The organism is Actinoplanes campanulatus, from assembly GCF_014647795.1.
Taxonomy (GTDB): Bacteria; Actinomycetota; Actinomycetes; order Mycobacteriales; family Micromonosporaceae; genus Actinoplanes; species Actinoplanes campanulatus.
Genome location: NZ_BMPW01000020.1, coordinates 1 through 57,671 on the forward strand (window position 1 = coordinate 1; position 57,671 = coordinate 57,671).

Annotated in this window: 45 protein-coding genes (1 of these 45 running past the window's edge); 23 read left to right on the top strand and 22 right to left on the bottom strand. The window is 71.7% G+C overall.

Translation table 11 applies throughout. From position 1 onward, the window contains the following. Nucleotides 1–750, top strand: a 750-nt coding sequence (locus IEZ13_RS32490; protein WP_189285762.1) for a transposase, incomplete at its 5' end; no start/stop codon positions are given. 415 nt (nucleotides 751–1,165) lie between these two features. Here IEZ13_RS32490 and IEZ13_RS32495 read toward each other — a convergent pair. After that, nucleotides 1,166–2,575, bottom strand: coding sequence for an MFS transporter (locus IEZ13_RS32495; protein WP_203834027.1), 1,410 nt, complete (start codon nucleotides 2,573–2,575; stop codon nucleotides 1,166–1,168). Between the two features lie 9 nt (nucleotides 2,576–2,584). Beyond that, entirely contained in the window at nucleotides 2,585–4,342 is a 1,758-nt protein-coding gene (locus tag IEZ13_RS32500) for an ABC transporter ATP-binding protein (protein ID WP_229795360.1), read from the bottom strand. A gap of 52 nt (nucleotides 4,343–4,394) precedes the next feature. On the opposite strand from IEZ13_RS32500, the gene IEZ13_RS32505 reads away from it, so the two are divergent. Further along, entirely contained in the window at nucleotides 4,395–4,940 is a 546-nt protein-coding gene (locus IEZ13_RS32505; protein ID WP_229795363.1) for a TetR/AcrR family transcriptional regulator, read from the top strand. Here IEZ13_RS32505 and efeB read toward each other — a convergent pair. Further along, a complete protein-coding gene (gene efeB / locus IEZ13_RS32510; RefSeq protein WP_183225247.1) occupies nucleotides 4,927–6,180 on the bottom strand; it encodes an iron uptake transporter deferrochelatase/peroxidase subunit in 1,254 nt (417 codons plus the stop codon). The two genes, IEZ13_RS32505 and efeB, sit on opposite strands and share 14 nt — an antisense overlap. Nucleotides 6,181–6,329: 149 nt before the next feature. Between efeB and IEZ13_RS32515 the strand changes: the two genes are divergently transcribed. Beyond that, complete coding sequence (locus tag IEZ13_RS32515; protein WP_221246002.1) at nucleotides 6,330–7,514, top strand: RNA-guided endonuclease InsQ/TnpB family protein; 1,185 nt, start codon at nucleotides 6,330–6,332, stop codon at nucleotides 7,512–7,514. Here IEZ13_RS32515 and efeO read toward each other — a convergent pair. Together efeO and efeU are read right to left on the bottom strand one after the other, a co-directional pair. Continuing rightward, entirely contained in the window at nucleotides 7,511–8,644 is a 1,134-nt protein-coding gene (gene efeO / locus IEZ13_RS32520) for an iron uptake system protein EfeO (protein ID WP_183225245.1), read from the bottom strand. The genes IEZ13_RS32515 and efeO overlap by 4 nt on opposite strands. A gap of 8 nt (nucleotides 8,645–8,652) precedes the next feature. After that, nucleotides 8,653–9,480, bottom strand: a complete 828-nt coding sequence (gene efeU / locus IEZ13_RS32525; RefSeq protein WP_183225244.1) for an iron uptake transporter permease EfeU — start codon at nucleotides 9,478–9,480, stop codon at nucleotides 8,653–8,655. A gap of 126 nt (nucleotides 9,481–9,606) precedes the next feature. On the opposite strand from efeU, the gene IEZ13_RS32530 reads away from it, so the two are divergent. Further along, nucleotides 9,607–10,533, top strand: a complete 927-nt coding sequence (locus IEZ13_RS32530; RefSeq protein ID WP_183225243.1) for a M56 family metallopeptidase — start codon at nucleotides 9,607–9,609, stop codon at nucleotides 10,531–10,533. Here IEZ13_RS32530 and IEZ13_RS32535 read toward each other — a convergent pair. Continuing rightward, entirely contained in the window at nucleotides 10,510–10,878 is a 369-nt protein-coding gene (locus IEZ13_RS32535) for a BlaI/MecI/CopY family transcriptional regulator (protein WP_183225242.1), read from the bottom strand. The two genes, IEZ13_RS32530 and IEZ13_RS32535, sit on opposite strands and share 24 nt — an antisense overlap. 55 nt (nucleotides 10,879–10,933) lie before the next feature. On the opposite strand from IEZ13_RS32535, the gene IEZ13_RS32540 reads away from it, so the two are divergent. The 4 genes from IEZ13_RS32540 to IEZ13_RS32555 are packed head-to-tail and all read left to right on the top strand — an operon-like array spanning nucleotide 10,934 to nucleotide 15,234. Next, complete coding sequence (locus IEZ13_RS32540; protein ID WP_183225241.1) at nucleotides 10,934–11,521, top strand: hypothetical protein; 588 nt, start codon at nucleotides 10,934–10,936, stop codon at nucleotides 11,519–11,521. A 48-nt stretch (nucleotides 11,522–11,569) separates the two neighbouring features. Continuing rightward, the gene (locus IEZ13_RS32545) at nucleotides 11,570–12,604 is read left to right on the top strand and encodes an AraC family transcriptional regulator (protein ID WP_183225240.1); all 1,035 of its coding nucleotides are present in this window, start codon (nucleotides 11,570–11,572) and stop codon (nucleotides 12,602–12,604) included. An 18-nt stretch (nucleotides 12,605–12,622) separates the two neighbouring features. Next, nucleotides 12,623–14,083 carry a flavin-containing monooxygenase gene (locus tag IEZ13_RS32550; RefSeq protein ID WP_183225239.1) on the top strand — a complete coding sequence of 487 codons (1,461 nt, stop codon included), beginning with the start codon at nucleotides 12,623–12,625 and terminating at the stop codon, nucleotides 14,081–14,083. After that, on the top strand, nucleotides 14,080–15,234 hold the full coding sequence (locus tag IEZ13_RS32555; protein WP_183225238.1) for a zinc-binding dehydrogenase: 1,155 nt from the start codon (nucleotides 14,080–14,082) through the stop codon (nucleotides 15,232–15,234). The genes IEZ13_RS32550 and IEZ13_RS32555 overlap by 4 nt, the downstream gene beginning before the upstream one ends. Here IEZ13_RS32555 and IEZ13_RS32560 read toward each other — a convergent pair. After that, nucleotides 15,212–15,808 carry a hypothetical protein gene (locus tag IEZ13_RS32560; RefSeq protein ID WP_183225237.1) on the bottom strand — a complete coding sequence of 199 codons (597 nt, stop codon included), beginning with the start codon at nucleotides 15,806–15,808 and terminating at the stop codon, nucleotides 15,212–15,214. The two genes, IEZ13_RS32555 and IEZ13_RS32560, sit on opposite strands and share 23 nt — an antisense overlap. 289 nt (nucleotides 15,809–16,097) lie before the next feature. Between IEZ13_RS32560 and fxsT (IEZ13_RS32565) the strand changes: the two genes are divergently transcribed. The 4 genes from fxsT (IEZ13_RS32565) (at nucleotide 16,098) to IEZ13_RS32580 (ending at nucleotide 21,675) form a co-directional block, all read left to right on the top strand. Beyond that, the gene (gene fxsT / locus IEZ13_RS32565) at nucleotides 16,098–18,830 is read left to right on the top strand and encodes an FxSxx-COOH system tetratricopeptide repeat protein (protein ID WP_183225236.1); all 2,733 of its coding nucleotides are present in this window, start codon (nucleotides 16,098–16,100) and stop codon (nucleotides 18,828–18,830) included. Between the two features lie 192 nt (nucleotides 18,831–19,022). Beyond that, nucleotides 19,023–19,217 carry a hypothetical protein gene (locus tag IEZ13_RS32570; RefSeq protein WP_183225235.1) on the top strand — a complete coding sequence of 65 codons (195 nt, stop codon included), beginning with the start codon at nucleotides 19,023–19,025 and terminating at the stop codon, nucleotides 19,215–19,217. Nucleotides 19,218–19,222: 5 nt separating this feature from the next. Continuing rightward, nucleotides 19,223–20,428 (top strand): FxsB family cyclophane-forming radical SAM/SPASM peptide maturase, encoded by a 1,206-nt coding sequence (locus tag IEZ13_RS32575; RefSeq protein ID WP_229795365.1) that lies wholly within the window; start codon nucleotides 19,223–19,225, stop codon nucleotides 20,426–20,428. Continuing rightward, nucleotides 20,425–21,675, top strand: coding sequence for an HEXXH motif domain-containing protein (locus tag IEZ13_RS32580; protein WP_183225234.1), 1,251 nt, complete (start codon nucleotides 20,425–20,427; stop codon nucleotides 21,673–21,675). Before IEZ13_RS32575 ends, IEZ13_RS32580 begins: the two co-directional genes overlap by 4 nt. A gap of 78 nt (nucleotides 21,676–21,753) precedes the next feature. Here IEZ13_RS32580 and fxsT (IEZ13_RS32585) read toward each other — a convergent pair whose 3' ends face one another. From fxsT (IEZ13_RS32585) to IEZ13_RS32605, 5 genes are all read right to left on the bottom strand, one after another. Further along, nucleotides 21,754–24,645 carry an FxSxx-COOH system tetratricopeptide repeat protein gene (gene fxsT / locus IEZ13_RS32585; protein ID WP_268240173.1) on the bottom strand — a complete coding sequence of 964 codons (2,892 nt, stop codon included), beginning with the start codon at nucleotides 24,643–24,645 and terminating at the stop codon, nucleotides 21,754–21,756. Between the two features lie 135 nt (nucleotides 24,646–24,780). Beyond that, nucleotides 24,781–25,269, bottom strand: a complete 489-nt coding sequence (locus IEZ13_RS32590) for a cupin domain-containing protein (protein ID WP_183225232.1) — start codon at nucleotides 25,267–25,269, stop codon at nucleotides 24,781–24,783. 10 nt (nucleotides 25,270–25,279) lie between these two features. After that, the gene (locus IEZ13_RS32595) at nucleotides 25,280–26,320 is read right to left on the bottom strand and encodes an NAD(P)-dependent alcohol dehydrogenase (protein ID WP_183225231.1); all 1,041 of its coding nucleotides are present in this window, start codon (nucleotides 26,318–26,320) and stop codon (nucleotides 25,280–25,282) included. 3 nt (nucleotides 26,321–26,323) lie between these two features. After that, nucleotides 26,324–26,791, bottom strand: coding sequence for a DUF4334 domain-containing protein (locus tag IEZ13_RS32600; protein WP_183225230.1), 468 nt, complete (start codon nucleotides 26,789–26,791; stop codon nucleotides 26,324–26,326). An 86-nt stretch (nucleotides 26,792–26,877) separates the two neighbouring features. Further along, a complete protein-coding gene (locus tag IEZ13_RS32605; RefSeq protein ID WP_183225229.1) occupies nucleotides 26,878–27,867 on the bottom strand; it encodes an ABC transporter permease in 990 nt (329 codons plus the stop codon). Between the two features lie 97 nt (nucleotides 27,868–27,964). Between IEZ13_RS32605 and IEZ13_RS32610 the strand changes: the two genes are divergently transcribed. Genes IEZ13_RS32610 through IEZ13_RS32625 form a run of 4 tightly spaced genes read left to right on the top strand, consistent with a single transcriptional unit; the run spans nucleotide 27,965 to nucleotide 32,991 of the window. Continuing rightward, nucleotides 27,965–28,573 carry a TetR/AcrR family transcriptional regulator gene (locus tag IEZ13_RS32610; RefSeq protein ID WP_183225228.1) on the top strand — a complete coding sequence of 203 codons (609 nt, stop codon included), beginning with the start codon at nucleotides 27,965–27,967 and terminating at the stop codon, nucleotides 28,571–28,573. Then, nucleotides 28,570–29,079: an HAD domain-containing protein gene (locus tag IEZ13_RS32615; protein WP_183225227.1), complete on the top strand. Its 510-nt coding sequence runs from the start codon at nucleotides 28,570–28,572 to the stop codon at nucleotides 29,077–29,079. Before IEZ13_RS32610 ends, IEZ13_RS32615 begins: the two co-directional genes overlap by 4 nt. 36 nt (nucleotides 29,080–29,115) lie before the next feature. Next, nucleotides 29,116–31,143 (top strand): NAD-dependent DNA ligase LigA, encoded by a 2,028-nt coding sequence (ligA, locus tag IEZ13_RS32620; protein WP_183225226.1) that lies wholly within the window; start codon nucleotides 29,116–29,118, stop codon nucleotides 31,141–31,143. Between the two features lie 42 nt (nucleotides 31,144–31,185). Then, complete coding sequence (locus tag IEZ13_RS32625; RefSeq protein WP_183225225.1) at nucleotides 31,186–32,991, top strand: hypothetical protein; 1,806 nt, start codon at nucleotides 31,186–31,188, stop codon at nucleotides 32,989–32,991. 1 nt (nucleotide 32,992) lies between these two features. Here IEZ13_RS32625 and IEZ13_RS32630 read toward each other — a convergent pair whose 3' ends face one another. Then, a complete protein-coding gene (locus IEZ13_RS32630) occupies nucleotides 32,993–35,248 on the bottom strand; it encodes an NB-ARC domain-containing protein (protein WP_183225224.1) in 2,256 nt (751 codons plus the stop codon). Continuing rightward, nucleotides 35,245–37,383 (bottom strand): AAA family ATPase, encoded by a 2,139-nt coding sequence (locus tag IEZ13_RS32635; protein WP_183225223.1) that lies wholly within the window; start codon nucleotides 37,381–37,383, stop codon nucleotides 35,245–35,247. Before IEZ13_RS32635 ends, IEZ13_RS32630 begins: the two co-directional genes overlap by 4 nt. A gap of 395 nt (nucleotides 37,384–37,778) precedes the next feature. Between IEZ13_RS32635 and IEZ13_RS32640 the strand changes: the two genes are divergently transcribed. The 4 genes from IEZ13_RS32640 to IEZ13_RS32655 are packed head-to-tail and all read left to right on the top strand — an operon-like array spanning nucleotide 37,779 to nucleotide 47,134. After that, nucleotides 37,779–39,113: a hypothetical protein gene (locus IEZ13_RS32640; RefSeq protein ID WP_183225222.1), complete on the top strand. Its 1,335-nt coding sequence runs from the start codon at nucleotides 37,779–37,781 to the stop codon at nucleotides 39,111–39,113. An 8-nt stretch (nucleotides 39,114–39,121) separates the two neighbouring features. Beyond that, the gene (locus tag IEZ13_RS32645) at nucleotides 39,122–41,401 is read left to right on the top strand and encodes a CHAT domain-containing protein (protein ID WP_229795367.1); all 2,280 of its coding nucleotides are present in this window, start codon (nucleotides 39,122–39,124) and stop codon (nucleotides 41,399–41,401) included. Further along, on the top strand, nucleotides 41,398–46,128 hold the full coding sequence (locus IEZ13_RS32650; protein ID WP_183225220.1) for a hypothetical protein: 4,731 nt from the start codon (nucleotides 41,398–41,400) through the stop codon (nucleotides 46,126–46,128). Before IEZ13_RS32645 ends, IEZ13_RS32650 begins: the two co-directional genes overlap by 4 nt. Further along, nucleotides 46,112–47,134, top strand: coding sequence for a hypothetical protein (locus IEZ13_RS32655; protein ID WP_183225219.1), 1,023 nt, complete (start codon nucleotides 46,112–46,114; stop codon nucleotides 47,132–47,134). The genes IEZ13_RS32650 and IEZ13_RS32655 overlap by 17 nt, the downstream gene beginning before the upstream one ends. A 6-nt stretch (nucleotides 47,135–47,140) precedes the next feature. On the opposite strand, the gene IEZ13_RS32660 is transcribed toward IEZ13_RS32655, so the two are convergent. Continuing rightward, the gene (locus tag IEZ13_RS32660) at nucleotides 47,141–48,106 is read right to left on the bottom strand and encodes an aldo/keto reductase (RefSeq protein ID WP_183225218.1); all 966 of its coding nucleotides are present in this window, start codon (nucleotides 48,104–48,106) and stop codon (nucleotides 47,141–47,143) included. 128 nt (nucleotides 48,107–48,234) lie between these two features. On the opposite strand from IEZ13_RS32660, the gene IEZ13_RS32665 reads away from it, so the two are divergent. Next, complete coding sequence (locus IEZ13_RS32665) at nucleotides 48,235–49,080, top strand: helix-turn-helix transcriptional regulator (RefSeq protein WP_183225217.1); 846 nt, start codon at nucleotides 48,235–48,237, stop codon at nucleotides 49,078–49,080. A gap of 118 nt (nucleotides 49,081–49,198) precedes the next feature. Here IEZ13_RS32665 and IEZ13_RS32670 read toward each other — a convergent pair whose 3' ends face one another. Next, the gene (locus tag IEZ13_RS32670; RefSeq protein ID WP_229795369.1) at nucleotides 49,199–50,146 is read right to left on the bottom strand and encodes an NAD(P)H-binding protein; all 948 of its coding nucleotides are present in this window, start codon (nucleotides 50,144–50,146) and stop codon (nucleotides 49,199–49,201) included. 73 nt (nucleotides 50,147–50,219) lie between these two features. Here IEZ13_RS32670 and IEZ13_RS32675 point away from each other — a divergent pair, with 73 nt between their 5' ends. Further along, on the top strand, nucleotides 50,220–50,603 hold the full coding sequence (locus tag IEZ13_RS32675; protein WP_183225216.1) for a winged helix-turn-helix transcriptional regulator: 384 nt from the start codon (nucleotides 50,220–50,222) through the stop codon (nucleotides 50,601–50,603). Here the strand turns inward: IEZ13_RS32675 and IEZ13_RS32680 are convergent. Then, on the bottom strand, nucleotides 50,561–50,941 hold the full coding sequence (locus IEZ13_RS32680) for a hypothetical protein (RefSeq protein WP_183225215.1): 381 nt from the start codon (nucleotides 50,939–50,941) through the stop codon (nucleotides 50,561–50,563). The two genes, IEZ13_RS32675 and IEZ13_RS32680, sit on opposite strands and share 43 nt — an antisense overlap. Nucleotides 50,942–51,175: 234 nt before the next feature. Between IEZ13_RS32680 and IEZ13_RS32685 the strand changes: the two genes are divergently transcribed. Continuing rightward, on the top strand, nucleotides 51,176–52,339 hold the full coding sequence (locus tag IEZ13_RS32685; protein WP_183225214.1) for an RNA-guided endonuclease InsQ/TnpB family protein: 1,164 nt from the start codon (nucleotides 51,176–51,178) through the stop codon (nucleotides 52,337–52,339). A gap of 136 nt (nucleotides 52,340–52,475) precedes the next feature. Here IEZ13_RS32685 and IEZ13_RS32690 read toward each other — a convergent pair whose 3' ends face one another. The 5 genes from IEZ13_RS32690 to IEZ13_RS32710 form a co-directional block, all read right to left on the bottom strand. Further along, the gene (locus IEZ13_RS32690; protein ID WP_183225213.1) at nucleotides 52,476–52,895 is read right to left on the bottom strand and encodes a DUF6262 family protein; all 420 of its coding nucleotides are present in this window, start codon (nucleotides 52,893–52,895) and stop codon (nucleotides 52,476–52,478) included. After that, nucleotides 52,892–54,973 carry a tyrosine-type recombinase/integrase gene (locus IEZ13_RS32695; RefSeq protein WP_183225212.1) on the bottom strand — a complete coding sequence of 694 codons (2,082 nt, stop codon included), beginning with the start codon at nucleotides 54,971–54,973 and terminating at the stop codon, nucleotides 52,892–52,894. Before IEZ13_RS32695 ends, IEZ13_RS32690 begins: the two co-directional genes overlap by 4 nt. Continuing rightward, nucleotides 54,963–56,201, bottom strand: coding sequence for a tyrosine-type recombinase/integrase (locus IEZ13_RS32700; protein WP_203834024.1), 1,239 nt, complete (start codon nucleotides 56,199–56,201; stop codon nucleotides 54,963–54,965). The genes IEZ13_RS32695 and IEZ13_RS32700 overlap by 11 nt, the downstream gene beginning before the upstream one ends. 90 nt (nucleotides 56,202–56,291) lie before the next feature. After that, complete coding sequence (locus tag IEZ13_RS32705) at nucleotides 56,292–56,927, bottom strand: class I SAM-dependent methyltransferase (RefSeq protein WP_183225211.1); 636 nt, start codon at nucleotides 56,925–56,927, stop codon at nucleotides 56,292–56,294. A 76-nt stretch (nucleotides 56,928–57,003) separates the two neighbouring features. Then, nucleotides 57,004–57,671, bottom strand: partial view of a putative bifunctional diguanylate cyclase/phosphodiesterase gene (locus IEZ13_RS32710; RefSeq protein ID WP_183225257.1) — the end only. 1,519 nt of this gene lie beyond the right edge of the window; only the last 668 of its 2,187 coding nucleotides appear in the window; the start codon falls outside the window, past its right edge; it ends in the stop codon at nucleotides 57,004–57,006.

Here is a 57,671-nt window from a genome sequence, read left to right on the forward strand (position 1 = left end):
CGGCTGCGCAGCGACCGGGTCTTCTACGGCCCTACGCCCCCACCCACCGGGACACGCGGCCGCCCGGCCCGCCACGGCCCCGTGCTGGACCTCGACCAGCCGGCCACCCATCCCGAACCGCATTTGCGTACCACCACCCAGAGCCGGCACTACGGCACCGTCGACGCCGCCGCCTTCGACCGGATGCACCAACGCCTGAAACGCCGCGACGCATGGGCCGGGCACCCCGATGAACTACCCGTCGTCGAAGGCACCCTGATCCAGGTGACCATCGAACGGATCCGCGGCATCGACCACCCGAAACCGATGTGGCTATGGGCGTCCGAGACCGGCCTGCACGCCACCACGATGGACCGCTACCGGCAGGCCTACCGACGCCGATTCGACATCGAGCACCTGTTCCGGTTCTGCAAACAGACTCTCGGCTGGACCAAGGCCCGGCTCCGGGACCCCGCCGCCGCCGACCGCTGGACCTGGCTGATCATCGCCGCCTACACCCAGCTACGACTGGCCCGCCACCACACCACCGACCTACGCCGCCCCTGGGAACGCCCATCCACCCGACCCGGCCGGCTGAGCCCGACCCGCGTCCGCCGCGGTTTCCGGTACCTCCGCACGAAACTGCCCCAACCAGCCCGCGCACCGAAAACCAGCCATCCCGGACCCGGCCGGCCACCCGGCAGCCGCAACAAACACCCCGCACCCCGACACCCCGCTGGCAAACGCCCACAACCAGAAACGAAGGGTTAAATCACAAGACCCCGCCCCGTTCCGATTCGGGCCGTTCTGCCTACCCGCCCCTCCGCTGCCACTCCGGCCTGTGCCGCGCCCGCCGGGCTTAGATCGGTGGCCGGGCGGGCCGCCCGGGTGCCCACTCCGCTCCTGCCGCCGCTCACGCACCCGATTCCAGCCCGCACCGAAGCCCGGCACCCGCGCACACTCTCGACCGAAAAGCTCGATGCCGGGCATTCGCACACGCTCGGGCTTTGTGCGGGGAGTTCAGGGGCGGGCATTCGCACACGGTAGGCGCCCCGCGTTGCGCTGCCAGGGGCATAGGCGGGGTGGGCCGACACGGTGCTGCGATGGTGTGCGCCGCCCAGACAAGATCGGCACCAGCGCATCGGCGACCTGGAACAGAGTGGTGGCCGAGCCGGCGACGAGTGGGTCAGCGGATCTCGGTGGCCGGGACCGGGGGAGCGGCGGGCTGGGGCGCCGTCGGCCGGGTGCGGAGGTCGAGGGCCGCGCACGCCGCCGAGGCGGTCATCATGGCGAGGCAGATGGTCAGGGCCGCGGTGACGTTCTGGCCGGTCACCATGATGCCGGTGACCGCGGCCATCGCCAGGGTCGCCGAGATCCGCTGGGAGACCTGGAGGAAGGCGCCCGCCAGGCCGGCCGCCCCGGCCGGCGCGTGGGCGAGGGTGAGGGCCTGGTTGGGGGAGAGGACCAGACCGCCGCAGACCCCGGCCGTGAACTGGGTGCACATCAGCGCGACGCTCAGCCCGGACTCGGGAACCGTGTGCAGCACGGTGATCGTCGCCCCGATCGCCGTCACCGCGCCGGCCAGCGCGCCGACCACCGCGGAGCGGCCGAAGCGGGCCACCAGCCGCCAGCTCTGCGAGGACGCCGCCGCGAAACCGATCGCGCCCGGGATCAGTGGCAGCGCCGCGTCGAGCGCCGACCAGCCGAGGTTCTCCTGGAGGTGCAGGACCAGCACCAGGTTCGCCGACAGGGACGCCCCGAACTGGAACATCGCCGTCAACGTGCCCAGGCTGAACCCGCGGGAGCGGACCAGCTCGGGCATCAGCACCGGGGTTCGGCCGGACCGCGCGTAGCGGCGCTCCCACCAGGACAGTGCCGCGAGCGCCGCCACCGCGGCCAGCGGCCACACCGCCACCGGCAGCCCCGGCCCGCCGGGCAGCACGAACGGCAGCAGCAGGCACAGCGTCACCGCGCCGAGCAGCGCGAGCCCCGGCAGGTCGAGTGTGGTCCGGTGCGCGCGGTCCGGACGGCCGGCGGGCAGGCACCTGATCGCCAGCGGCACGGTGAGCAGCCCGAACGGCACCCCCATCAGCAGCACGACCCGCCAGCCGAGATCGTCGCCGAACGCGCCGAGCGCCAGCCCGCCGGTGAGCGGCCCGAGCACCGCCGCGATCCCGCCGACCGTCGAGTAGGCCCCCAGCGCCCAGGCCCGGTCCCGGCCGGTGAACAGGTCCTGGATGACCCCGTACACCTGGGGGTTGACGATGCCCGCGCCGACACCCTGGACGAGTCGCGCGACGGCCACCACCCACGCCTCGCTCGCGGTCCCGGCGACGACGCCCGCCACCGCGAACAGTGCCATCCCGCCGACGAAGAACCACTTCCGGCCGTGCGCGTCGCCGAGCCGCCCGGCCGGGACCATGGCCAGCCCGAAGGCCAGCGAATACCCCGCGATGATCCATTGCAGGGTGGCCGGGCCGGCCCCGAGCGACTCCCGCAACGCCGGAACCGCCGTGTTGAGACTGGCCTGGTCGACCAGGGTGGTGAACGCGGCGGCGAGACAGACGGCGAGGGCGAGGGCATTCCGGCGCGGCACCCACCGAATCTATCGAGTACGGGCCGCACCCGGGCTGTGGCCGTTACCACTCAGCGCCGGCTGCTGGCCGGGGCTGATCCGCAGCGCCTGGACGAGGCGACGGTACAGGTCGTCGGTCGCGTACAGGGAGGTGTGATCGCCCTGGGCGCGGACCCGGCCGTGTTCCAGGACCACGATCCGGTCGGCGTCGAGGACGGTGGAGAGCCGGTGCGCGATGGTGACGACCGCCCCGTGGGCCGCCCGCTCCCGGACGCAGTCCTGGACAGCGGCCTCGGTCAGGCCGTCGACCTGGGCGGTGGCCTCGTCGAGGAGCAGTACGTCGGGGGCGCGCAGCAGGGCCCGGGCCAGGGCGATCCGCTGGCGCTGGCCGCCGGAGACCTCGGTGGCGGCCAGCGTGGTGTCCAGGTCGCCGAGCCGGACCGCGTGCAGCACCGCCCGTACCTCGTCGTCGGTGGCGTCGGGATGGGTGAACCGCACGTTGTCGGCGATCGTGCCGGGCAGCACCGGGGTCTCCTGCTCGACGTAGGCGAGCCGGCCCCGCAGGTCGTGGTGACTCCACTGCCGGTAGGGCCGGTCGTCCAGGGTGAGCTGCCCGTTCTCCGGTTCGAGGAAACGCAGCAGCAGCGAGAACAGCGTGGTCTTGCCGGCCCCGGAGGGCCCGACGATCGCGGTGTGCCCGACCCGGGGGATGTCCAGGTCGATGCCGTGCAGCACGGTCGGCGCGTCCGGCCCGTACCGGGCGGTGACCGACCGCAGCGTCAGGATCGGGTCGCTGCCGGAGGCCGCCGGTGATGTCGCCGGCGCGTCGTGCGCGGACTCCGGGTGCAGGGACCGCAGCTCGTTGATGCGGCCCGCGGCGGCGATCCCGGCCTGGAGGGCGGTCAGGTTCTGGGTGAGCTCGCTGATCGGGCCCATCAACTGGAAGACGTAGAGCAGGAAGGCCACCAGCGTGGACACCTCCAGGATCCCGGCGTGGGCGCGCCAGGCTCCGATCGCGAGGATCAGGATCACCGCGAGGTTGACGCCGGACCAGGCGATGGTCCAGACCGTGGCCGCGACCCGGGCGGCGCGGATGCTGTGGGTGGCGGCGTCCCGCGCGTCGCCGATGATCCGGCCGCTCTGGCGGGTCTCCGCCCGGCTGGCCTTCACGGTGCGGATGGCGCGTAGCGCACCCTCCAGGTTGGCTCCCAACCGGCCGACCGCCTCCTGCGCGGCCGTCTGCGCGACACCGATCCGTGGCAGCAGCACGATCATCAGCGCCGCGACCACGGCGACCGCCGCGAGGGTGCAGGCGAGCAGGACGAGGTCGAGCACCGCCATCAGGATCAGCGTGCCGATCAGCCCGACGCCCGCGTTGATCAGCCCGATGATGCTTCCGGACGCCTGGTGCAGCAGGCCGGTGTCGGAGGTGACCCGGGTGACGAGCTCACCGGTGGGGCGGGCCTGCAGGTCGCCGATCCGGGCCCGGAAGTAGCGGTGGATGATCGAGGTGCGGGCGTCGAGGACGATCCGTTCGGCGAGCGTGCCGAGCAGGATCCACTGCCAGAGGGTGATGGCGGCGCCGGCGACGACCAGGCCGGCCAGGACGGTGATCGGCCCGGCCAGCTCGACACCGCCGCTGAAGCTGTCGAGGACCCACTTGGTGACCAGCGGGGTGGCCAGGCCCGCGGCGTTGCCGATCAGGCCGAGGACGAGCCCGAGCGCCATGGTGCGGCGGTGCGGGCGGAGCACGGCGAGCAGGGTTCCCAGTCTCGTGGTATCCGGCATCCCCAGAGTGGAACATCGATGTTCCACTCTGGGCAAGTGTTATTCTGCCGCGGTGAGTGCCATTCGCGGTGGGAGCAGGGCGCGGACCCGGCAGGCGATCCTCGACGCCGCGATCGAGGTCCTGGCACGGAACCCGGCCGCCCCGCTCGGTGACGTGGCCGCCGCCGCCGACGTCGGCCGGACCACGCTGCACCGCTATTTCGCCGAGCGTGGTGACCTGCTCGCCGCCCTGCGGGAGGAGGCCGGGCGGCGGCTCGGCGAGGCACGCGACCGCGCCCGGCTCGGCGACGACTCCGGGGCGTCCGCGCTGCGGCGGCTCTGCCAGGAGTTCTTCGACCTCGGCGACGTGCTGTCCCTGCTCTTCCGGGAGCAGGTCGCCGTCGACGGCGAGGGCTGCGACGAGAACTTCGAGGCGATGGTGCGGCGGGGGTACGAGGACGGATCCGTCGACCCGGAGCTACCGCCGATCTGGCTGCAGAGCCTCATGTGGTCGCAGCTCTACGCCGGCTGGCACTACGTCACCGAGTGCCAGGTCTCCCGCCACGAGGCCCTGCGCCTCATCCTCCGCTGCGTCGACGGCGCCGTCACTCCCCGCTGAACAGGCCGCTGCCCCAGAAGTCGCCGGCGTCCTTGATGCCCGGTGGGCAGGCGAACAGGCCGCTGGACACGTGCCGGATGTACTCGTTCATCTCGTCCTGGGCGGCCAGGCTGCGCTGCACCGGGATGAACGCCTTCGCCGGATCCCGCTGGTACGCGATGAAGAACAGTCCCGCGTTGAGCCGCCCCAGCCCGTCCGACCCGTCGACGAAGTTGTAGCCGCGCCGCAGCATCCGGGCCCCGTTGTTGGTGGCCGGGTGGGCCAGCCGCACGTGCGCGATCTTCGGCATGATCGGTTCGCCGTCGTCGCCGACCGAGGTGAGGTCGGGCTCGTCGAACTCGCCGGCCAGCCCGATCGGCGCCCCGCTGCCCTTGTGCCGCCCGACGATGGCCTCCTGCTCGACCAGCGGCGACCGGTCCCACGTCTCGACCAACATCCGGATCTTGCGGGTGACCAGGTAGGACCCGCCGTCCATCCACGCCGGCCCGTCGCCGGGCTGCACCCACAGGTGCTCGCGCAGCAGCTCGTCCTGCTCGGCCTTGAGGTTGCGGGTGCCGTCCTTGAAGCCGAACAGGTTGCGGGGCGTGGCCTGCCCGGTGGAGGTGGACGAGGTGCGCCCGAAGCCCAGCTGCGACCACCGCACACTGACCACGCCCATGCCGATGCGGGCCAGGTTGCGGATGGCGTGCACCGCCACCTGCGGGTCGTTCGCGCACGCCTGGATGCCGATGTCGCCGTCGGACAGGGCCGCGTCCAGGGTGTCCCCGGTGAACCGGGGGAGCGCCACCAAAGCAGAAGGTTGCCGCGCGGCCAGCCCGAAGCGGTCGCGCCCGTCCGCGGTCCGGAACAGGGTCGGCCCGAACCCGATGGTGAGCGTCAGCGCGGACGCCGGCAGCCCGATGGCCTCGCCGGTGTCGTCCGGCGGCGCCTCCGGAAGGCCGGCCACCGCCCCGACCTCACCGGCGTCCTTTCCGGCGGTCATCCGGGTGGCCGCGACCGTCCAGTCCTTCAGCAGCTGGATCAGCCGGTCGCGGTCCTTGGTGACGACGTCGAAGGCGACGAAGTGCAGCCGGTCCTGGGCGGGCGTGACGATCCCGGCCTGGTGGGGGCCGTGGAAGGCGACCGCGTCGGAGAACGAGTTCGCCGGTTCGCCACCGGAGAGAAGGGCGGCCGCGGTGCCGGCGGCACCGGCGGCGCCCAGGCCGCCAATGACCAGCGCCCGCCGGGAAACCTTGTTCATCGGATACCTTCCGTGGAAACCCCTGGCTTTAGCCGTGGGGAGGGACCGTAACCCCTGCGAAGTAGGGCAGGGGTAGCCGATCCGCCGTCGAGGGGGATAGTTGTGGGGTGTGAGCCACCGCTAGGGTGATCGGCAGCGTGGATGAGACGGTGCGTTACACATACCGGCTGCGGCCCGGCCGTCAGGCGCGGGCCGCGCTGCTCGACGAGTGGGGCCGCTGCCGGTGGCTGTGGAACGAGGCCGTGCACCAGCAGAAGACTGGCCGTAAGCCGACGTTCGGCAAGCTGTCGAAGCTGCTGACCGAGGCCCGGGGCGGTAACGCCTGGCTGCGGGCGGGGTCGCAGGTTGCCCAGCAGCAGACGTTGCGCACCTACGGCACCGCCCTGGATCACTCGTTCAAGGTGAAGGGCCGGGGCCGTCCGAAGAAGAAACGCAAGAAGGACGCGCTGCCCAGCCTGGAGTACACCACTCGCGGTTTTCGGATCAAGGCCGGTCGTCTCTGCCTGCCGAATAAGGTCACCGTGCCGGTCGTCTGGTCCCGGCAACCGCCGTGCGACCCGAGCAGTGTGCGGGTCTACCAGGACAGTCTCGGCCACTGGTATGCGTCGTTCGTGGTCACCCGGGAACAGGCCGCGGTCCCGGAGCCGGACCTGCCGGGCATCGGCGTGGACTGGGGCGTGAAGACCACCGCCACCACCACCGACCCGGCCTTCGACCTGCCCCACCTCGGCCACCGCCGCCGCTGCGCCGCCGAACTGGCGAAAGCGCAGCGCAGGATGGCCCGCCGTCGCCGGCCGAAGAACCAGCCGCCGTCGAAGGGCTACCAGCGGGCCAGGAAGCAGGCCGCCCGGATCGCGAAGAAGGCGGCCCGGCAGAACACCCACGACGCCCGCGTCTGGGCGAAGAACGTCACCGTGCATCACAGCCTGATCGCCGTGGAGGACTTCAAGCCGAGGTTCCTTGCGAAGTCCCGGATGGCCCGTAAGGCCGCCGACGCGGCGATCGGCGCAGCGAAGCGAGAACTGATCAACCGTGGCAAGCGGGCGGGCCGGAAGGTGGTGCTGGTGCCGCCCGCCTACACCACGATGACCTGCTCCGGGTGCGGCGAGAGCGCCAATCTCCGCCTCGGACTGGGCGTACGCATCTTCGAGTGCACGGCCTGCGGCTACACCGCAGACCGCGACCTCAACGCCGCGAGGACGATCCTCGCCACGGCCGAACGCGACCGTGCCAGTGCCGACGACGTAAGACATCAGATCGCCTCCTTCCGGGACGGTGGATCAGGTGCGGTCCGAGCTGGGAATCCCCCGGATTCATCCGTGGGGAGTCGTTAAGACTGCTTGGCGACCACGGCCGCCACCCGGCTGATCGGCTCGGCCAGCGCGTTGATCGCGTCGGTCAGCTCCTTGAGGTCGGCCTGCGACAGCTCGTTGTGCAGCTTCCAGCCGTCCCCGGCGCGGTGCTTGGCGAGCGTCGCGTCCACGTTGGCGAACTCCGCGTCCAGCGTCTTGACCAGGGCCGCGTCCCGCTCCTCGAGGACCGGCCGCAGCGACGCGACGGCCGCCTTCGACCCGTCGATGTTGGCGTTGAAGTCCCACAGGTCGGTGTGCGAGTAGCGGTCCTCCTCGCCGGTGATCTTGCCGGAGGCGACCTCGTCGAGCAGGGCCTTGGCGCCGTTGGCGAGCTGGAGCGGGGACAGCTTCTCGGCGTTGGCCTTCTGCACGATCTCCTTGACGTCGGTCATCAGCTGGTCGGCGATCGGGCCGGACTGGGCGATGTCGTTCTTCTGCCACAGGTCCTGTTCGATCTTGTGGAAGCCGCCGAACTTCATGCCCTCCTCGGTGACCTCCTCGCGGCCGTCGATGCGCGGGTCGAGGTCACCGAAGATCTCGGCCACCGGCTCGATGCGCTCCCAGTACGTGCGGGCCACCGGGAACAGCGCCTTGGCCTTGGCGGCGTCGCCGTCCTTGACCGCCTTCACGAACTCGGCGGTCTTCACCTCCAGGGCGGCGGTCTGCGACTTCACGTACCGCGAGTAGCTCTCGGTGGCGGCGAGCAGGGCGGCGTCGTCGGTCAGCGGCGCGGCCGAGCCGGAGACGGTGAGCTGCCCGCGGATGCCCTTGCCGATCATGCCGGGCTTGCAGGCGGTCTCGTAGCTGCCGGCGGGCAGTTCGACGTGCAGGTCACGGGAGAGCCCGGGGGCGATGTTCTCGACCTCGGCCATCACCCGGTCGCCCGCGGCGTACACGTAGAACTCGGTGACCTTCTGCCCGCCGTTGGTGATGGCGAAGACGCTGGTCCCGGCGTCGACCTGGGTGCGGGCGACCTCGCAGGAGGTGTCGGTGGCCTTGACCGCGATCGGCCCGCCCGCGGCGTCGGGCGCGGTGTCGCCGCCGGAGGAGCCGCATCCGGCCAGGACGACGGCGGCCGCCGCGAAGGCGAGAGGGCTGTATGGGTGGCGCACGGTATCTCCTAGTGCTGGGGGGCGGGAACTGCGATGCGGGCGGGACGAAGGAAGAGCACGAGCACGGGTACGGCGTACGCGATCCAGGCGACCGCCTCCACGACACTGGCCGTGGGCGTCACGTTGAACATGCCGGTGAGCAGGGCCGTGTACCACGCGGAGGGGTCGAGGGCGGCGCTCACGTCGTACGCCAGGGTGTTCAGTCCCGGAAGGACGCCGGATTCCTGGAGGTCGTGGACGCCGTACTTGAGGATGCCGGCGGCGACCAGGATGAGCAGGACCCCGGTGACGGTGAAGAAGACCGTCAGGTTGATCCGGACGGCGGTCGCGTACATCAGCCAGCCGATCGCGACGGCCGTGAGGATGCCGCCGGTGAGCGCGTAGAGCGGCTTGCCGTCGAGGTCGGCGCCCTGCACGGCGGAGTAGAAGATCAGCGACGTCTCCAGGCCCTCGCGGACCACGGCGAGGAACGCCATCACGGCGACCGCGACCGAGCCGAGGGCGAGCGCGTCGGTGAGTTTCCCGCGCAGCTCACCGCTGATCGACCGGGCGGCCCGGCGCATCCAGAAGATCATCCAGGTGACGAAGCAGACCGCCAGGATCGACGTGACCGCCTCGAACAGCTCCCGCTGGTCGTAGTCGCGCAGCAGGGTGGTCGAGGTGTAGCTGAGCAGCGCTCCGAACCCGATGGACAGCGCCACGGCGGCGGCGACGCCGGCCCACACCTGGGGGAGGCGATCGGTGCGGCCGGACTTGACCAGGAACGCGATCAGGATGCTGACCACCAGGGTGGCCTCGAGCCCTTCGCGCAGGCCGATGAGGTAGGTGGCGAGCATGACCCTCTTCCTAAGGATTGCCTTACCTTGGTTCTACAGACTGTAGATTAGGTTTGCCTGGCCTCACTGTCCAGGGTCACCGCCACCACGTGCGACACTCCGAATCGAATCGGTGAGGGAGTCGCGGTGTTCGATCATTTCGTGTGGGAGATCCTGATCTGCCCGGTTCTGGTGGTGGTCGCGATCCGCTACCTGGCCGACCGGCTACGCCCCGAGGCCGCCGCGTTACTGCTGGTCACCTCGCTGACGGCGGCCGCGGCCGGCTGCCTGGTCACGCTGGGCGCCTTCGCCCTCAAGGCCGTCGCCGAGCTTCCGCTCACCGCGTCCCTGCTGCACGTTTCCGACGCGTACGTCCGCGCCGACACCGACAGCGAACCCTGGGTGTCCTGGCTCTCCCTCGCGCTGCTGCTGGCCGCGCTCACCGGCGTCGCCCGGGTCTGGCGCACCCACCGCCGCGACACCGCCTACGCCCGCCGCTACACCGGCCTGCCCACCGTGGACGGTCAGGTGGTGGTCCTCGACGACGACCGTGCCGAGGCGTTCGCGGTCCCCGGCGGCGACGGCCGGATCGTCGTCACCACCGGCATGCGTGACGCCCTCGACGACGTCCAGTACGCCGCCCTGCTCGCCCACGAACGCGCCCACCTGCGCTCCCGGCACCACCGGCTGGTCCTGCTCGCCCACCTGTCGGCCGCCGTGCACCCGGTGTTCCGGCTGCTCACCCGGCACATCGACCACCTGGTGGAACGGGCCGCCGACGAGCGCGCCGCCGCCGAACTGGGCGACCGTCGCGGGGTGGCCCGGGCCATCGCCACGGCCGCCCTGGTCAGCGACAGCACCCATCGCGTCGGCAGTCTCCGGATGGCGCCGCCCACTCCCGACCTCAGCCGCGCGGGCGCCGTACCCCGACGGGTCGCCTCGCTGATCACCCCGCGCCGCAACCGGCCGCTCCTGGCCCTCGCCCTGCCGGCGGCGATAGCCGTCTTCTCCCTGGCCTGGACCGTCGAGTGCGTCGTCGACCTGGGCGAGCTACTGATCGCCGCCCGGCTCTAGCAACCGGCGCAGCAGTTCCTCGTCGCCCGGCGCGAGACCGGCCACGAACCGGCGCAGCACGGTCGCCCGGTCGGTGCCGGTGCCGAGGGCCGCGCTCATCCGCTCGGCCGCGACCGCCGCCTCGTCGGTGAGCGGCGCGTACCGGAACGACCGCCCGTCGCGGTAGCGGGCCGCCCTGCCCTTCTCGTGCATCCGGGTCAGGATCGTCACCACGGTGCTGTACGACAACGGCGCGGGCAGCCGCTCCTGCACGTCCCGCGGCGTCATCGGTTCGCTCGCGGCGACCAGGACACGCAGGATCTCGGACTCCAGGGCGCCGGCGGGACGGCGTGCTTCGGGCGGCACGCACGCAGCCTACTGAGCTTTCCGGTTGCGGACCGAGACTAGAGTTCTGACATCCATGATCATCGTTCGAGAGGCTCGCATGCGCCGCGTACTGGTCCTCAGCCTTGTCCTCACGGCCCTGCTGCCGACCGCGTCCTGCGGATCCTCGCCGACCTCCGCCCCACCCCCGACGGCGCCGATCACCTCGTCGCCCGCCCCCGGCGGATCCAGCCCGGCACCCGAACCCGCCGGATCCGCCCCGGCGCCCCTGCACAACCCGGCCCTGGCGGGGCTGTTCACGTCGGCGCAGGCGTGTGAGGTGGCGGACGGCGCGTACAGCACTCTGGACACGGAGCCGCAGCGATACATCCGCGACGGCGTGGCGGCCGAGCGGCGCGGTGACAAGGCCGCCGTAGCCCGATCCCTGGAGGCGCTCCGCCCGCTGTTCTTCGGCCTTGCGGCGATCTTCTCCGACGCCGCGGCCAAGGTCACCGACCCGGCCCTGCAGGCTGCCCTGGACGACCTCGCCGCGGCGGCAAGGAAGGAGACGACGTTCACCACCTTCGCCGAGTTCGACCAGATGCAGGGACTGACCGCGCCCGCCGAGGCGGTACTGAAGGCGCAGTGCTCCCGGGCCGGCTACACCCTGAAGAACCTCGCCTGAGCACTGGAAAGTGTTGACGGGCCTCGCCCGGGTCCCGAGACTGCTGCCATGGCGACCGTCCGCGCAGCCGGGATCCGGGGCTTCGCCGGAGTCGTGCGCGGTCTCGGCGCCGACCCCGCGCCGCTGGTGCGCGCCGCCGGCCTGGACACCGCCGTCCTCGACCACGACGACGTGCCGATCGCCGACTGGCGGCTGGCCGCCCTCCTGCAACACTCGGCCGAACGGCTGGACTGCCCCGACCTGGGCCTGCGGATGGCCGCCCGGCACGACCTCGACACCCTCGGGCCACTCGCCGCCCTGCTGGCCAACTGCCGGACCGGCGCCGACGCCCTGGCCGCCACCGAGCGCTACCTGGCCGTGCACAGCGACGCGCTGAGTGTCCACCGGATCGCCGACCCGGACGGGCGGCCCGGCGTCACCGCGCTGCGCTACCGGCAGACCCGGGCCGGACCACGGCCGGTGCAGGCCACCGACGCCGGGATCGGGTTCCTGCACCGGGCGATGCGGCGGCTGTTCGGCGGCGACTACGGACTGATCGACGTCCGGCTGGGCTACCGGCCGACCGCGGACCCGGGCGCGTACCTGCGGTTCTTCGGGGCGCCGGTCCGGTTCGGCGCGCCCGAGTCACTGCTGCGGGTGCCCGACGAGCTGCTCACCCGGCCGGTCGCCGGCGCCCGCGAGGAGCTGCGCGACCGGGCCGAGTCCTACCTGCGGATCATCCTGCCCGGGGCGGACGACATGATCGGCCGGATCCGGGCGGTGGTGGGGGAGTCACTGGACTTCGGTCCCGTACCCATCGAGGTCCTGTCGCACCGTCTCGCCCTGCACCCCCGGACGCTGCAGCGGCGCCTCGCCCAGCTCGGGACCACGTACGCCGGGATCGTCGACGACGTGCGGCGCGACCGGGCCCGGCTCTTCCTGACCGGGACGCGCCTGCCGTTCCACCACGTGTCGGCCCGGCTCGGATTCGCCGAACAGGCCACCTTCAGCCGGGCCTGCCACCGCTGGTGGGGCGTGCCACCACGCCGGGTCCGCGCACCCGGGAGCCGTATTGTCGGGCTGAGTCAAGTTTCCGGCGGGTAACGGGAGCACGATCGCGGAATGACGGACTCGCACGTCGACGTGCTCATCATCGGGGCCGGGATCTCCGGGATCGACATGGCCCACCGGATCAGCGAGCGGTGCCCGGAGCTGACCTACACCATCGCCGAGGGCCGGGACCGGCTCGGCGGCACCTGGGACCTGTTCCGCTATCCGGGCGTGCGGTCCGACTCCGACGTCTACACGCTGTCCTTCCCGTTCCGGCCGTGGACCGGCGAGAAATCCATCGTCGAGGGCGGTGACCTGCTCGCCTACGTCGAGGAGACGGCGCGGGAGACCGGGGTCGACAAACACATCGAGTACGGCACCCGCATCGTCGCCGCCGACTGGGACAGCGCCACCGCCCGCTGGCGGGTGACGGCCTCCCGGGGCGGCGAGCGGTTCGACTACGTGGTGCGGTTCGTGGCGTTCTGCACCGGCTACTACGACTACGAGGACCCGTACGACCCGGGCTTCACCGGCGACTTCGCCGGCCGGGTCGTCCACCCGCAGTTCTGGCCCCCGGATCTCGACCACGTCGGCAAGCGGGTCGTCGTCATCGGCTCCGGCGCCACCGCGGTCACCGTGGTCCCGGCGATGGCCCTGGACGCCGCGCACGTGACGATGCTGCAGCGCACGCCCACCTATGTGCTGGCCCAGCCGAGCGTCGACGTCGTCGGGCGGGGGCTCGCCAAGGTGCTGCCGGCCGGCGCCGCGCATCGGATCACCCGCGCCAAGAACACCGTCATGCAGTGGGCGCTGTTCCAGGCCTGCCGCCGCTGGCCGGACCGGATGCGGGCGCTGCTGCGCAAGGGGGCGGTGGCGCAGGTCGGCTCGGCGGACATCGTGGACGCGCACTTCCGGCCGCCCTACGACCCGTGGCAGCAGCGGCTGTGCATCGCCCCCGACGGCGACCTGTTCAAGGCCATCCGCTCCGGCGACGCGTCGGTGGTGACCGGGCGGATCGACCGGTTCGTGCCCTCGGGTGTCCGCCTGGAGGACGGCTCGGTTCTGGAGGCCGACATCATCGTCACCGCCACCGGGCTGCGGCTACGGCTGCTCGGCGGCATCGCGATCAGCGTCGACGGGGTGCCGGCCGACCTGTCGCAGTCGCACGCCTACCACGGGACACTGCTCAGCGGACTGCCCAACCTGGCCGTCTGCATCGGCTACATCAACCTGTCCTGGACCGTCCGCGCCGACCTGACCGCCCGGTTCGTGGCCCGGCTGCTGCGCAAACTGCTCGACACCGGCGCCGACAGCGTGGTGCCCAGCCCGCCCGCCGACCTCGGGCCGACCGGGCCGTTCATGGACATGCAGTCCGGCTACCTGGCCCGCGCCGCGGATCTGATGCCCCGGGTGACGCGCCGCTACCCGTGGGCGTTCCGGCAGAACGTGCTGCTGGACTCGTGGGCCACCAACCGGGCCAAACTCGACGAGGGCCTGGTCTTCGGCCGCGTGCGTGCGGAGGTGGACGCGTGAGAGCGGTGATCCTGCACGACGGGAAGCTGTCGGTCGGCGACGTGCCCCTGCCGGAACCGGGGCGCGGCCAGATTCGCCTGAAGGTCACCCGTACCGGGATCTGTGGGTCTGATCTTCATGTTCGTCTCGACGCCGAGCCCAGTGCCGACGTGGCCGCCGAGGTCGGCTATCCCGACTTCATCCGCTCGTCGCATCACGTCGTCATGGGACACGAGTTCACCGGCACCGTCGACGCGTATGGTCCCGGCTGCCGCCGTCGGTGGAAACCCGGCCAGGCGGTGGTCTCCCTCCCGCTGATCAAGCACGGCGACGACGTCCACATGACCGGCATGTCGTCGCACGCGCCCGGCGGGTACGCCGAATACCTGCTGGTCTCCGAGGCCGCCACCATGCCGGTTCCGAACGGCCTCGACCCGGATCTGGCCGCCCTCACCGAACCGCTCGCCGTCGCCTACCACGCGGTCCGCCGCGGGGACGTGGCCAAGGACGACACCGCCGTGGTGATCGGATGCGGGCCGATCGGCCTCGCCGTGATCCTCATGCTCAAGGCTGCCGGAGTCCGCCGGGTCGTCGCCGGCGACTTCTCCGGGCCCCGCCGCGATTTGGCCCGCACCTGCGGCGCCGACGTCGTCGTCGACCCGGCCGTCCAGTCGCCGTGGGACGTGCTCGGTGATGACAGACGCCTGGTCACCGAGGCCACGGCCCTCTACGGGGCGGGGATCGACGCGATGGACGCCCTCCAGCGGATCCCCGGCGTTCCGTGGTGGACGGTGATGCGGGCCGGTCAGCGGTTCGGGGCCGGTCCGCGGGGCGCCGCGGTCTTCGAGTGCGTCGGCGTGCCCGGCGTCATCGAGGACATCGTCACCCACGCGCCGTTCCGCTCCCGCATCGTCGTGGTCGGCGTCTGCATGCAGCCGGACACGTTCCGGCCCACCATGGCCAGCAACAAGGAGGTCGACCTGCGGTTCTCGTTCTGCTACGACCCGGCCGAGTTCCGCGACACCCTGCACATGGTCGCCCGCCGCCGCATCGACCCACGCCCCCTGATCACCGGGGTCGTCGGCCTCGACGGCGTGGCCGACGCCTTCGACCAGCTGGCCAAAGCCGACAGCCACGCCAAGATTCTGGTCAACCCCCATGCAAAACCCTGATCTCGTACGACAGAGCCGAGGCCAGGCCGATCGTCCATCGCAGCAACGAATGCCGGACGTAGAAGTCTTTGGCTCGCTTCCGGAACTGCACGTGGGCGGCGATCATCAGCAGCAGACCCGCTGCCGGAGCGCCCCACCGGACTCCGGTGATGAAGCCGCTCCCACCGGGCCCGTCGACGGTTTCGACGAGCCCGCTGCCACGCAGCGGCAGGAGATTCCAGGCGGTGATCGCCAGGATCGCGGACACCGCGACGATCGTGCGGGCCCACGGTCGTGAGAGCCGGTGGCGGGTCAGGGTCAGCGCGAGGATCGAGAACGCGGTGATGACGAAGAGCAGCCATCCGGCCACTGCCATGCCGCGCGGGTTCCCGGCGGTGGCTGATCGGGCCAGGCTGACGTAGGCATCCGACAGCACGTGGAGCGCGACGGGGAAGAGGGCGTAATACGCGACGACGATCGACAACAGGATCAGGATGAAGCCGAGGCACCCGAGACAACCGGTGAACGTGCCGTCCTTCCGCTGGGGAGGGACTTCGACGCCGGGGGCCGCCGCATCGGGTTGATCGGGGGTCATCGCTTGATCGTAAGGCGGGCGCGCTGGTCGGCCGAGGATCGAACGGTCAGGGCGTCAGGTGCGCGCACACGAAAGCCGCCACGTGGGCGGCCGTCGCGGCGATAGGCCGCGTCGGCGACCACGACACCGCCGCCGTGTACGCCCACCCATCCTCGACCACGAAAGGTCTCCCGGCGGCCGGCGGAGGCCGGGTTGTTGACAGGCGACCAGGCATGACATTCTTGGTGGTCTCACAGCTCAACCGGCGTGCCATCTCCACAGCCATGCGACGTGCCTCGGAGCGTGCGGAGTGCCCATCGATCTGCCAGGCGTCGACCGAGTGCCGGAAGGCAATCACCGCAGGCTCCTGATCCGGCTGCACCGGCTGTACAACGTGGCGGGCCGGCCCGCCACCCGGGCGATCAGCCAGATGACCCGCAAGAACCCGCGCCTGGAGCCGGTGTCGCACGAGACGGTGAGCGCCCTGTTCCGCGGTGACCCGCTGCCCGCCTGGAGCAAGATCCGGTCGATCATCATCGTGCTGTGCCGGGCGGCGGATCAGCCGGTCGATGTGGACGAGGAACTGTCCGTCGGTGTCGAACTGTGCTCATCGGCCTCCCGGAGCCCGGCGCCCCGGCCGGAACCCGAGCCGGAGCCGGAACCGGAGCCTCATCCGTGGGTGGAGATCCGGCCGCCCGAGCCGGTGGCCGAGGTCATCGTGCACGGCCGGCTTCCCGAACGCGATCCGTTCTTCACCGGCCGGGAACCACAGCTCGACCTGATCCACGAGCACCTGACGCATGATCCGCACGTGCCGGTGGTGGTCCACGGCCCGCTCGGCGTCGGCAAGACGCAACTGATCGCGGAGTACGCCCGGCTGTACTCCCGGGAGTACCCGATCGTCTGGTGGGTGGATGCGAGGGATCTCGACCGGGCCACCACCTCGCTGGTCGAACTGGCGAAACGGCTGGGGATCGTGCCGTCGCCGGACCGGCGGCAGACCCTCGACCGGCTGTTCGCCGCGTTCGGCCGGGCCCGCACCTACCTGCTGGTCTTCGACGGCCTGCGCGGCAGCGACATCCGGGCCCTGATCCGCACCATCAGCGGCAGCGTCATCGTGACGACCCGGGACGCGACGTGGGCTCGCGACAGCGCCTACCGCGACGTCGAGGTGCCCGACTTCGACCCCGGCGAGGTCGCCCAGTACCTGCGCAAACGCGGACGGGACGCGGCCGCGGCCGATGCGTTCGGGCGCATGCCGCTGGCGCTCGCCGAGTTCTGCCGGCACCCGTCCACACTGTCGATCGGGCAGGCGGTGCTGGCCGAGGTGCGGTCCGCCCTGGCCCGGCTCGGCCGCGACCCGGGGACGGTGCGGCTGCTCACGCTGCTGGCCGGGTTCGGGGCCGGCCCGATCCAGGTGCCGCTGCTGGCGACGGCCGCCCGCCGGGAGGTGCCGGCCGAGCTGCGGGCGCTGCTCAAGGACCAGATCGCGCTGCGCCGCCGGCTGGCCGAGCTGGTGCAGGCGGGGCTGGCCCGGCGCGGCCCGGAGGACGGCGTCGAGATCCCGGCGCTGATCCGCCTCGCGGTGCGCGACCTGCTGCCCGACGCGGCCGGGGAGCGCAACCGCGACCACGTGCGGGAGATCCTGGTGGCGGCCGATCCGGGGCATCCGGAGGACCGGCGGACCTGGCCGACCCACCGGGCCATCGCGGCGCACGTCGGTCCGTCCGAGCTGGTCGACTGGCACCATCCGGCGGCGTACCGGACGGTCCGGCACCAGATCCGGTTCCGGTTCCTGGACGACGACATCGCCGGGGCGCGGCGGCTCGGTGAGCGGGTGGAGACGGCCCTGGCGGCGCGGTCGGCCTCGGCCCGGACCGACGAGGCGGTGCTCCAGATCCGGCGGTACCACGCCAACGCGCTGCGGGCGGCCGGGCGGTACACCGAGGCGGAGGCCCTGACCGCGGAGATGACGGCCCGGCTGGCGGCCGACCCGGCGTACACGGACCATCCGGTGGCGCTGGACCTGGCCCGGGGGCGGGGGCACGATCTGCGGATCGCGGGCCACTACCAGCGGGCGTTCGAGCTGGACGAGGAGACCCTGCGCGGGCATCTGCGGTTCTTCCCGGAGGACGACTACCGGACCTCGGCCAGCCGGTACAACCGGGGCGTGAGCCTGCGGCTGCTGGGCCGGTTCGGCGACGCGTACGCCGACGACGAGGAGGCCTATGTGCGGTTGCAGGCGCGCATCGGCGTACCGGATGGGGCTTTTCATCGCCTTTTGAATGCCATCGCCGAGGACCTGTACGGGCTGGGCCGCTACCGGGAGATCGGGCGGCGGCTGACCGGGGTGCTCACCCACGGCAAGGGCCGGGAGCTGCTGCGGGCCCGCCGGATGAGCGGGGTGGCGGCGCGGCGCCTCGGTGACCCGGGCGGCGCGGCCGAAGAGCTGGCCGCCTGCCATCAGGCCTGCCTCGTGCGGGTCGGGGTGGCCCGCGAGCTGACCCTCGCGGTGGCGATGAGCTGGAGCGGGGCGCTGCGCGAGTTCGGGCGGCTGCGTGAGGCGCTGGACGTCGCGGAACGCGCCGAGCAGCAGTACGAGCAGGCGCTCGGCGCCGAGAATCCGCTGGTCCAGGTCGCCCGGGTCAACGTGGTGGCGACCCTGTTGGCGATGGGCCGCGCCGAGCCCGCCCGGCAGATCGGATCCGAGGCGTACGTGGCGTTGCGCGGCCGTCTCGGCGCCGAGCACCCGTTCACGGTCGCGGCCGTGACGAACCTGGCGTCGGCGATGTCGCTGGAGGATCCGGCGTCGGCGCGGGGCATCTCCGAGGAGGCCTATCGCAGCGCCCGCGAGGTCTACGGCGAGTCGCACCCGGACACCCTGCTGGCGGGGGCCAACTTCGCCGCCGACGGTGGGGCTTCTCCATCACTGGACGCCGTGCTCGGCGGTCTGCGCCGCGGCCTGGGCGCGGGCCATCCGGCCGTCCTGGATGTGGCGCGGGGCGTCCGCGCGATCGCCCACATCGAACCGCCGTCAGCCTGACTCAGCCTGTCAACTCTTGTCAGAACTCGTCCGACATCCGATCCGGCGGAGGCCTCGAACCGTAGCCTGGGACGGTCGCCCTCGTTTCCCCGTGGGGGCGACATAAACCGCGAATTACCAGGTCAACCACATATTGACAGGGTTTGACAGGGCCTTCCGGCGCCGGAGCCGGGAGCGCCGGAGGAGGTCACCATGAATGCTGCATCGGCGGAGGCGCCCAGCGAGGATCGGTGGATCCCGCTAGCCGATGTTTCCGACCTCCCGATCGAGTCGCTGGCGGCCGAGACCTCCGGAGTGCTCGGCCGGTCACTGCGGCAGGTGCTCGACGGTCTCGCCGACACCGACGGCGTGATCAGCGCGTTCGGTTCGTTCGTCGCCGAGGACTGACGGCCGTGGCCCCGGCGCCGCACACCGCGGCTCCCTGGCCGTACGCCGAACTGGACGTGGCCGCCGTGCGCGCGGCCGGGCACCTGCCGGTCCCGTTCCGGGAGATGGTGCTGAAAGTCCACCAACGGTGCAATCTGGCGTGTTCGTACTGCTATGTGTACGAGCACCCGGATCAGACCTGGCGTGAGCGGCCCCGGACCATGCCCGACGAGGTGCGCGACGCGGCGCTCACGCGCTTCGCCGCGCACGCGCGGAAGCACGGACTCACCCGCGTGCGGATCGTTCTGCACGGTGGAGAGCCTCTGCTGTACGGGCGGGAGCGTATCGCCGAACTCGCACAGTCGGCGCGCGCGGCGTTCCCGGACGGCTGCCGGGTCGACATCGGCATGCAGACCAACGGCGTCCTGCTCGACGAGCGGAACGTCGCCATGCTGCTGGAGAACGGCATCCAGGCCGGCGTCAGCGTCGACGGGGTGGCCGCCGACCACGACCGGCACCGGCGGACACCCAACGGCCGGGGCAGCTTCGCCGCCGTCGAACGCGCCCTCACCCTGCTCCAGAAACCCGACAACCGGCCCGCGTACGCCGGACTGCTCTGCACCGTGGCCGCCGGGACCAACCCGCTGGCCTGCTACGAACAGCTGCGGGCGTTCGACCCGCCGGCCATCGACCTGCTGCTGCCGCACGCCAACAGGGACTCCCCACCACCGCCGGTCGAGGGGCGCGCCACGCCGTACGCCGACTGGCTGATCGCCGTCTTCGACCGCTGGTACGCCGAGGAGGCGCCGCCCCGGATCCGGATCTTCGAGGACGCGATCAACCTGGTCCTCGGCGGCGCGAGTCGTGGCGAGCAGCTCGGCCTCAGCCCGTCCGGCGTGGTCGTGGTCGAGTCGGACGGCGCGATCGAGCAGGTCGACGCGCTGAAGAGCGCCTACGAGGGGGCCTGCTCCACCGGGCTGGACGTGCTGCGCCACGACCTCGACGAGGCGCTCGACCACCCCGGCATCGTGGCCCGGCAGATCGGCCGCGCGGCGCTCGCCGAGGACTGCCTGTCCTGTCCGGCCGTCGCGTTCTGCGGCGGCGGCCACTACGCCCACCGCTACCGGCACGGCACCGGATTCCGGTCGCCGTCCGTCTACTGCGCCGACCTGCTGGCCCTCGTCCGCCACGTCTACGACCGTGTCGCCGTTTCCCTCGGGAGAAGATCATGACCGCCGCCGTCCACCGGCTGGCCCCGGACGCCCTCGCCGCGCTGGCGGGCGGGCTCGGCGGCACCGAGGCGATCCGCGAGCTGCGCCGCACCCAGCTCAGCAAGCATCTGCTGCTCATCCGGTTCCTGCTGGAGTCGGCTCATGACTCTGCTGGAGAGCTTTTGGAGCGCGCCCGGCAGGCCGACCCGGCCGCGTTCCACCGGGTCATCGGGGAACCGCTCACCGGCGGCTGGGCGGCCATCACCGGCCGGGCCGTGCTCCAGGGTGAGGCATCGGCCGGGGACCTCGGATACCTCTCCGCGATCGCCGTGGTCGCGGCCGCGCGCGCCGGCGTCGACGGCTCGGTGGCGGTCCCGGTGCACCACGGCCTCGCGGTACTGCCCGGCGTCGGCGCCATCGAGGCCGGGGACGCCGCCACGGTCGAGGTGAGCACGACCGGGGGACGGCTGTTCCGGCTCAGCGCGGACGGCGTGGTCGAACTGCCCGGCGGGGACGGCTGGCTGCCGGTGCGGCGGCTCACCGCCGACGCCCGCGGGCAGTCGATCGACCTGGCGCTCGACGACGTGCACCCCTACCGGCACGGGCACCACGTGCCGCCCGCGAACCGGCTGCCCGGCGACGAGGTGCGGCGCTGGCAGGAGACCTTCACCGGCGCGTGGACGCTGCTCGCCACCCGCCTGCCGGAACGGGCCGCCGAACTGGCCGCCGGTCTGGAGACGCTGGTCCCGCTGCTGCAGACCGACCCGCGATCGGCCCGCAGCGCCACCATCCGGCACGCCTTCGGTGTCTTCGGCCTGACCCGCCCCGGCACACCCGCCGACTTCGCGGTCACCCTCGTGCACGAGTTCCAGCACTCCAAGCTGAGCGCGATCCTCGACCTGGTCCAGCTGACCGATCCGGACGACGAGGGGCGGTACTTCGCACCGTGGCGTACCGACCCGCGGCCGCTGCCCGGCCTGCTCCAGGGCGTCTACGCCTTCGCCGGGGTGGCCGACACGTGGCGGGCGCTGCGTGGCGTGATCCCGGTGGCCGAGGCCCGATTCGCCGAGACCCGGTTGCAGGTGGACCGCGGGCTCACCGCCGTCGAGGAGTCCGGGTCGCTGACCGCCGACGGTCTGCGCTTCACGGCCGAACTGCGCCGGACCGCCGACCGCCTGCTGGCCGAACCGGTCCCGGACGCCGTGGCCCGCGAGGCGCGCGACACACTCGCCCGGATCCACGGCGCCTGGCAGGACCGCAACGGCTAGAGATCTATCTGGTCTCGGTCCGCGTTTAGCTTCCGGAAAGGATCGAAACCCGGACCTCGACAAGCCCGGCCTCGCCGATCAGGTCGGCGGCGCCTCGATGTCGCCCTCGAGCCGCTGCCCGGCCGCGGCCGCCGCCACCTCGGGATGGTTGGCGCCCAGCAGGCCGCTCAGCTGATCCAGCGAATCGCGGAAGAGTGTCGCGCCGCGCTCCTCGGCGCCGGTGGCCCGCAGATCCAGGGACAGGTTGATGGCCCGCATCAGCACGTACGGATGGTCCTGACCGCCGCGTGCCTTCGTGCCCTTCGCGTCGGCCCCCCGGCTCAGGCGCAGCATCTCCTCGGACAGCTCCAGCGCCGCCCCGTGCCGGCCGGCCAGCGCGTGGTCGTTGGCCAGGGACGTGCCGGCGCAGATCGTGTACGGATGGTCCGGGCCCAGCTTCACCTGCAACCGCGGGTACGCGTGCTGGTCCAGTGCGAACGCCTCCTCGAACAGCCCGGCGGCCCGCATGATGATCGCCCGGTTCACCTCGGCGGCCAGGGTCAGCGGGTGGTCGTCGCCGAAGTCGTCGCGGTAGCGGGTCAGCGCGTCGTCGGCCAGCTCCGCCGCCTCCGGCAACTCGCCGGCCTGCCGCAGCACGTTGGCCAGGCTCACCGTGGCCGCCACCGAGAACTCGTGGCTGCGGTTGAACGGCAGGTTGAAGCGGTTGGCGGTGCGCTCGTGGTTGGTTCGCATCACCTCGAGCGCCTCGGCGAGCCGGCCCAGTTTCCGCAGGGTGATGGCGTGTGTCCGCTCGGACATCAGCACGAAGCCGTGCCGGGCGCCGAGCAGCCGCTCCTGCTCCGGCAGCCACTCCCGCAGCCGCTCCAGGGCGGCGTTGTAGTGGCCGAGACCGTAGAAGTCGCGGGCCACGTTGATGTGCGTGCGGATCACGTTGGCGTCGACGATGCCCTGGTCGGCCCAGTGCGAGACGATCTCCTCGTCCAGCTTCAGCGCCTGCGCGAAGTCACCGAACAGCCGGTAGTCGACCGCCAGATTGCCCTTCACCCGCAGCGTGTACGTCTCCTCGTCGCCGAAGACCTCCCGGTGCAGCCGGTAGCTCTCCTCGTCGAACGCCATCGCCTCGCGGTACTGGCCGGCGATGCGCATGTCGTGCCCACGCTGGTTGCCGGTGATCAATGTGTACGGATGCTCGGGCCCCAGCAGCGGACTGCCGAGGAACCGGTTGTACGTGTCCAGCAGCAGCTCGGAGGCGGTGCTGCTGTCGCCCAGCGCCCGGATCGCGTTGGCGATCTGCGCCCGGGCCAGCAGAGTGGACTGCCCGTCCGGACCGAGCAGCGGATCGGTCTCGTCCTTCGACCACTCCTCGGAGGCCCGGCTCGCCAGGGCCCGGCTGTTCTCGTAGTCGCCGACGATGTAGAGGTAGCGGGCGTGGTCGAGGACCGTCTGCCGGCCCTCCGGGGTGCCCGAGTGCACCATGTCCGCCGGCGTCAGGTGCGGGCCCATCTCGCTCTGCAGGGCCAGCTCGCCGACCTCGTCCGGGTCGCCCGGCTTGGCCACCGCCAGCAGCCGCTGCACGTTGCGCAGAGTCTCCTGGCGCAACTCCGGGTTGAGCGTGTCGCGCAGCACCCGCTGCACCAGCCGGTGCACCTGGAGCCGCGGTGTCCGGTCGCCGGCCGCCATCGCCGACGTGGACCGGCCGACCTGTTTGGCCAGACCGTACTTACGCAGCTCGCGAACCATCCGGCCGGTCGAGATCGAGTCGTTGAGCGCGGCCCGCAGCTCGGCGGTTAGCGCCGCGTTGGCGCCGCGCACCAGCAGCGACTGCCGGACCGGCTCGCCACCGAGGAACGCGAACAGGGCGAAGAACTGGGCCGCGGCCCGGTCGTTGTTGTCCAGCTTCTCCAGTGCGACCGACACGAACGCGGCGACGGTCAGCGGATAGTCGGCGGGCTTTCCCTCGTTCAGCAGCTCGCTGCGCTCACCCAGCAACTCGATGTACTCCGGAACCGGCATGCCGGTCGCCAGATACCAGGCCGCCGCCTGCTCCAGGGCCAGCGGCAGGTCACCGAGCGCCTCGGCCAGCTCGTCCGCCTCGTCATCCGTGATCGGCGCCAGCGAGCTGGAATCCTGGGTCCGCCGGGTGAGCATCTGCACGCTCTCGTCCCGCCGGAACACGTCGACCTCGATCGGGATGCCGATGTGGCTCCATTCCTCGATCCGGGTCGTCACGATCACGTGGCCGCCGGTCGACGGGAGCAGCGGCGTCAGGTCGGACGGCTCGTCGGCGTTGTCGTAGACCAGCAGCCAGTCCCGGTCGTCGCCACCGGCGGCCAGCCAGTTCAGCACGGTCCGGGCGGTCTCCTGCTGGTCGTCGGCGATCGGCAGGTCGATCCGCTGCGCCAGCTGCGTCAGCGAGGCGAGCACGGTGGACGACTGCTCGGCCGGGATCCACCAGATCAGGTCGTAGCGGTCCAGATTCCTGTGCACGTACTCGATGACGAGCTGGGTCTTGCCGACGCCGCCGAGGCCCTTGAGCGTCGGCGGGAGAACCGAGGTGGTCGACTCCTTCGACAGTGTGGCGCCCAGCCGCTCCAGCAGCTCCACCCGGCCGGTGAAATTCCTGTTCCGGATCGGGATGTCGCCGACGATCCGCTCCTCCGGCCGGTAGACCCGGGGCCGGGACGGGCGGCTGCCCGCCGCGAGCGCCCCGAACCGGGCGGACGCGTCACCGGGATGCCAGCGGATCACGGTCTCGGCGAACAGGCGCAGACCGTTCGGCGCGGTGGAGGCCGCCTCCAGGATGGCGGCGAGATCCTCGGCCGCGTCGTCCGAACGGCGAATGCGCAGGGGCGCGGCGAGCATGCCGTTCAGTTCCTCGACGCGTGCGTCCCGCGCGGAGCGATCGGACAGGCCTTGCACTTGAAGAAGGGTCTCGAGGAGCTTTTCACGGGAAAAGGCCAGGTCCGACACGGCTTCTCATTTCCGAAGGCGCGGATGGAGTTCGAACCGAAGGATATCCGAAATGGGTTGCTCACGGGGGTCGCGGAAAGCGCCGCATGGTGCCATCTCCGGCAAGCCGGTCCGCACCCGCGGCGCCTTCACGCATCAGCCCTGATCGATCCAGATGTTGTCGTGCTCCAGGTAGAACGCCGCCTTCTCGTCGTCGCTCATCTCGTCCAGACGGGCCAGCCCCTCGAAGTAGCCCTCGCGCGGCGCGCCCGGCGAGAAGTGCAGCAGCATCGAGACCGGCGCGCCCGACCGGTTCTTGAAGCCGTGCACACCGCCGATCGGCACATGCACCCAGTCACCCGGCTCCGCCTCGATCCACCGGTCCCCGTTGTAGATGCTCATGACCCCGGACAGGATGTAGAACGACTCGCTGATGGAACGGTGGAAATGCGGATTCGGTCCGGTCACCCCGGGCCCGCACTCCCACCGGTAGAGGCCGAAGAGGCCACCCGTGGACGCGCCGGTGGCGAGGTAGTGGACTTGTGTGCCGTTCGGGTAGACGAGCTCCGGTTTCGTGTCGGCGGGCCGGTGCCACGCGCTCTTCTCCCCGGTCTCCCCGTGATATTTCGGAGGCGGATATGTCATAGACCTATATCTACCCGAAAGTGAGCACCGGTTTGACCACCTTGCCGGTGGCGGCGTCGCGGGCGGCGGCCTCGATCTCGGTGAACGGGTACTCGGTGACCAGCCGCTCCACCGGCAGACGGCCGAGCCGGTGCAGGTCGATGAGCTGCGGCAGGAAGGTGGCCGGGGCGGCGTCGCCCTCGATCACGCCACGGATCCGGATCCCGTTGTACATCACCGTCATGATGTCGAACTCGGCCTTCCCGCCCAGGCCGACCAGGGCCAGCGTGCCGCGCCGCCGCAGCGCGCCGATGGCCCGGGTGATCACGTCGGGGCGGCCGGTGGTGTCGATCGCGTGGTGCGCTCCGGTCACGTCGGCGTCGGTCGCGCCGAGCGAGAGCGCCAGTTCCCGGCGGGCCGGGTTCGGGTCGACGACGACGACCGTGCAGCCCAGGGAGACGGCCGCCATCACCGCGCTCAGGCCCACGCCGCCGCAGCCGAAGACGGCCACCGTGTCGCCGGGGGAGGGGCGCAGCACATTGAGGACGGTGCCGGCGCCGGTCTGCACACTGCAACCCAGCGGTGCGGCGATCAGCGGGGAGAGCGCGGCGGGAACCCGTACCACATTGGTTTGGTATGCGAGGGCGTGTGTCGCGAAGCTGGACTGGCCGAAGAAGTTGCCGAAGACGGCGGAGCCGTCGAGGCTGAGCGGGCTGCTCCCGTCGGCCCGCGTGCCGCGCATGTTGAGATCGCTGCGCAGGCAGTAGGCCGGATGGCCGCCGGTGCACTGGTCGCAGCCGCCGCAGCTGCGGTAACTGAGCGCCACCGTGTCGCCCACCCGGACCGAGCCGACCGCGGCGCCGACCGCCTCGACGACGCCCGCGCCCTCGTGGCCGAAGACCATCGGGGAGATCTTCTCCGGCCAGCGGCCGCGCATCGCCAGGTCGGTGTGGCAGATGCCGGCCGCGGTCATCCGGACCAGCACCTCGTCGTCGCGGGGTGGCTCCAGATCGACGTCACGGATGGTGAAGGCCGCTCCGGCCCGCTCGACGAGGGCCGCCTGGATGCGCACCGGTCACTCCCGCTCGAGCACGAAGTAGTAGTGGCGGCCCTCGTCCAGGACGCCCTTGCCGTTCATCACGCCGAGCAGGGTGCTCTCGCCGGCCTGTTTGAAGTGGTCGAGCACGGGCTGGCCGTCGTAGACCATGGTGGCCGTGGTCTCGCCGCGGAACTCGACCGGCCACAGGCTGGCGCCGCCCCTGGCCCGCTCGACGTCGTCGAAGAGCTCGCCGCCGTCGGTGCGGCAGACCAGCGGCGCCACCTCGGTGAGCGAGTCGAACCGCTTGCCGTGCCAGCGGATCTTCGCCAGGTAGCCCTCGAAGCGGTGGCCGCTGGCGAACTCGCTCCCGCGCCAGGCGCCGAGGATGTCCTCGGGGCGCACCGGTGGCAGGGCCGCCCACAGGTCGTCGAGTTCGTCGATGGTGGTCTCGCCGCCGGCCGCGCGGATCTCGGCGAGGCGGAGGCGGGCAGCTTCGGCGTCCATGACCGGCCTTCCTTATTGGCGTCCCGCCAATATAAGCCGACGGGACGCCGTAAGGCGACAGGCCGGGGCGGCTCCCGGCCGGGATTTCAGGCCGCCGCCGTGGCGACCTCCCGGGCCGGCTCGGCGGGCGCCGTCGCCGGGCGGCGGCGGGCACGCATCGCGCCGGCCAGGCAGAGCAGCGCGCCGACGGCGAGCCAGGCGAGCAGGACGATGACCGGCCGGGTGGCGGCGGCGCCGTCGAAGAAGGCGGTTGACCGCAGCAGCGATCCGCCGGCGCCGGGCGGCAGCAGCTGGCCGAGCGCGCCGGACCAGCCGGGCAGCATCTGCGGGGCGGTCGCGGCCCCGGACAGCGGGTTGCCGACCAGCATCATGGTCGCCGCCCCGATGCCGACACCGGCCATCCCGAGCAGGGACTCCAGACCGAGCACGGTGAGCGCGGTGGCCGCGACGGCGAGCCCGATCGCCCCGGCGTTGGCGAGGTAGTCGCCGCCCAGCGAGCCCAGCCAGAACTGGAGGATCGCGGCCATCGCCAGGCCGCCGGTCACCGCGAACGCGAGCGCGCCGGCCACCCGGCGGCCGGTGCCGCGGACCCGGGCGGTGAGCAGGACGGCGGCCAGGATGCCGCCGATCACCAGCGGCAGGGCCCCGGCGGCCAGGCCGGCGCCGCGCGGGTCGTCGGTGGGCAGGGCGGCCAGATCTCGTACGGCGGTGGTGGGCGCCTGGCCCTCATGGGCGAGCGCCGTGCCGAGGGCCTGGAGGGTCTGGGCGACCGCGGTGCTGGCGGCCGAGGCGGTGATCACCTGGGGCGTGCCGGAGGTGAGGTCGATCGCGCCGTACGCCTCCCGGTCCTTGATCAGCCGCTCGGCGGCGGCCGTGTCGGTGACGGCGGTGACGTCGAACGCTCCCGGCAGGCGCTGCTCCAGCGCGGCGGTGACCTGCGCGACGGCGGGGGCCGGACCGGCGACGGCGATCGGGACGTCGTGGACCGAGGACCGGACCGCCGGCCAGGCGAAGGCGGTGAGCAGCACGCTGATGATGACCGTGAGCAGCCCGACCGTGGCGGTGACCTGCTTCATGACGGCTCCTTCGTTAAAGTGAACGGTGGTTCGTTTTAAACGATGGACCCGTTCCGGGTGTTTGTCAAGAACGGTCGTTCGTTTTAGCGTGGGACGTATGCCACGCGTCACCGACGAACACCGGGCCGGCCGTCGCGCCGAGATCCTCGCCGCGGCCGCCCGGGTCTTCGCCGTCAAGGGGTTCCACGGCGCCTCGATGGCCGACCTGATCACCGAGTCCGGGCTCTCCGCCGGCGCCGTCTACAGCTATTTCCGCAGCAAGGAGGAGCTGATCGCGGCGGTCGCCGACCTCGCGCACGCCACCGCCGACGACGTCTTCGGCGCGCTGCTCGCCGACGGGGCCGTGCCGTCCCCGGCCGACGCGGTGGCCACGATGATCACGGCCATCCACGAGCGGCTCGTCGACGGACCGCTGCCGGGCGTGGACATCACCCGGCTCGGCGTGCAGGTGTGGGCCGAGGCACTGCGCAGCCCCGAGGTGTACGACCGGGCCCAGTGGGTGGTGCTGCGGCTGCGCGGGCACTGCGCCGAGGTGGCCCGCCGCTGGCAGGCCGCCGGCAACCTGCCGGCCGGCACCGATCCGGACCAGATCGGCGCGGCGATGCTCAGCCTCCTTCAGGGGTACGTGCTCCAGCGCCTCCTGGTCCCGCTGACCGACCCGTCCGGCTACGTGTCCGGCGTGCGGGCGCTGCTGGGGCAGCCGTGACCGCAGGGCCGCCGGTCTGGCTGCTCGACGTGGACGGGGTGGTCAACGCCTTCCGGGGTGGGTGGTACGCCGGGCCGCGGGTGGTGCAGGTCTACTCGGAGGCGGACGCGTACGACTACCGGATCCGGTACGAGCCCCGGCTCGTCGCGGCGATCCGGCGGGTCCACGAGGACGGGCTCGCCGAGGTGACCTGGTGCAGCACATGGTGCAGCGACGCGGCGGCGCTGGAGGACGGGCTCGGGCTGCCGAGGCTGCCCCGCGCCTTCGGCGAACCGGTCCCGGGCGATGCCGCCTGCGCCGCGAAACTGGCGGCGGCGCGGCGGGTGATCGCCTCCGGGCGGCGCCTGGTGTGGACCGACGACGTCGAGGTGGCCCACCACGCCGGGGAGTCCGCGCCCTGGGAGGCGGACGGCCGGGCGCTGCTGATCGGGCCGAACGCCACCCGGGGGCTGCGGCCCGCGCATCTACGGCGGATCCGGGAGTTCCTCGGCGGCGCCGGCGGCTGAGCGAAATTTGTCAGACCCCGGCCGTACCCTCCTGGCATGGTCAATCGTTCCCCTTCTTCGGGCCTCGCTCCAGTGGGTATCGCCGCGTTCGCCTCCCGAGCCGAGTTCGACCGGGCCGTCGAGTCGGCGCGGCACGCGGCTCAGGCGTATTACGACACCGGCGACGCGATGATGACCGACGCCGAGTACGACGTGCTCGCCGACCGGATAGCCGCGGCCCTCACCGAGCATCCGGACTGGGACGACAAGGGCATCACCACCGCCGTGGCCGCGGGGGCCTCGGCGGGCGGCGACGTCCGGCACCCCACCGCGATGCTCTCCCTCGACAAGATCAAGACGCCCGAGGAGGTGGCCGCGTTCGTCGCCACCCTCGGCGGCGACGGGTGCCTGGTCGAGGTCAAACTCGACGGCCTCGCCCTCCGCGCGGAGTATGTGGCGGGTCGCCTCGTGCTGGCCGCGCTGCGCGGTGACGGCGCCACCGGCGAGGAGGTCACCGCCCAGGTCCGCCGCGGTGTGACCGGGCTGCCGGCCGAGCTGACCACCCCCTGGACCGGCGAGGTGCGCGGCGAGGTCTACATGACGGTGGCCGACTTCGAGGCGGCCAGCGCCAACCGGGTGGCCGCCGGTGGCAAGGCCTTCGTCAACTCGCGGGGCGCGGTCGCCGGGGCGATCCGCAGCATCGACCGGGCCTACGAGGCTCCCATGACCTTCGCGACCTACGAGATCACCGGCGAGGGGGTCGACCCCGCCGGCAGCCACCTCGGGCGGATGGCACGGGCCGAGGAGCTCGGCTTCCCGGCCGCCTGCCGGCTCATCGACGGGGTCGGCGGCGAGCTGTTCACCGCCGAGGAGGTGATCGCGGCCATCGAGGCGATCGGGGCCCGGCGATCCGAGCTGGTCTTCCCGATCGACGGCGCGGTCATCAAGGCTGATGCCGAGAGCACCCGGCGGCGGCTCGGCCTCGCCTCCCGCACGCCGTACTGGGCGACCGCGTTCAAGTACCCACCGGACACCGCCTCCACCGTGCTGCGGGAGATCGAGGTGCGGGTCGGCCGGACCGGGCGGATCAGCCTGCGCGCGATCATCGACCCGGTGCAGGTCGGCGGCACCACCGTCACCAAGGCCACCCTGCACAACCCGCAGTGGGTCGCCGAGCAGGGCCTCGCCCTCGGGCAGACCGTCGCGGTGTGGCGGGCCGGCGACGTCATCCCGCGGGTCACCTCGCCGATCGGCGAGCAACCCCACGGGCTGACCCCGTGGGTGGCGCCCGAGGTGTGCCCGCAGTGCGGCGAGCCGTGGGACAGGAGCAGCCTGCTCTGGCGCTGCCACACCGCCTCGTGCGCGGCGGCGAACGCGCTGGCCTACTGGTGCAGCCGGGAGGCCCTCGACGTGGACGGGGCCGGCGACTCGTTCTGCGACGCCGTCATCGAGGCGGGGCTGGCCCGCGACGTCGCCGACCTGTATGGGCTCTCCGTCGACGACATCGCCGAGCTGCCGGTCGGCAGGACCGTGGCCGGCGGGACGGTCATGCTCGGCCGGGCCAACGCGGAGCGGATCGTCGCGGGGCTGGCGGCCAGCAAGGGGCAGCCGTTCAACCGGGTGGTCACCGGGCTCGGCATCCGGATGACCGGCCGCAGCGTCGGCCGGTGGCTGGCGGCGCGGTTCAAGTCGATGACGGCGCTGCGCGCCGCCACCGTCGAGGAGATCGCCGAGATCGACAAGATGGGCCTCATCAAGGCCCAGCACGTGGTGGACGGCCTGGTGGCGATGAGCGACGTCATCGACCGTTTGGCCGCACACGGGCTGACCATGGAGGTGATCGACGACGGCGGGGCGAAGCCGCTGGCCGGAAAGACGTATGTGGTGTCCGGCTCGGTGCCCGGCTACACCCGCACGACGGTGAGCGAGCGGATCGAGGCGCTGGGCGGGTCGGCCAGCAGCAGCGTGTCGGCGAAGACCACCGCGCTGGTCACCGCCGAGACCACCACCGCCAAGGCCAAGAAGGCGGTTCAGCTCGGCATCCCGGTGATCGACCCGGAGGAGTTCGCGCGCATGCTCGCCTGACACCGGCTCGCGGCGAGATCATCAGGGCCCTATCCTGGCGCGATGCTTACAGAGGGTTACCGGCTCGCGTGGGAGTCCCGGCGAGTGCTGGCGGCCGTCCTGCTGCCGGTGGTGGCGGTCGCGCTGCTGGTGACGGCGGTGCTGGACCGGTTCGCGGGTGAGCGGCCGGCGGTCGCCTGGGCGATGCTCGGCGTGCTGGTGGCGGCCTGGATCGTCGGGCTGCTCGCCGGGGCCGGTGCCGTCGTCCGCGGCCTCGGTGTGATGGGCGCCCTCCGGCGGGCGGTTGCGTTCCTGCCGGTCTTCGCGGCGTGGCTCGCCGCCGTCGGCGGGGCGGTCTACCTCGGCATGCTGATGGTCGCCGGCACCGGCTCGGTGCCGTTGGTGCTGGCCGTGCTCGCGGCGGGCGGGCTGGTCGCGTCCCGGCTGGTGCTGGTCGTGGCCAGCCGGGCGATCGGGGACCGAGACCGGCCGGTGTCCTGGCGGGAGGCGGGGACGTTCCTGCTGGGTGGGGTGGTGGTTCCGGCGTTCGCGGTCTACCTCCTTCCGGACTTCGTGGCGGAGGTCGTCTTGCTGCCTCTCCTGCTGGTCGCGCAGGTGGGCCTGAGTTCTGGCCTGCACATGCCGCGTCACCCGGCCGTCGCGGCTGATTCGGCGGACGCGGCTCTTTCGGCCGACCAGGCGGATCCGGCGGAGTCGGCCGCGGCGGGCTCGGAGCGGGTGGCGGGCCGCAAGGTCCGGGTCTGGCCGGGTGTCGCCATGATCACGGTCGCCGTGCTGGTGGCGGGCGGTCCGGCGGTGGCCGGGCGGTTCGGTGGGCCGGTCCGGACCAACGACGGCGGACCGTACGGGCCGGTCGCGGTGGCCTGGCCGGCCGGGCGGCATCCGGTGATCGTGACCGAGGCCGGGGTCTGGTTCTGCGACGACGACCTGTGCGAGGAGTTCATCGACGTCGACGGCGGCCCGTCCGCGATCGGTGGTTACGCCACGGTCGGGATCGCCGCCGACGGGACGGTCGTCAAGACGGCTGTCACCGGCGGACCGGACAGCGGCGGGCCGTTCCTGCACTATGCGCGCTGCGTACCGGAAGGTTGCCGGAACGCCTGGCTGCCGGTGCGGGCGAACGCCAAGGAGAAGCTCGACCCGATGGTGCGGGCCGAGGCCGCCGGCGCGTCGGCGCCGGACGGCGCGCTGTGGTTCTTCGTGGCCGCGCCGGCCGAGGGCAGGGAACGGGGAGGCTACCGGTTCCGGCTGATCCGGTGCGCGGACATGGAGTGCGCCGAACCGCAGCGGCACGACATCGGCGTCACCGACCGGAGCCCGGAGGACGGCGACCGCAACGGCACGCGCGCCCGCCTGACGATCGGCGCCGACGGCCGCCCGGACGCGGCGTTCTGGACCGGACTGAATGTTCTGCGGTTCAGTTGCGACCCGGTGACCTGTGCGAACCCGCGCGAGACTGCCAATGACGACCTCCCGCTCCAGGGCATCTGGAGCACCGCCGGCGACCGGAGCGTCGGCTACTTCGACGGTCGGCTGTTTCAGAACGGGGAGCTCACGACGGTCGCCGACGGCAGCCCGGACGGAACGGGTGCCCTGGCCGTCGCCGGATCCTCGGTCTACGTGGCGGCCGCGCTGCCCACCAGGCCGGAGCGGGGCTTCCACCTGAGCATCGGCGAACCGGCCCGGCACTGGCGGCAGACCGTGTCGCGGTGCACCGGCGGCAGGTGCGACAGCGTGCCGATGGACCGGTACGACGGCGAACCGCAGCGTGAGCTGGTCGCGGTCGCCGAGGACGGCCGGATCCTGCTGGTCCGCCCCGGGCGCATCGTGCTGCGCGAGGCGCCGTAGATCAGCCGACGAGCCCCGGCGCCGACCACTGCGGATCGCCGATCATCAGGTACGGCGGTGGCCGCCCCCCGTCCGCGATCAGCTTCTCGGCCAGGTGCCGCTGGGTGCAGGCGTCCTCGTCGCGGCCGTGCGCGGTCAGCGCCCGGGCCAGCAGCAGCCGGCCGCGTGCCTGTTCCCAGCGGTTGCCGGTGCTCTCCGCGGCGAGCACGGCCAGCATCGCGTGCCGGGCCGCGGCGAGCAGGGCGGCGCCCACGTCGGCCCGGGACTGGTCGTGCAGCTCCCAGTTCGCCTGGGCGAGCCGCCGGTGCAACATCGTCCGGCGGTGGTCGTCGCCCTGCTCCCCGCCGGTGACCGGGCACAGATCGTCGATCACGTTGCGGTGCCGGTGATGCACGTGATGCCGGGTCGCCGACACCATCGCCCGCCAGTACGCGTCGTCCGGCAGCGGTCCGTCCAGATACGGGTCGGCGAGCTGCCGGGCCGCCTCCAACCGGGACCGCAGCGTGGGCTCGCCACCCGTCCCGAGCAGCGCCTCACCCTCGGCCACGTGCCGTTTCGCCCGCTGCGCCCAGCCCAGCTCGCCGTAGACCTCGGCCGCCGTCAGGTGCATCAGCGCCCGGCCGCGCAGCAACTCGGGCCGGGTCCGGGACCGGACACCGTCGATCACCGTCTCGCACTGCTCGTAGCGGCCGGCGATCAGATCGATCCGTACGTGGGCCAGCAGATAGTCGAACGCCAGCACCGGCGACGGCGTGATCTCGGCCCACCCGGTCCGGGCCGCGACCGTCACGGCGGCCGGATGCGGGCGGGTGAAACCGGCCACCAGCCGCAGGGCGAAGTCCCGGTCCCGCTCCAGCAACGCCGGAACCTCCTCCCACAGGCTCTCCTGCTCGAACCGGATCCAGGCGAGGCATTCGGCGGCACGGGCGCGCGGCGACGTCTCCGGGATCCAGTGGTGCGCCATGTCCAGGCCGGGCAGCGGATGCTGGGCGCTGCCGTCCAGCGCCGACCGGGCCAGCTCCAGGTAGACGCCGCGCAGCCGGTCCAGGGCGTCCCGGCACGTCGAGGCCAGGTCGGCGTCCTGGTTGAGGTGCGCCTCGGCGAACGTCCGGACCAGCGGATGGAACCGGTAGCGGGCCAGCTCGAACCGGTCGTCGCGGCCGGCCGGCTCGAGCAGCCGGGCGCCGGCCAGAGTGGTGGCGATGACGTCGCTCTTCGCGGCGCTGACCCGCAGCAGCGGCCCCAGCACCCAGGAGGCGAACGACCGCGACCGTACCTGGGTGAGCAGGCACAGCGCGTCCCGCTCCAGGCGGCTCAGCCGGCCGAACTCGGCGGCTATCCCGGCCACCGCCGCGGTCGCCCAGCGTGGGCGGCTGGCGCGGCCCAGGTCGGCGGCGATCGACTCGGGGCTCAACAGCGCCAGGTCGGCGCCCTCGTCGGCGACCCGAGCGCCGAGCGCCTGCAACGCCCCTGGCAGCCGGCCGCACGCCTGGACCAGACGGACACTCGACTCGATGGCGGTGAACCCGTCCAGGCCGGTGACCGAGCAGAGCAGGTCCAGCGCCTCCCGCTCCGGAAGCGGGTCGAGCGCGAAACCGTGCACGTTGAGCTGCGGTGACAGGTTCCGGCGGCTGGTGATGATGACCAGTGAGCCGGGCGCGTTCGGCAGCAGCTCGGTCAGCTGTGACGGCTCCTGGGCGTCGTCGAAGACGAACAGGATGCGGCGCCCGGACACCCGGGCCCGGAACAGGCTGGCCCGTTCGCTGGGGTTCGCCGGGATCTCGTACGCCCACGCCAGCTTCTGCAGCACCATGGTGAGCAGGTCGCCGCTGGCCACCGGCACGCCCGCGTCGGTGAGGCTGACCCGTACGTGACCGTCCGGGTAGTGATCCGCCACCGCGTCCGCGGCCCGCCGGGCGAGTGTGGTCTTGCCGACGCCCGGCATCCCGTGGATCAGGACCGCCTTGGGCGCCGGGGCGCCGGTCGCCCGCGGCTCACCGAGCAGGCCGATCACCCGGTTCAGGTCGGCGGCCCGGCCGACGAGCCGGTCCGCGGTGGGGCGCCGCGCCGGCCGGGGTGGCCGGTCGGGCCAGACCAGGACGGTGGCGACGGCGGCGGCCAGCAGCAGCTGGATGCCGGCCAGCAGCACCGACCACCAGCCCCCCTGCCACGCGCCGGTGACCGCGACCAGCGCGAAGAGCAGAGGGAACACCACCGTCGAGCGGCGGCGCAGGCGCCGGGACCAGACCCTCTTCATCGCACCTCGGCGTACGGGGGTGTCGCGAACCGTTGCCGGGTGCGCTCGGCCGCGTCGTCGCCGCACTCGGACAGCTCGTCGCGGGCCACCTGCCAGTGCGTCTGCGCCCGGCGGCGGTGACCGTCGGCGTGCGCGGGCCGTCGTTCGGCGTCGGTCCAGTGCAGTTCGGCCAGCAGCAGGGCGGCGCGGCCCCGGCCGTACCGGTGCTCCATGTCGGAGAACGCGTAGAGCGCGTCGCGGGCGTAGCGGAAGGCCTCGTCGGAGCTGGCGTCGGGTTGGGCGAGTTTGGCCCGGTCGTAGGCGATCCACGCCAGCCGCAGGTGCTGGCCCCGCCGCAGGGCCCAGCGTTCCGCCTCGTGCGCCGCCCACCGGGCCTCGTCGCGCTGGTGGGCGCGGCCGTACACCCGGCCGTGGGCGCGGTAGAGGCGGGCGCGTAGATCGATGCCCTCGTCCGGCAGGGTGGCGCAGATCCGGTCGGCCTGTTCGACGGCGGCGCGGCCCAGTTCCACGTTGCGGCGGCTCTCCAGCCGGGCGGTCTGGAGAAGCGCCAGCACCAGCTCCTCGGCCTCGTCCGGTTCGGAGGCGCCGCAGTTGTCGACGATCCAGGCCAGCGACCGGCGGGCGGCGTGCTCGTCGCGGCAGCGCATCGCCAGCACGGCGGCGCAGCGGTGCGCCCGGTAGGTGGCGAGCCGCGGCGCCGGATCGTCGATCAGGCCGGCCGGCACGAAGTCCCGCAGCGGTCCGGCCACCCCGGACTCCACCCGTACCTCGGCCAGGGTGGCCAGCGCGAGATCCATCCGTTCGTCGCCGGTGGCGCGGGCCAGTTCGACCGCGCGCCGGGCGGTGGCCAGCGCCCGGCCGAGGTCGCCGGCCTCCAGCCGGGCCCGGGCCGCCGCGATCGGGCCGGCGATGTCGGGGGCCGGTTCCCGTCGCTGGCGCTGGAGCAGCCGGGCCCGGTCGTCCGGTTTGCTCTCCTCCTGGAACTTCTGCCGGGCGAACAGCAGCACGTCCTCGCTGACCCGGTAGACCGGCACGCCCAGCGGGTCGCTGCTGGTCCGCGACAGGAAACCGGCGACCAGCAGCCGGTCGACCACCCGCTGCGTCTCGGTCTCGTCGGTGCCGGTCAACGGCACAAGGGCGGACAACGGGAACGAGGTACGGTCCAGACAGCCGATCAGCCGCAGCCCCCGCCGCTCGTCGTCACCCAGCAGGTTGTAGCTGACCTGGAGCGCCACCGTGACAGCGGCGCCGTGACCGCGGCGCTGGCGCAGGGCCGACAGGGTGGTGGCCGGATCGCTGTAGATGCGCCGGATCGCGTCGGCGTGCGAGCCGCTGCGAACGGCCAGCTGGGTGGCGGTCAACCGCAGCGCGTTGGGGTGGCCGTGCATGGCGCGGACTATGCGCCGGCAGGTCTCGTCGTCGTCCACCCAGGTCTCCGACACCATGGCCCGGATCAGGTCCATCGACGGTTCCTCGGCCAGCGGTTCCAGAGGCAGAACGGGCCAGCCGCAGTCCTCGAAGGCCGCGCCGTTCGCGGTGGTGACCAGCACCGCGCATCCGGCGCCGTCCGGCAGCAGCCGCCGGACCAGTGCCGGGTCGTCGGCGTCGTCGAGGACGACCACCGGCCGGTGGCGGGCCGCCAGCGCCCGGAACAGGGCGGCACGTTCGTCGAGGGTGGCCGGCACCTCCAGGTCCGGTCTGCCGAGGCCGGTGACGAAGATGCCGAGGACGTCGCGCAGGATCCGGTCGTCGTCGCGCTGCCCGCCGGAGACGTGCGGTTCCCGGCTCATGTCGCCGAACAGGGTGCCACCGGGATAGCGCGAGGCGAGCCGGGTGGCGGCCACCGCGGCCAGAGCGCTCTTGCCGATGCCGTTGGGGCCGGCGATCACCGCGACGCGGACCCGGTTCGCGCCGTCCAGAATGGTGTCGAGTTCGTCCATCTCGGCCTTGCGGCCGACGAAGACCGGTGGCAGGGCGCCGAGCGCGGACGGCACGAGATAGTCGCGGGCCGGGGGCCGTCTGCGGTGCAGGACCGGAATCAGCATGAGTACGCCGACGGCGAGCACCAGGATGCCGAGGGAGAACCACTGGATCGCGCCGGGTGAGGAGCGGGTGCGAACGAGAGTCGCCAGCACCGCGCCGGAAGTGAGAATCAGGGCCCACCGAGAGCGGATGAATCTGGCGATGATCCCATCGGCCTCGTGCGAGAAATTCTCACGCCACGTTGGACTCATGAATTCCCCCCAGCTCACGTTGCCGGCATAGCTGAAGCGACGGCTTGGTCCCGCGGAATTTCATGATGACGTATACGGGTGGCACCAGGCCATAGTTCGCCCACCGACGGGAACATCGCAATGTCACCGTTTGGGATGATCATTCCCGTACCGGTTCCGACCTTTGCTTTTGACCTCCCGGACAGCCATCCAGGAACCATTGGAGCGAATACCCGTCCGTAATGTTTAACCCATGCGGGGAACGACGGACAAACAGGCCGTCCGCCTTCGGGGTACCGGAACTTAAGGTGACCGGCGTGCAGGAGGCAGCCACCCGGTTCCGACTCGAGGAATCCATTTCCGATCTCGACCAGTTGCGGGACGACCTCGCCGATTGGACGGTTTCCGCCAGACGGCTCGGACCGCAGGGTCAATATCTCGACCAGCTGTCGCTGCTGGCGGAGATAGCCGGAGCCGGCATCGAACAGGTACGTCACGACCTGCTCGCCCGCGCGGCGCTGGCGGCGGGCGGCGAACTCTACGAGGAGTGCCGCCGGGCCGACCACCGGACCGCCCTTCTGCGACGGTTCTGGCGGTGGTACGCCGACCGCCTCGACCAGCGGCACGACGACGGCTACCGGCCCACCCTGGCCGCCGCCGACGAGATCGTGCGCAGCACCTGGCAGGCGCTTTTCCCGGACGACGAGACCCGCCCGCCCACCCCGCTGCCGCACGTCGCCCCGATCGACATGGCCGTCTCCACCGCCCGCGACGAGGTGCCCCGTGACCTGCGCGCCCCGTCCGAACCGGTGCTGGCCAAGTGGACGGAGCTGATGCCACTGTCCACGATCGCGCTGCCGTCGACGGTCACCCGGCGGCCGTGGTGGCTGGTGGTCATCGCCCACGAGTGCGGGCACCAGGTCGCCGCCGAGGCGGTGGACGACGGCGACGGCTCACCGTCACCGGTCCTCGAATCGGCCGCCGCTCGGGCCGGCGCCGGCGACGACGAACAGCAGGACTGGCGGAACTGGGCGATCGAACTGTTCGCCGACGCCACCGCGGCCGTCACCAAGGGCACCGCCCCGACCTGGTCGGTGATGGAGCTGGAACGCGGCACACCCGGCACCCTGCTACGGCCCGACGTCGGCTACCCGCCGCCGGTGCTGCGCTGGTGCGTGGCCGACGCGGTGGTGGCCCGGATCGGGCTGACCGGGGTGGTGCCGGACGCCGACCGGGAACTGCTGGCCGAGTCGCCGTTCGCCGGGCACGCCGCCCGCGCCGAGGCGATCGCCGCCGCCCTGCTGGACATCCGGTTCGGCGGCACCACACTGCGCGAGATAGGTGTCCGCAGCCGCGACTGGGAGCGGACGGCGTGCCGATGGCGCGACGCGCTGCTGGGCGTCACCGAACCCGCGGCCGGGACGGCACCGGAATCGGCCCGCCTCTGCGTCGCGGGCGGCACCATGGCATGGCGCCGCACCACGGCCGGGACCAGCGGAACCAGCGACCGGGAACGGCTGCGCCGCCGGCTGTTGCAGGTCCTGCCGCAGAGCCGGCCGAAAAGCGTCCGCCACGCCGCGCCACGACCGGTGGGCCGGGCCGCGGCCGCCACCCGGCAGGTACTGGACGATCTGCGGAGCGACACCTGGTGAGGGCGATCGTGACCGTGGGACGCCGGGCCGACGCCGACATCCCACACTGGCCGGTGCTCGTCGAAGTGCCCGGCGCCGGGCCGCTGACCCGCGAGATGCCGGCCCAGCCGGACGACACCGGCCGGTGGTGGCCGGCCGGCACGCCGGACGAGCGGGACACCCTGGTGGCACTCACCGACCGCCCGGCCGCCGCGCCGTCGATCCTGGCGGCCACCCGCGAGTACGGCCGCTTCCTGCTCCTGGCCCTGCTCGGCAACGACGGCTGGAAACTCGTGTCCGCCGCACTCGTGTCCGCCGCACCCGTATCCGCGGCACTCGTGCCCGCCGCATTCGTTTCCGCGGCTGAGCCGCCACTCACCGAGATCGAGCTGCGTCTCCCGGCCGGCGACGCCGACCTGCACGGCCTGACCTGGGAGCTGCTGCACGCACCGGACGAGGGCGGCGAGTTCCTCGCGCAGGACCCGCGGCAGCCCGTGATGATCGTGCGAGGAGTCGTGTCGCCGGCGGCGAACGGCCGTACCGTCGCACCGGTCAACGGCACCGCGCGGATGCTGTTCACCGTCGGCAGCGAACTGCACGACCCGGAGGTCCGGGCCGGCGCCGAGGTGATGGCCATCATCCGTGGGTACGACCGGACCAGCTCGCTGATCGACTTCCGGGTCCGCTCCCAGATCACCGTGGACCGGCTCCAGCGCGCCTGCGCCGAGGTCCGGCCGCACATCCTGCACCTCATCGCACACGGCTCGTGCGACCCGGAGTCGGCGGAGCACACCGTACAGTTGCGCGCCGAACCCGGCGGGTCGGCCGCCGCCGAGGTCGAGCACGTCAACGCCCGCGCCCTGGCCGAGGCGCTGCGCGGCGACGGGGAACTGCCGCTCATCGTGTTCCTCAGCGCCTGCGAGAGCGGGGACACCCGGCCCGGCGGCACCGCGATCGCCGCCGAACTGGTGGCCGCGGGCGTGCCGATCGTGCTGTCGATGACCGGCCGGATATCCAACACCGCCTGCCGGACGTTCGCCCGGGCGTTCGCCTCCGCCGTGGTGAAGGGCAAGCCGCTGCACCTGGCCACCGCGGAGGCCCGGCGGCTGGCCTTCTCCCGGGCACGCGACGGCGAGATCGACTGGGCGCTGCCGGCCGTCTTCATGGCGACCGACGTACCGGCCGACTTCAAGGTCATCGATCACACGGAGAGCGAGACGTTGCGGGAGTTCCTCCGCGACCTCGGCCCGGAATGCGCACCGGTCTTCCACGCCCGCGACGAGTTCTTCGACCTGCTGGACCACCTCCTGGACGAGAAGGACCCGCTCGCCGTCCTGCTGGCCGCCGGCCGCGGCGCGACCGTCAGCCCGGGCGGCACCCGGCTGCTGCGCGAACTGTCCGCCGCCTCGCTGCGCGCCGGCCACGTCCCCTGCAACGTACGGTTCGTGCCCACCGACATGCCGAAGAACGCGGCTCAGCTCGCCATCGACGTACTCGTGGCGATCTGCTCCACCCGGTACGCGCTCAAGCTCGACCAGAACTTCCCCAGCGTCATCCTGGCCGGCATCGAGGACGAACTCGGCCCGGAGAACCTCGCCAAGGTGCTGCCGACCCGCCGCCAGGGCACGGCGGTACGCGCGAAACGGCTCCGCCCGGCCGTCGCGGAGATCGACCCGGCCGGCTTCACCGACGAACTGACCGCCTGCATCCGCCGGGACCTGCTGGAACTGGCGACCGCGGCACGCCGGGAACACCCCGGCCTGTTCACCGGCTCCTGCCGGCCGATCCTGCTGCTGGACGAGCCGCAACAGATCCCCGACCTGTTCCGCCACCTGGGCATCCTGCTGTCGCCACGCGGGCTCTCCGCCGAGCACAGCGACCGCGAGTACCGCGCCAAGATCCCGGTCGTGCTGTTCACCAAGGAGCCGGCGATGCGCCCCGGCGGAGCACGGTCGGTGTTGACCCGGGCGCTGCAGGACGAGGACTGGGCGCGGACCGCCGAGGTGCTGCTGTTCCAGGAGATGACCCCGCCCGAATACCCCGACTTCGTGGCCGCCGCGTGGCGCTGGCTGGTCATGCACCCGCTGCCCAAGGGCGACGGCGGCCACACCCGGCCGCTCACCGTGATCGCCGACAAGGAGGAGAGCTGGGCCGAGATCGTACGGCAGCAGACCAGAGGCCGGCAGGTCATCTACTCCAGGGACCTGATGACCGCGATCACCGAGGCCGGCCGGGCACAGGAGGTGCTCGAGGAGGACAACGACGACGCCGCCCTGGAGAGCTGGCAGGACTCCCGGAGCGCCGCATGACCGACACCACCGCGGCACTGTGGCTGGCGCTGGCGCCCTCCTGGACCGGGGAGGCGGCACTGGCCGCCGGACTACCGGTAGCCGGCGCCGACGACGAGGACGCCTACTTCGCCCGGCTCAGCACCGTCGTCGGCGACTGGGAGCAGCAGGGACTGGCACAGTGCAACGGCGCACTGACACCGGACCAGATGTGGCTCACCGAGTTCTGGCACACGGCGGCGCGACGGCGTACCGCACTGGAGTCCGCACGGGCGGCACTGGGCCGGACCGCTCTCGCGGAACAGGCGCGCCGGATCGCCGTCCGCCTGCGGGACCTCGACCTGGACATCCCGCTGGCCCCGGTGATGCGGCACTGGATCGAGCTGGCCGTCGCCGACACCGCCGGCCACCCCTTCCTCGAACAGGTCCGTGACCTGTGCCGGTTCCCGCACGTCGCGGAGGCGCAGGAGCACATCACCGCGGCCGAGATCTTCGAACCGGTGGCCGGACCGGCATTCCGCGACGCCGTCGAGACGGCCCGGCGACTGCTGCGCCTGGCCGTCCGGCGGGCACACGACCGTCACTCGCTGCGCGACTATCAGCCGCGCAAGGCGTGGACCGCGGATCTGCGCGCCCTGCTCAGCGACGACAGTCCCGAGTGGGCGATGCACCTGATCGGTGCGGGCGGGACCGGCAAGACCTCCTTCGTCCGGTACGTCGCGTCCGGCGATCTGGCCGAGCAGAACGACCTCGACACACTCATCGTCGGACGGGTCGACTTCGACTTCCTGAGCCCCGCCTACCCGGCCCAGCGGCCCGCCCACCTGCTGACCGAATTCGCCGACGAACTGGCGCCCGAGGTGCGCTCCGGGGCCGCCGAGGAAGCCCGGGCCGCCTTCTACCGGCTCGCGGCCGCCGCGAACGAGGCCACCGGCGCCGCCCGGGCCGACGCCACCGCCGAGGTCGTCCAAGCCTTCGTCCGGTTCCTGTCCGCGCTGCCCGGCCGGATCCTGCTGATCCTCGACACCTGCGAGGAACTCTCCCGCACCGACCCGTCCGGCACGCCGGACGCGGCCCTGACCGCCACCTTCCAGGTGCTGGCCGCCGTCCACCGCGGACTGCCGGGCCTGCGCGTCCTGCTCTGCGGCCGGCGGCCGATGAACCCCGGCCCGGAGGTCGCGATGCGCACCGTCCGGGCCCGCGGATTCACCGAGAAGGAGGCCACCCGCTACCTGACCCGCCCCGACGACCACGTCGTCATGCAGGCGTCCCTGGTCGAGGCGATCCTCGAACTGTCGCCGGAACGCACCGAGCGGCCGGACCACGCGGCGCGCCGCTTCAGCCCCTTCGACGTGCGGCTCTACCGCGAATGGTGGGCCTCCGAGAAGGACATCACCGTCGAACAGCTGCGGCGGTCCGGGCGATCGGCCTACGTCCAGGAGCGCATCGTGGGCCGGCTGACCGAACGCTGGTCGGCCACCGCACTGCCGGCCGTGGCCATGCTCGGCACCTTCGACGCCCGCACCCTGGAGTCGGTGATCCCGGACCACGGCGACATCGCGGCGGTCATCGCCGAATTCGCCCGCCAGGACTGGATCGACACACGCACCGACCCGGCCGGCGACGGACAGCTCCTCGAGGTCAACGCGTCGATGCGGCCGCTGCTGCGGATCTGGGCACGGGCCCAGGGCGAGGAGCGGCTCCTCACCGACCGGCGGCGCCTGGCCAGGACACTCGGCGGGCAGGTGCAGTCGCTGCCGCTGGAACAGCTCAGCGTCGCCAACGTGGTGTCCGCGCTCCGGCTCACCACCGGAGTCCCCGCCGTACAGCTCTGGGAACGACTCGAAGCACGGATGGCGACCCCGAGCGACTGGTCCTGGATGGGCCGGCTCTGCCCGCGGGTGCTGGGCGCACTCGCCGAAGCCCGGATCCCGGCCGAACAGCGACGGGAGGGCGCCGTGCCGGACGGCTCGGACCCACCCGACGACCTGTTGATCGCCGCGGTCCGCGCCACCGCCGTCGCCGTCGCCGCACGGGCCGGCGCCGACTTCGACCGGTCCGCCGAATGGCACGAGGTGCTGCGGCTCGCCACCGGAAACCCGGAACCGGTCGCCGAGCGGCTGCGCCTGCGTGCCCGGCTCGGCATTCTCACCGCCGCGACCCGGCGGACGCTGGCCGCCCCCGGCGCCGTCGACACCGCTGAGGCCCTGATCCGGGCGGCCACCCAGCACGATCAACTGACCGGTGGGATCGTCGCGGCGATCGAGGCGATCGTCGAGACCGAGCCGCCCGGAACCCGCCTGGAGCCGATCGCGGCCGCGGCGCACGACTGGCTCGCCGTCAACGACGACCCGGTGACCACCACCTGCGTACGCCTGGCTCTCTACCGGCTCACCCCGGACGGCGAGGATCACCGGCTGACCGTCCGCGACCTGGACCGCGCCGTGCGTGACACCCCCACCGACGTCGACCGCTGGGCGGACTGGATCGCCCCGCCCAGCATCCTGATCCGGCTCGACCTGCACCTGGCGGCGCGCGCCTACCTGAGCGGCGACCCGTTGCAGGAGCTGCCGTTGCGCCGTTGGGAACGCGACGCCGAGACCCGCCCGGCCACCCTGGACACCGACCGCCTCCTGTCGGTCTGCCTGCACCTGCGGCTGGGCCACGGGACGGTGGCCCGCGACCACCTCGACCGGCTGCGCCCGCTGGCCGGGCTCACCGGCCCCGCCATCACCCGGCTGCGCGTGCACCGGATCATCCCGCCGCTGTTCCAGAGCCTCAGCTACGGCTATCTGATGCTCGGCGACACCGGAACCGCCCAGCGGCTGCTCGACGACAACCTGCGATGGGCCCGCGAACAGGGCGACACGGAGACCGTGCGATCGGCGGTCGACGGCCTGCTGTGGCTGGGACGGCGGCTGCGCCGAACCCTCCCGGCGGATCTGCCCATCCCCTCCGACCCATCCGACCCGGACCTGGACGGGCGGGCCGATGTGGCCCGGGCGCTCACCGACGGGACCCCGCCACCCGAGTCGCCGTGCGAGTCGGCCGGCCAATGGCACCGCCGCTGGCAGGCGCTCAGCATCGACCCGCGGACCGCGGCACTCGGCGTGCCACCGCTCCCGGAGCGGATGGAGGCGATCGACCCCGAACAGCGTGAACTGCTGCTCGCCGACCTGCGGGAGGCCACCGCCGCCGGCGCCGACGTGGCCGCGATGACGGAGCGGATCCGGGCGCTGCCGGTGGCCGGACCCGGTGCCGGGGTGTTCGACCCGGTCCTGCACACCGTCTCCTCGGCGCTGGCCGTGGCCGCCCCGGCCGAACTCGGACGGTTCCGTGAGGACAACCCGGCCCGTCCGCCGCTCTTCCTGGCCGTGGCCGCACTCGAACTCGGCGAACAGCGGGCCCTGCGCGATCCCGCGGGCGCGAAACCGCTGCTCGACCTGGCCGCCTGGCTCAGCGAGTCACGCAGTCCGGTGCTCGGCTTCCAGGCCGCGACGCTCGCGGCGCTGGCCCATGTGCACGAGGGCGCCGACCGGAGCGACCTCACCACCCGCGCGCTGGTCCTGGGTTTGAACACCGCTTACACCCGGATGCGGGAACACGTGGGCGGCGACATGCTGCCGGAGTGGGCCGCGCTGACCGATGTGTGGACGGAACGGGAGCATCCCTGGGCGGGCTGGCTCACCCGCCTGCGGGTGGCGATCACCGCGCTGGCCGGGCGGCCGGACCACGGGCCACCAGCCGTGCCGGCGGTCCGGCCGGTCGAGCTCTACCCCATCCGGTTCGGCACCGACGCCGACGCTGAGGCCGGCCCGGAGCGGGGCGCCGCCAAATTCGTCGTCCCCCGGCTGGACAGGCCGGCCAGGCTGCGGTTGTCCCTGGTCGCCATGCAGGCGCGGTTCCGCCGGATTCCGCAGCTGACCGTGCAGGTCCTGCCGCGGCCCCGCAAGCTGGTGCTCACCACCGGCCGGGAACCGTGGCGGGGCGCCGCCGAGCTGACCGCCTGGTCGCTGCCCGGGATGGGCCCGTTCGGCGCGGTCCGGATGGGGGCCGGGGACGCTGTGCCCGACCTGTCGGCGTCGATGCGGGCCATGGCCGGGGAACACTCGAGCCGGGTGTGGCGGCTGATCCTGCAACTCGGTGACCAGGTTCGTTTCTGGGAGGACGAGATCACCGAGCGGCTCGGCATGACAGACGGCGCGGTGATGCCGCGCTGGTACCGGGAGTGGCCGCCGGGCGCGGTGGCACCTCTCTCCGATCGGCTGTCTGATCGCCTGTCCGGTCGACTGCCCGATCGGCTGTCCGACGGGCGCAACGGCGGCTCGCTGGTACGCGTGCTGGAGGGCCGGGTCGGGCGAAGCCGATCCGAGTTCCGTTTCGTGGAACGGGCCACCCGTCAGGTCATGACCCCGGCCGACATGGCTGGACTGGACGCCTCCGCCATCGTGCTGCGGACCACCGCGCCGGCCGGCGAGGAGCCCGACGGGATCCGGGACATCGACGCGCTGCGCCTGGCGGTCCGGTGCATGGCCGCCGGCGTCCGCAACCTGCTGCTGCTGCCCCGCCCGTCGGCGTCGGCCGCCGACCTGATCGCGGAACAGGCCGGTGAGCTGAACGGCCGCGCCGGCCGTCCCCGTGGCATGGACCTGATGGCGCTGGCCGACAGCGCCCGGGACAGAGCCGAACCGAACAGGGGACACGTCGTCCTCTTTCTGAGAGGAGAGCCTGATGACGGCATTGGATAACCTGCGCGCCCGGGCCCGCCATTGGTGGAGCCGCGACGCCGAGCATCTCGTCTATCACTTCCTGCCGGCCGCCGGCGCCGAGCCGGTGCCGCGGGACAGCTACCTGCGACTGTGGGTCGGCGACCTGTTCGTCGCCGAGGCCCGCCGGCACGGCGCCGACGTGCTGCCGGCACTGCGCGCCACGGTGGCCATGACGCAGCCGAACGGGCTTCGCGGCGTCCGGTCCACGGTGTGGCAGGCGGAACCCGGACAGGAGGCGCAGGGTGTCCGGTCCGGCGCGCTGACCGGCTGGTTCCCCTACAGCGGCGGGACCGTGTCGGTGCAGGCCTGCCTCTACGCGATCAAGGCGAACGACTCGCTGCGCCTCGCGATGGACGTCATCGGCGCCCTGACCTCCGCCGTCGTCCCGTCTCTGGCCTCGGTGGCCGGGCTCGGCGAGCAACTCGCCAAGGGCATCGACCGGGTCGAGGCGGCGATCGAGGACGCCGGCTCCGGCCCGGTGCTCGTCCTGGACAAGGACTACGCGGTGGGCAGCTCCACCGGCGCGCTCCATCCCGGGCACATCGTGGTGATCAACACGCCGGCCCGCTCCTTCGACGTCGGTGGGCTGGCCCTCACCGATGGCCGGCTGACCCACGACGGCGCTCCGCTGGACGGCCTCGACTACCTCCTGATCGAGATCCAGGCCACCGCGAACCGCGACGACTGGGCCTTCCCCCGCCTGGACGAGTTGTTCCAGAAGGCGAAGGAGGCCGCCGTCCGGCGGGAGGCACCGATCCTGAAACGCCTCCGTGAGGAACTGCTCGTCCTGGTCTACACCTGCGCCGACCTGACCAGCGCCGACCAGAGGCGTGTCGCCGCCCAGCTGAAGGAGGAACTGGAGGAGGCGGGCCGCGGCGTCTCCGCCCGCGACACCATCACATCCATCGGCCGGATGGTCGCCGAACGCGGCCTGCCGAACGCCCGTCAGGTGGCCCATCTGACCCTCTCCGATCTGCTGGGCTGATCGCTGTCAGCTGTCGGTGCCGAGATTGGACATAAACGCCGCCGGGTAGCGGTCGCCACGGGCCGCGCCCACCGGCACCGCCTTCTCGATCTCGGCTAGATCCGCGGCGTCCAGCCTCACCTCCAGCGCCGCCAGCGCCTCGGACAACCGCTCCCGGCTGCGGGCGCCGACCAGAGGCAGGATGTCGGCGCCTTGCGCGGCCACCCAGGCGATGGCCAGCTGTGCCACGGTGCAGCCCTTGGCGTCGGCGACCCGCCGCAGGTCCTCGACGAGAGCCAGGTTGTGCTGCACGTTGCCGTCGGCGAACCGGGGACTCATGCCGCGCATGTCGCCGGGCGCCGTCGGCTGCCCGGCACGCCAGCGGCCGGAGAGCAGCCCGCGGCCGAGCACTCCATACGCCGTCATCGCGATGCCCAGCTCCCGCAAGGTCGGCAGGATCTGCGCCTCCACGGCCCGGGACAACAGCGAGAACTCGATCTGCAGATCGGCGATCGGGTGCACGGCGTGCGCCCGCCGGACCGTCTCCGCGGTCACCTCGGAGAGCCCGATCTCGCGGACGTGGCCGGCGTCGACCATCTCCTTGATCGCGCCGATCGTCTCCTCGATCGGCACTGCCGGGTCGAGCCGGGCCGGCCGGTAGACGTCGATGTGGTCGACGTTCAGCCGGGTCAGTGAATACGCCAGGAAGTTGCGGACCGCCTCCGGTCGCCCGTCCATGCCGCCGAACACCGGCCCCGGCCCGCGTAACTGACCGAACTTGACGCTGAGCCGATAGCTTTCCCGTGGACGGCCGCGCAGCGCCTCGGCCAGCAGCAGCTCGTTGTGGCCCATGCCGTAGAAGTCGCCGGTGTCGATCACGGTCACCCCGGAGTCCAGCGCCGCGTGCACCGTGGCGACGGACTCGCCGCGGTCGGCCGGCCCATAGACCTCCGACATGCCCATCGTGCCCAGTCCCAGAGCCGGTGTCCGCATCGTGGTGCCTCTCCGTCGTCGGTGTGCTCTCCACAGTGCGGGGCGGGTCGGCGGGCGAAAAGCGGAGCGTCGAGCCTGGGATAAGCGCTCCCTGGCTACGTGCCAAGGCGGGGAGCAGCATGGACGTCATGCAACGTGAGCAACTCGCCGACTTCCTGCGCCGCCGCCGCGCGGCGATCCGTCCCACCGAGGTGGGCCTGGCCGACAGTGGCATCCGCCGGACCGTCGGGCTGCGCCGCGAGGAGGTGGCGATGCTCGCCGGGATGTCCGTCGACTATGTGGTGCGCCTGGAGCAGGGCCGCAGCAGCCAACCATCGGCACAACTGCTCGCCGCGCTGGCCCGGGCGCTGCGCATGTCCGACGACGAGCGCGACCATCTGTTCCACCTGGCCGGGCACCAGCCACCGCCGGCCACCGGGGCGGCCCGCCTGGCACGGGCCGGGCTGCTGCGGGTGCTCGACCTGCTCGGTGACACCCCGGCGCTGGTGATGTCCGACCTGGGGGAGGTGCTCGCGCAGAACCGGGCGGGTCTGCTGTTCGCCGGTGACCAGCGTGGTCGCACCGGTGACCGCCGCTATCTGGTCTATCGGTGGTTCACCGAGCCCGCGACGCGTGCCGCCCATCCGCCCGAGGAGCACGATCAGCAGGCCCGGCAGTTGGTGGCCGACCTGCGTGCGACGGCCGGGCGGCGGTTCGGCGACGAGGAGGTGGCCGGGCTGATCGTGCGGTTGGCGGCGGCCTCCGATGAGTTCCGCTACCGGTGGGCCGAGCACGAGGTGGCGGTGCGCCGAGCGGATCGCAAGACGTTGCTCCACCCACGGGTGGGCCGGCTGCGGATGGACTGCGAGACGCTGATGACCCCTGACCAGGGGCAGATGCTGCTCGTGTTCACGCCGGCCGACGACGAGACCCGCGAGCGGCTCGCCCTGCTGATGGTCGTCGGTGTGGAGGAGTTCGCCGGCCCGGCCGGGTGAGCAGGCGGCCCGGCGGGCGCGCGGGAGGCGCGCGCCCGCCGGTCAGGAGGCGGTCCGGTTGGGTGAGGGAGGGGTTCGTCGAGTGGGAGGCGGGCGCTGTCGAGGGAGGGTGCGCTGTTCAGCGGAAGGCGTCGGTGTTGGCGGACAGCCAGTTGGCGAAGGTGCGGGGTGGGCGGCCCAGCACCCGTTCCACGTCCGGGCTGATTCGCTGTTCCTCGGGGGTGGGGGCGCCGATGATGTCCAAGGTGCCGTCCACCACCGGTGCGGGCATGAAGGTCAGCATTTGCTCACGGGCTTCCTCGACCGGCTGGTCGAAGAATTGGACCGGCTCTCCCAAAGCGGCCGCGAGATCTGCTGCCCGCTGTCGGGAGCTGATCAGTTTCGGGCCGGTCAGGGCGTACACCTGCTTGTCGTGTCTTTGATCCTGGAGTGCCGCAGCGGCGACCTCGGCGATGTCGCCCGGATGAACCAGCGGCAGGCCGACATCGCCGAAAGGCGATGAGACGGTGCGTGACGTGCGCACCTGCTCGGCCCAGGCGAGGGTGTTGGAGACGAAGCCTCCCGGCCGCAGCAGCACCCACTCCAGGCCGGAGCCGCGCACGGTGTCCTCGAGCGCGCGCAGTGGGGCGTGCGATACCGCGCCGGGCCTGGTCCCGGCTGCCTGCGAGGAGAGCGCCACGATCCGGCGGACACCGCCCGCCCGGACCACGTCGACGATCGCCGGGATGTCGAGGTGCGCGCCGGCACCGGAGACCAGCAGGAAGAACGCCTCCGCTCCGGACACTGCCTCCCGCAGGCTCTCCGGATCAGCGAGGTCGGCGCAATGATGTTCGACCCCGGCAGGGAGTGCTCCAGCGGCGAGGGCCCCGGGGGCGAGTGTTTCGGTGGCCAGTGCTCCAGCGGCGAGTGCTCCGGGGTCGAGTGGTCGGGCGGGGAGGGTTTTCGGCGCGTGTCGGGAGATTGCGCGGACCTTGGCTCCGGCCGCAGCGAGGGTGCGGACGAGTGGCCGCCCGACATTGCCGGTGGCTCCGGTGATGACGTACATGTTCGGCTCCCTGTCGTTCATGGATCAACGCAGGATCGAACGCTACATGCCTGGTGATAGTAGGTACCTAGAGGAAAGTGACTACCCTTGGAGGATGCATGGGACACAACCCGAACAGGCCTGCCCGATCGCCCCGGTGGTCGACATCGTGTTCAGCCGCTGGACGACGCCGATCCTGTGGGCGCTGCACGAGTTCGGCCGTCAGCGCTTCGTCACGCTGGAACGCCGCATCCCGTCGATCACGCCCAAGGTGCTGACCCAGCGGCTGCGGCAGCTGGAACGAGACGGCCTGATCACCCGGACGTACTATCCGGAGGTGCCGCCCCGGGTGGAGTACGAGATCAGTGACCTGGGACGCAGCCTGGGGCCGCTCTTCGCCCACCTGTCGACGTGGGCCTCCGACAACCTCCCGGCGGTGGACGCCGCCCGGGCCGCCTACGACTCCACCGGGTCGAAGTCCTCCGGCGCCGCGTCGTAACGGGCCGCGAAGGCCGCGTCGAGCCGTTCCCCGTCCGGCATGAGCCGATGGTAGGCGGCGGACAGCCGGTCCTCGGCGTTCTCGTCGCCGCTGTCACTGGCGGCGGTGGGCAGTTCCTCGATCAGCGCGGCGAGATCGCCCATCCCGAAGTAGCGGGCGGCGGCCGCGGCGGCGGCGATCTGGCCCGGTTCGCAGCTGTCGGCCGCATGGTTCGGGCCGCCGTTCTGCACCATGCCGTCGACCAGGAGGAGTGCGCTCAGATGCCGGTCGCCCACCCCGGTTCCCTCGTCCTCACAAGCCCGGTTCCAGACGTCACGGAGCACGTCACGATCAGCCATTCCGACATTGTGCGATACCGCATCACGATGCGGTGGCGGATTCCGCATCGAGCCTGGCCGGAGGGCTATTGGTCATCAGATTCCTCCGTGGATACTCCGGCCTTCGGGCCGGAGAGGAAACGGAACCCCTGCGAAGCAGGTCAGGGACAGCCCATTCGCCGTCAAGGCGGATGGGCGTCCATCCACGGACTGCCCGCGAGGCCAATTCCAAACAGGTGTGCTAACTTGCGAGCCGTGTCCGAACGTGCTGTGAAGCGGGCTTTCAAGTTCCGCTTCCACCCGACTCCGGAGCAGGCCGACCTGATGAACCGGACGTTCGGGTGTGTGCGCAAGGTGTACAACCTGGCCCTGGAGGCCCGCACCACCGCCTGGTACCAGCGTCAGGAACGGGTCAACTACAACGCCACCAGCGCCATGCTCACGGCCTGGAAGAAGACCGGGGAACTCGCGTTCCTCAACGAGGTCTCCTCCGTCCCGCTGCAGCAGGCCCTGCGGCACCTGCAGAGCGCGTACACGGCGTTCTGGGAGAAACGGGCCCGGTATCCGCGGTTCAAATCCAAGCACAAGTCGCGGGCCTCAGCCGAGTTCACCCCGTCCGCTTTCCGCTGGAACAACGGCGAGCTCACCCTGGCCAAAACGGCCACCCCACTCGACATCGTCTGGTTCCGGCCTCTGCCCGAGGGACAGTCGCCGTCCACCGTGACGGTGTCGCGCGATGCGGCGGGACGCTGGTTCGTGTCCCTGCTCTGCCAGGACACCATTGCAGCGCTGCCAGCCGTTGAGACCGCGGTCGGCATCGACGCCGGACTCGAGCATTTGATCACCTTGTCCACCGGCGAGAAGGTCGCCAACCCCCGCCACGAACGCGCCGACCGCGAGCGGCTGGCCCGCGCCCAACGGGAACTGGCCCGCAAGGACAAGGGCTCCAGGAACCGGGACAAGGCCCGGCTCAACGTCGCCCGCATCCACGCCCGCATCGGCGACCGGCGCCGTGACCACCTGCACAAACTGACCACCCGACTCGTGCGTGAGAACCAAACGCTCGTGATCGAGGACCTGACCGTCCGCAACATGGTCAAGAACCACACCCTGGCCCGCGCCATCTCCGACGCGGCCTGGACCACCTTCCGTGAACTGCTCACCTACAAGGCCGACTGGTACGGCCGGAACCTGGTCGTGATCGACCGCTGGTACCCGTCGTCCAAGGTCTGCTCGGCCTGCGGACGCCTCACGGAGAAGATGCCGCTCAACGTGCGGTCGTGGACCTGCCCCTGCGGGGCCGCCCACGACCGCGACGTCAACGCGGCACGCAACATCCTGGCCGCCGGGCAGGCGGTGTCGGCCTATGGAGCTGGCGTAAGACCTCAACGGAAACCTCCGTCCGGGGCAGCAGGCTGAGAAGTAGGAAACCCGGTGGGCGACCACCGGAATCCCCGTCCCTTTAGTTATCGCCGGTTTGATGTTGATATATCAGTGGTCAGGCACCTCATATCGTTGATGCAATGTAATCAACGAGTATGGACGAGTGCTTTGGTCAGCCGTCGGACCCGCCTCGGCGCTGGAGTTCGCGGCGAAGGGCAAGGTTCTCGCCGTGTGCTTGCTCAAGCGCTTTGCGGAGTTCGTCGACCTCTTGGCGGTGTCGCTTCTTCAGTCTCGCGACCTCCGCGGTGAGGGCCATGACGATGTTGTTTTCGGTGTCCGCCGCGGCCGGGACCGGGCGCGGGGCCGGGCGATGGATCTGCCGCTGGTGCTCAATCCTTGCTCTCAGATCAGCGTTCTTGTAGAGGAAGTTCTGCGAGACGCCCGCCTCGCGCTGGACGGCCTGGAAGGTCACCGGGTCGCCGCGCTTGATAAGCCTGCGTATGGCTGCCTCGGCGGCCTTGACCTTCTCCTGCGACTTGCGACGGGCCGCGTCCGTGAGGTTGTCGATCCTCTGCTGCCGGGTGTCGCTCACGGCCGCTCCTGCCGGTGCCGGATCGTGTCGATGGTGATGGGTGTCGGTCCGGAGGTGGGACTGCCCGCGCCCTGGCAGGGCCGCCCCGGGTTGTCCTGCATGGCTGTCAGCAGTTTGGTTAGGGCGTCACGCTCGGCGGTGCGTTGAAGGAGCCACACGTTGTCGTCGGGCATCGGCCGGCCGTGCCGAGCCTGGAACGCGCTGGTCTGCCTCTCGATCAGAGCCTCGGATTCGTCGAGCTGACGCTGCAGCGTGTCCAGGTGGCTGGAGTCGGTGACGAACACCGAACACGTCAGGCAGGCGTTTCCCTTGTCGCAGGTCTGCAGCGGCGGTAGTAGGCAGTAGCCGTGCGGAAGGAAGCGATCCGCCCGATTGAACAACTGCATGCCGTCGTGGTCCTCGCGGGAGAACGTGACGGCGGTGCCGTCGGCCTTGAACTTCCTAGTGGCCAGGAACGCCTGCTCGGAGTGTTCCTCGCGGCGGGCGACGTAGTGCATGGACATGGTGGGGTTCGCGTGGCCGGCATATCGCTGCAGGACATGGACGGGCAGGCCCAGCTCGGCGAGTCGGGTGATCCGGGTGTGCCGGAATCGGTGGGTCTTGCTGAGCCGGACCGGGCGTCCTTTGCTGTCGGTAATGTCCACCTGCTCGCTGAACTCGCGCAGGATGCGCCCGTAGTTCGGTGCGCTCATGTGCTTGGTGCCGTGGGCGTTGGCGTGTTGCTGAGGAAAGAGGTAGCGGGGCTGGGTGCCGGGGAAGCGGTCGAGGACCCATTGTTGTTGTTCCTCGATCACCGCGACGACTTCGGCGTCAACGAGGATCGTGTCCGGGGCCTGGTCGATCTTGCTCTGCGCGTAGCGGAACCGGGCGACCTGTTCGCCCTCGGCAGCCTCGACGGCCTTGCCGGTAGCGGGCGAGAGGCAGTCGAAGTCACACATGCAGACTTCGCTGGCCCGACGTCCGGTGAGGATCTGCAGGAGCAGCATTCTCATGGCTTGAGGATTGCTCTGTCCGAGTGTCGGCAGCCCTGTCGTGATCTGCGCAAGGGTATGATCGTCCACGTAGTTCTCGTCGTTGACCAGCGGACCCGTTCCTCGGCTGCTGGTGATCTGTTTGCGCCAGACGGCGGGCTGGATCTCTGTCAGGTCGTCCCACGGGGACGGGCCGAGGACGGTCCGGCACTCATCGCGGTTATCGACGATGAATGCCATCAGCTCGCTGACGGTCCGGAGGCCGTCGTTGACTGCTCGCTGGCTGACTGATTGCCCCGAGGTTCTCGGGCGGTTGGCTGGATCGCTCAGCCAGCGCCGAAACGACGATGCCAGGGCACCCGCCTTGGCCGGATCTCTGGTCAGATTCGCGGGTTCCGCGGTGGTGGCCAACCAGCGGTCGAACATCAGCAGGAAGAGCATCGAGCGGCTGGTGATGGTCGACCAGGTCTTTGTCCCCGACTCCAGCATCGTGCCGGCGAACCACTTGATCGCTTCGCGGACCCAGGGGATCTCAGCCTTCCCCGGGCTGCATCCTTCGGAGCGTCGCGGCTCGCGCTCTCTGATCGGGATGCGGGGGTCGCAACGGGGGTGCCAGTTGTCCAGCGCCCACCACGGTCTGTCATTCAACCGGGCGATCAGCGCCATCTGCGGATAACCGAACAGCACCCTGCCAAATCGGTCGGCGCTCTCCTGAGAGGGAAGACGACCCCGCCGAGACTCGAAGGACGTCCGGTATAGCCGCATGAAGGTGTCCTTGTCCAGCGTGGCCATCGAGGCCGGCTGTTCCCTTCCTGACGTGATGGCCCAAGCCAGCGCGGTCGCTGCCTGGTTGAAATCCGACACGGAGACTCCGATTCCGTCCTTGAACTGCCAGTGGGCCATCCATGCCAGTTCGGTCCGCAATCGCAACGGCAGCCCGGCGAGACGGAGCGAGGCCGCTCGGCCTTTCTCAGTCCGGGCGTGCCAGCCGTCGATGCCAGGGCCGATCACCTCGCCTTGCCAGTCGGCCGGTAGATCCGCCAGGAGCCTGCCCAGCCCGTCGGTGGACGCCGGAGTGGGTGCGACGCGGAGGGCGTCAGATCGCATCGGTGGTGACCTTCCAGCCTTCGGTGTAGTTCTTCCAGTTCGCTGCGGCCCGCAGCGCTTCGTCTTCGGTGACCCAGCCGTAGAGGTCCAGCGTGGTTTGGACATGGGCGTGTCCGAGGCGGCGGGAGACGACCCAGTCAGCGGTGCCGCCAAGCAGCAGGGCGGTGGCGTGGGTGTGCCGGAACCAGTGGGGCGTCCAGTCGGCGGGTCCGATGCCCTTGCGTTTGAGTGCGGCCACCTTGTCGCGGACGGTGCCCTCACGCAGTGCCGCGAGGTAGGGCGGCCGGTCCAGGTTGACGAACAGCGAATCGGTGGAATCGATGTGCAGGCCGAGGTCGGCGGCCCGCATGGCGATCAGGGTGAGGTAGTCGGCGTAGAGGCGTTCGAGGTCGCTGCCGACATAGACACGGCGGGGACGCAGCATCTTCACGCGGGCGTCGTTGGGATTGTCCTCGCGCGGGATGACGTCGACCTGCGGGGTGCCGCCACGGCCCATGACGAACTCGTTGATCCGCATGCCCAGGGCTTCGCCGATGCGCATGCCGGTCTCGGCCAGCAGAGCGAAGAAGAACCGGTCTCGCAGGTTGCCGACCCACTCCCCGGTCGCCGGGTCATAGGTCGCGCAGCCATCGAGGATGGCCTGAACTTGCTGCGGCAGCAGGACAGGGGGCCGGTCGCGGCGTTTGACGGTGCGAACCCGGACCAGAGACGACGGGCCTGGCTGCGTGCGGTTGTCCAGGTGGGACAGCAGTCCTCGGGCCGGCGCCCGCCGTGGGACTCCACGCAGGAGCTTGGCGGCCACGGGGACTTCGCGAACAGCGGCCTGCCAACGGTAGAAGGAGATCAGCGCGGCGAGCCGAGCCTCCAACGTCTCCGGCGACGGCGGGTTCTCCGGTGCAGTGAGGGTGCGTTCGACGGTCCGGCCGTTCCGCAACCATGACAGGTAGCCGGCGACGACGGGGACGCCGACCGCGTTCCACTTGCCGGTCTCGTCGCGCCGTTCGAGGAAAGTCCACCAATGGGCCAGGCTCGTCGCGTACGACCGCACAGTGTTTGGTGACCACTCGGCACGGTGGGACTCCAGCCACTCCTCAACCGGGGCCACGGTCCTGTATTCGGCGTCGACCACGGTCCAGGTGCGGCGTCCCCCGGGTGGCCGCAGCGGCACGGTGTAGGCCACGTCCCTCTCAATCTCCTTGTTGATGAAGGACCGAGGATAGTTCTTCATCAACAAGGAAGGTCAAGGAGGGGCACTCTTGTTGATTACATGGATTAGAGGCCGCTCGGTACCGTGGATAACTTCAGGGCGGGGAGGATGTCAACGGTAGTAGGAGTGGACGGCCGGCTGGCCGGTGTAGTTCGGGCCGGCGCGATCGTCGGCGCCGAGATAGACATATGGCAGGGCGAGTTCGCGTGGGCCGGTGCAGCTGATGCGGTGACGGCGGGCGTCGTACTCCGCGCCGGCTGCCCGCAGCAGTGTGGTCAGGCGACGGCCGGCGGGCCGGCCGCCGGCCATCCGGATGCTCGTCAGGTCCAGGTCCGCGACGAATCTTCCGCCGGGTTTCAGCCACTTCAGGATGCGTACGAGCAGCCCGAGCTTGTCTCCGACGTAGTGCAGCCCGTGCACGCAGGTGATCAGGTCGAACGTCCGGTCCGGGGTCCACGTCTCGACCGGCGCGGCGATCAGTTCCGGTCCGTCACCGGGCGCGAACGCGTCGACCAGGTCGACCCCGACAAGCGTGGCCACGTCCAGCAGGGCGGCCGCCTGGATCAGCGCCCGGCCGCTGCCGCAGCACAGGTCTAGCCAGGAACGGTCCGTCCCGGCCAGCGACTCCACCGGATCGAACCCGAGCACCTTGGCGTAACTGTTCACCCCGGACAGTTGCCGTTCCCGGTTCATCGCGTTGTTCGCGACCACCGACGACACGTGCAGGGCCTGATCATCGAGCAGCATGCGCCCACGCAATCACACCGGCGAAAGCCCCAGGCAGCCGCCCGGTCCCGCTGGTGTCCGAGCATCGGCGGGAGCCTCAGGCGGCCACCCGGTTCTGCTGGGCGGCGAGCATCTCGTCGATGGCATCGGCGGGCAGCGGGCGGGCGAAGTGGAAGCCTTGCGCCTGGCGGTAGCCCAGCTCGTACAGCCGCTGGGCCTGCTCGGCGGTCTCCACGCCCTCGGCCACGGTGCGCAGGCCCATCGTCTCGGCGATGCCGGTCAGTGCGATCGCGATCGCCTCCTGCTGCGGGCTGCCGCCCAGGCCGTCGACGAACGACTTGTCGACCTTGATGGCGTCTACCGGGCAGGTGCGCAGCAGGCCCAGCGACGAGTGGCCGGTCCCGAAGTCGTCCAGGGCGATGTTGACGCCCAGCTCGGAGAGCGCGGTGACGCTGGCCAGGGCGCGGCCGCCGCCGAACACGGCGGTCTCGGTGATCTCGATGGTGAGCTGCTGTGCCGGCAGGCCGTGCCGGGCCAGGGCGGCCGCGACGATCTCCGGCAGTGCCGGGTCGAGCAGCTGCCGGGCCGACACGTTGACGGCTACCGAGCGCAGCGCGTCCGGACCGTGCCGGCGGCGCCACTCGGCGGCCTGCGCGCACGCGGTGTCCAGGATCCAGGCGCCCAGTTCGACGATGAGGCCGGTGTCCTCGGCGACGGGGATGAATCCGGCCGGGGAGACGTCTCCCCACCGGACCAGCGACTCGA

Coding starts and splice junctions, on each gene's coding strand:
- IEZ13_RS32500 (WP_229795360.1), bottom strand. CDS start 4,342: ATGCCGGATACCACGAGACTGGGAACCCTGCTCGCCGTGCTCCGCCCG.
- efeB (WP_183225247.1), bottom strand. CDS start 6,180: ATGAACAAGGTTTCCCGGCGGGCGCTGGTCATTGGCGGCCTGGGCGCC.
- efeU (WP_183225244.1), bottom strand. CDS start 9,480: ATGCTCGCCACCTACCTCATCGGCCTGCGCGAAGGGCTCGAGGCCACC.
- IEZ13_RS32540 (WP_183225241.1), top strand. CDS start 10,934: ATGATCATCGTTCGAGAGGCTCGCATGCGCCGCGTACTGGTCCTCAGC.
- IEZ13_RS32545 (WP_183225240.1), top strand. CDS start 11,570: ATGGCGACCGTCCGCGCAGCCGGGATCCGGGGCTTCGCCGGAGTCGTG.
- IEZ13_RS32550 (WP_183225239.1), top strand. CDS start 12,623: ATGACGGACTCGCACGTCGACGTGCTCATCATCGGGGCCGGGATCTCC.
- IEZ13_RS32560 (WP_183225237.1), bottom strand. CDS start 15,808: ATGACCCCCGATCAACCCGATGCGGCGGCCCCCGGCGTCGAAGTCCCT.
- IEZ13_RS32570 (WP_183225235.1), top strand. CDS start 19,023: ATGAATGCTGCATCGGCGGAGGCGCCCAGCGAGGATCGGTGGATCCCG.
- IEZ13_RS32580 (WP_183225234.1), top strand. CDS start 20,425: ATGACCGCCGCCGTCCACCGGCTGGCCCCGGACGCCCTCGCCGCGCTG.
- IEZ13_RS32590 (WP_183225232.1), bottom strand. CDS start 25,269: ATGACATATCCGCCTCCGAAATATCACGGGGAGACCGGGGAGAAGAGC.
- IEZ13_RS32600 (WP_183225230.1), bottom strand. CDS start 26,791: ATGGACGCCGAAGCTGCCCGCCTCCGCCTCGCCGAGATCCGCGCGGCC.
- IEZ13_RS32605 (WP_183225229.1), bottom strand. CDS start 27,867: ATGAAGCAGGTCACCGCCACGGTCGGGCTGCTCACGGTCATCATCAGC.
- IEZ13_RS32610 (WP_183225228.1), top strand. CDS start 27,965: ATGCCACGCGTCACCGACGAACACCGGGCCGGCCGTCGCGCCGAGATC.
- ligA (WP_183225226.1), top strand. CDS start 29,116: ATGGTCAATCGTTCCCCTTCTTCGGGCCTCGCTCCAGTGGGTATCGCC.
- IEZ13_RS32625 (WP_183225225.1), top strand. CDS start 31,186: ATGCTTACAGAGGGTTACCGGCTCGCGTGGGAGTCCCGGCGAGTGCTG.
- IEZ13_RS32630 (WP_183225224.1), bottom strand. CDS start 35,248: ATGAAGAGGGTCTGGTCCCGGCGCCTGCGCCGCCGCTCGACGGTGGTG.
- IEZ13_RS32650 (WP_183225220.1), top strand. CDS start 41,398: ATGACCGACACCACCGCGGCACTGTGGCTGGCGCTGGCGCCCTCCTGG.
- IEZ13_RS32655 (WP_183225219.1), top strand. CDS start 46,112: ATGACGGCATTGGATAACCTGCGCGCCCGGGCCCGCCATTGGTGGAGC.
- IEZ13_RS32660 (WP_183225218.1), bottom strand. CDS start 48,106: ATGCGGACACCGGCTCTGGGACTGGGCACGATGGGCATGTCGGAGGTC.
- IEZ13_RS32665 (WP_183225217.1), top strand. CDS start 48,235: ATGCAACGTGAGCAACTCGCCGACTTCCTGCGCCGCCGCCGCGCGGCG.
- IEZ13_RS32670 (WP_229795369.1), bottom strand. CDS start 50,146: ATGAACGACAGGGAGCCGAACATGTACGTCATCACCGGAGCCACCGGC.
- IEZ13_RS32675 (WP_183225216.1), top strand. CDS start 50,220: ATGCATGGGACACAACCCGAACAGGCCTGCCCGATCGCCCCGGTGGTC.
- IEZ13_RS32680 (WP_183225215.1), bottom strand. CDS start 50,941: ATGGCTGATCGTGACGTGCTCCGTGACGTCTGGAACCGGGCTTGTGAG.
- IEZ13_RS32695 (WP_183225212.1), bottom strand. CDS start 54,973: ATGCGATCTGACGCCCTCCGCGTCGCACCCACTCCGGCGTCCACCGAC.
- IEZ13_RS32700 (WP_203834024.1), bottom strand. CDS start 56,201: ATGAAGAACTATCCTCGGTCCTTCATCAACAAGGAGATTGAGAGGGAC.
- IEZ13_RS32705 (WP_183225211.1), bottom strand. CDS start 56,927: ATGCTGCTCGATGATCAGGCCCTGCACGTGTCGTCGGTGGTCGCGAAC.